The 57671-nt window shown below is 64.6% G+C and carries 46 protein-coding genes and 1 pseudogene (2 of these 47 running past the window's edge); 31 read left to right on the forward strand and 16 right to left on the reverse strand.

What is annotated here, in order from left to right; genetic code table 11:
• The 3 genes from BLS27_RS01275 to BLS27_RS01285 form a co-directional block, all read left to right on the forward strand.
• Nucleotides 1-72 carry the end of a YbjQ family protein gene (locus BLS27_RS01275; protein ID WP_070572421.1) on the forward strand. The gene continues 249 nt to the left of window position 1, outside the view, so 72 of the gene's 321 nt are visible here — the last part of the coding sequence; its start codon lies beyond the left edge, outside the window; the stop codon is at nt 70-72.
• Nucleotides 73-210: 138 nt separating this feature from the next.
• On the forward strand, nt 211-399 hold the full coding sequence (locus tag BLS27_RS01280) for a hypothetical protein (RefSeq protein ID WP_043214981.1): 189 nt from the start codon (nt 211-213) through the stop codon (nt 397-399).
• A 222-nt stretch (nt 400-621) separates the two neighbouring features.
• Entirely contained in the window at nt 622-927 is a 306-nt protein-coding gene (locus BLS27_RS01285; RefSeq protein ID WP_043214979.1) for a hypothetical protein, read from the forward strand.
• On the opposite strand, the gene BLS27_RS01290 is transcribed toward BLS27_RS01285, so the two are convergent.
• From BLS27_RS01290 to BLS27_RS01305, 4 genes are all read right to left on the reverse strand, one after another.
• Nucleotides 918-1340, reverse strand: a complete 423-nt coding sequence (locus BLS27_RS01290) for a group II truncated hemoglobin (protein ID WP_043214976.1) — start codon at nt 1338-1340, stop codon at nt 918-920. The genes BLS27_RS01285 and BLS27_RS01290 overlap by 10 nt on opposite strands.
• An 89-nt stretch (nt 1341-1429) precedes the next feature.
• Nucleotides 1430-1762: a hypothetical protein gene (locus tag BLS27_RS01295; protein ID WP_070572416.1), complete on the reverse strand. Its 333-nt coding sequence runs from the start codon at nt 1760-1762 to the stop codon at nt 1430-1432.
• Between the two features lie 334 nt (nt 1763-2096).
• A complete protein-coding gene (gene ampC, locus BLS27_RS01300; protein ID WP_090342532.1) occupies nt 2097-3242 on the reverse strand; it encodes a class C beta-lactamase in 1146 nt (381 codons plus the stop codon).
• Nucleotides 3243-3262: 20 nt separating this feature from the next.
• A complete protein-coding gene (locus tag BLS27_RS01305) occupies nt 3263-4057 on the reverse strand; it encodes an AraC family transcriptional regulator (protein ID WP_090342534.1) in 795 nt (264 codons plus the stop codon).
• An 80-nt stretch (nt 4058-4137) separates the two neighbouring features.
• Between BLS27_RS01305 and BLS27_RS01310 the strand changes: the two genes are divergently transcribed.
• Nucleotides 4138-5124 carry a bile acid:sodium symporter family protein gene (locus tag BLS27_RS01310; RefSeq protein ID WP_090342537.1) on the forward strand — a complete coding sequence of 329 codons (987 nt, stop codon included), beginning with the start codon at nt 4138-4140 and terminating at the stop codon, nt 5122-5124.
• Nucleotides 5125-6036: 912 nt separating this feature from the next.
• Here BLS27_RS01310 and BLS27_RS01315 read toward each other — a convergent pair.
• The 4 genes from BLS27_RS01315 to BLS27_RS01330 all read right to left on the reverse strand — a co-directional run bounded on the left by BLS27_RS01315 (nt 6037) and on the right by BLS27_RS01330 (nt 12554).
• Nucleotides 6037-7458 carry an efflux transporter outer membrane subunit gene (locus BLS27_RS01315; protein WP_043214070.1) on the reverse strand — a complete coding sequence of 474 codons (1422 nt, stop codon included), beginning with the start codon at nt 7456-7458 and terminating at the stop codon, nt 6037-6039.
• Nucleotides 7455-10634 (reverse strand): efflux RND transporter permease subunit, encoded by a 3180-nt coding sequence (locus BLS27_RS01320; RefSeq protein WP_090342540.1) that lies wholly within the window; start codon nt 10632-10634, stop codon nt 7455-7457. Before BLS27_RS01320 ends, BLS27_RS01315 begins: the two co-directional genes overlap by 4 nt.
• A gap of 12 nt (nt 10635-10646) precedes the next feature.
• Complete coding sequence (gene mexE / locus BLS27_RS01325) at nt 10647-11891, reverse strand: multidrug efflux RND transporter periplasmic adaptor subunit MexE (protein WP_043214066.1); 1245 nt, start codon at nt 11889-11891, stop codon at nt 10647-10649.
• Between the two features lie 180 nt (nt 11892-12071).
• Nucleotides 12072-12554: a GNAT family N-acetyltransferase gene (locus BLS27_RS01330; RefSeq protein ID WP_090342542.1), complete on the reverse strand. Its 483-nt coding sequence runs from the start codon at nt 12552-12554 to the stop codon at nt 12072-12074.
• Nucleotides 12555-12699: 145 nt separating this feature from the next.
• Between BLS27_RS01330 and BLS27_RS01335 the strand changes: the two genes are divergently transcribed.
• From BLS27_RS01335 to BLS27_RS24120, 3 genes and pseudogenes are all read left to right on the forward strand, one after another.
• Nucleotides 12700-13320, forward strand: coding sequence for a LysE family translocator (locus tag BLS27_RS01335; protein ID WP_090342545.1), 621 nt, complete (start codon nt 12700-12702; stop codon nt 13318-13320).
• Nucleotides 13321-13341: 21 nt separating this feature from the next.
• The gene (locus BLS27_RS01340) at nt 13342-14217 is read left to right on the forward strand and encodes an alpha/beta fold hydrolase (protein WP_043214059.1); all 876 of its coding nucleotides are present in this window, start codon (nt 13342-13344) and stop codon (nt 14215-14217) included.
• A gap of 54 nt (nt 14218-14271) precedes the next feature.
• Nucleotides 14272-14367, forward strand: a pseudogene (locus tag BLS27_RS24120) (helix-turn-helix domain-containing protein); the annotation flags it as partial.
• 11 nt (nt 14368-14378) lie between these two features.
• Here the strand turns inward: BLS27_RS24120 and BLS27_RS01345 are convergent.
• On the reverse strand, nt 14379-15077 hold the full coding sequence (locus BLS27_RS01345) for a pirin family protein (protein ID WP_043214056.1): 699 nt from the start codon (nt 15075-15077) through the stop codon (nt 14379-14381).
• A gap of 220 nt (nt 15078-15297) precedes the next feature.
• Between BLS27_RS01345 and BLS27_RS01350 the strand changes: the two genes are divergently transcribed.
• A complete protein-coding gene (locus BLS27_RS01350; protein WP_090342547.1) occupies nt 15298-17769 on the forward strand; it encodes a UvrD-helicase domain-containing protein in 2472 nt (823 codons plus the stop codon).
• On the opposite strand, the gene BLS27_RS01355 is transcribed toward BLS27_RS01350, so the two are convergent.
• Nucleotides 17763-22733: a dermonecrotic toxin domain-containing protein gene (locus BLS27_RS01355; RefSeq protein WP_090342550.1), complete on the reverse strand. Its 4971-nt coding sequence runs from the start codon at nt 22731-22733 to the stop codon at nt 17763-17765. The genes BLS27_RS01350 and BLS27_RS01355 overlap by 7 nt on opposite strands.
• A 193-nt stretch (nt 22734-22926) precedes the next feature.
• On the opposite strand from BLS27_RS01355, the gene BLS27_RS01360 reads away from it, so the two are divergent.
• The 6 genes from BLS27_RS01360 (at nt 22927) to BLS27_RS01385 (ending at nt 29089) form a co-directional block, all read left to right on the forward strand.
• Nucleotides 22927-23853, forward strand: coding sequence for an alpha/beta fold hydrolase (locus BLS27_RS01360; protein ID WP_090342554.1), 927 nt, complete (start codon nt 22927-22929; stop codon nt 23851-23853).
• 84 nt (nt 23854-23937) lie between these two features.
• On the forward strand, nt 23938-24348 hold the full coding sequence (locus BLS27_RS01365) for a VOC family protein (RefSeq protein WP_090342558.1): 411 nt from the start codon (nt 23938-23940) through the stop codon (nt 24346-24348).
• A gap of 125 nt (nt 24349-24473) precedes the next feature.
• Nucleotides 24474-25139, forward strand: a complete 666-nt coding sequence (locus BLS27_RS01370) for a DUF2238 domain-containing protein (RefSeq protein ID WP_232092024.1) — start codon at nt 24474-24476, stop codon at nt 25137-25139.
• Nucleotides 25140-25202: 63 nt separating this feature from the next.
• Complete coding sequence (locus BLS27_RS01375) at nt 25203-26528, forward strand: erythromycin esterase family protein (protein ID WP_090342565.1); 1326 nt, start codon at nt 25203-25205, stop codon at nt 26526-26528.
• 4 nt (nt 26529-26532) lie between these two features.
• Complete coding sequence (locus BLS27_RS01380; RefSeq protein WP_090342568.1) at nt 26533-27222, forward strand: phosphoribosyltransferase; 690 nt, start codon at nt 26533-26535, stop codon at nt 27220-27222.
• Between the two features lie 190 nt (nt 27223-27412).
• Nucleotides 27413-29089 carry an MFS transporter gene (locus BLS27_RS01385; protein WP_043214043.1) on the forward strand — a complete coding sequence of 559 codons (1677 nt, stop codon included), beginning with the start codon at nt 27413-27415 and terminating at the stop codon, nt 29087-29089.
• Between the two features lie 39 nt (nt 29090-29128).
• Here BLS27_RS01385 and BLS27_RS01390 read toward each other — a convergent pair whose 3' ends face one another.
• On the reverse strand, nt 29129-29698 hold the full coding sequence (locus BLS27_RS01390) for a hypothetical protein (RefSeq protein ID WP_043214041.1): 570 nt from the start codon (nt 29696-29698) through the stop codon (nt 29129-29131).
• 132 nt (nt 29699-29830) lie between these two features.
• On the opposite strand from BLS27_RS01390, the gene BLS27_RS01395 reads away from it, so the two are divergent.
• From BLS27_RS01395 to BLS27_RS01425, 7 genes are read left to right on the forward strand one after another with little or no spacing between them, the layout of a single operon-like run.
• Nucleotides 29831-30511, forward strand: coding sequence for a thermostable hemolysin (locus tag BLS27_RS01395; RefSeq protein WP_090342572.1), 681 nt, complete (start codon nt 29831-29833; stop codon nt 30509-30511).
• A complete protein-coding gene (locus BLS27_RS01400; RefSeq protein ID WP_090342576.1) occupies nt 30501-31967 on the forward strand; it encodes an AMP-binding protein in 1467 nt (488 codons plus the stop codon). Before BLS27_RS01395 ends, BLS27_RS01400 begins: the two co-directional genes overlap by 11 nt.
• Before the next feature lie 8 nt (nt 31968-31975).
• Nucleotides 31976-32656 carry an iron-containing redox enzyme family protein gene (locus tag BLS27_RS01405; protein WP_090342580.1) on the forward strand — a complete coding sequence of 227 codons (681 nt, stop codon included), beginning with the start codon at nt 31976-31978 and terminating at the stop codon, nt 32654-32656.
• Nucleotides 32643-33449 carry an SDR family oxidoreductase gene (locus BLS27_RS01410; RefSeq protein WP_043214031.1) on the forward strand — a complete coding sequence of 269 codons (807 nt, stop codon included), beginning with the start codon at nt 32643-32645 and terminating at the stop codon, nt 33447-33449. The genes BLS27_RS01405 and BLS27_RS01410 overlap by 14 nt, the downstream gene beginning before the upstream one ends.
• Entirely contained in the window at nt 33446-34087 is a 642-nt protein-coding gene (locus BLS27_RS01415; protein ID WP_090342585.1) for a tetratricopeptide repeat protein, read from the forward strand. The genes BLS27_RS01410 and BLS27_RS01415 overlap by 4 nt, the downstream gene beginning before the upstream one ends.
• Before the next feature lie 2 nt (nt 34088-34089).
• Nucleotides 34090-34752 carry a response regulator gene (locus BLS27_RS01420; RefSeq protein ID WP_043214027.1) on the forward strand — a complete coding sequence of 221 codons (663 nt, stop codon included), beginning with the start codon at nt 34090-34092 and terminating at the stop codon, nt 34750-34752.
• The gene (locus tag BLS27_RS01425; protein WP_090342588.1) at nt 34749-36122 is read left to right on the forward strand and encodes a sensor histidine kinase; all 1374 of its coding nucleotides are present in this window, start codon (nt 34749-34751) and stop codon (nt 36120-36122) included. The genes BLS27_RS01420 and BLS27_RS01425 overlap by 4 nt, the downstream gene beginning before the upstream one ends.
• On the opposite strand, the gene BLS27_RS01430 is transcribed toward BLS27_RS01425, so the two are convergent.
• The 5 genes from BLS27_RS01430 to BLS27_RS01450 all read right to left on the reverse strand — a co-directional run bounded on the left by BLS27_RS01430 (nt 36116) and on the right by BLS27_RS01450 (nt 40887).
• On the reverse strand, nt 36116-36502 hold the full coding sequence (locus tag BLS27_RS01430) for a VOC family protein (protein ID WP_043215929.1): 387 nt from the start codon (nt 36500-36502) through the stop codon (nt 36116-36118). The genes BLS27_RS01425 and BLS27_RS01430 overlap by 7 nt on opposite strands.
• A 170-nt stretch (nt 36503-36672) precedes the next feature.
• Nucleotides 36673-37779: an acetoin dehydrogenase dihydrolipoyllysine-residue acetyltransferase subunit gene (locus BLS27_RS01435; RefSeq protein ID WP_090342591.1), complete on the reverse strand. Its 1107-nt coding sequence runs from the start codon at nt 37777-37779 to the stop codon at nt 36673-36675.
• The gene (locus BLS27_RS01440; RefSeq protein WP_090342595.1) at nt 37776-38798 is read right to left on the reverse strand and encodes an alpha-ketoacid dehydrogenase subunit beta; all 1023 of its coding nucleotides are present in this window, start codon (nt 38796-38798) and stop codon (nt 37776-37778) included. Before BLS27_RS01440 ends, BLS27_RS01435 begins: the two co-directional genes overlap by 4 nt.
• Before the next feature lie 33 nt (nt 38799-38831).
• Nucleotides 38832-39809 (reverse strand): thiamine pyrophosphate-dependent dehydrogenase E1 component subunit alpha, encoded by a 978-nt coding sequence (locus tag BLS27_RS01445; RefSeq protein WP_043215900.1) that lies wholly within the window; start codon nt 39807-39809, stop codon nt 38832-38834.
• 22 nt (nt 39810-39831) lie between these two features.
• Entirely contained in the window at nt 39832-40887 is a 1056-nt protein-coding gene (locus BLS27_RS01450) for an ATP-NAD kinase family protein (protein WP_090342599.1), read from the reverse strand.
• A gap of 277 nt (nt 40888-41164) precedes the next feature.
• On the opposite strand from BLS27_RS01450, the gene BLS27_RS01455 reads away from it, so the two are divergent.
• The 10 genes from BLS27_RS01455 to BLS27_RS01500 form a co-directional block, all read left to right on the forward strand.
• The gene (locus BLS27_RS01455; RefSeq protein WP_090342603.1) at nt 41165-43018 is read left to right on the forward strand and encodes a sigma-54-dependent Fis family transcriptional regulator; all 1854 of its coding nucleotides are present in this window, start codon (nt 41165-41167) and stop codon (nt 43016-43018) included.
• Between the two features lie 268 nt (nt 43019-43286).
• Nucleotides 43287-49133 carry a manganese-oxidizing multicopper oxidase MnxG gene (mnxG, locus tag BLS27_RS01460; protein WP_043215047.1) on the forward strand — a complete coding sequence of 1949 codons (5847 nt, stop codon included), beginning with the start codon at nt 43287-43289 and terminating at the stop codon, nt 49131-49133.
• 17 nt (nt 49134-49150) lie between these two features.
• Nucleotides 49151-51127, forward strand: coding sequence for a cytochrome D1 domain-containing protein (locus BLS27_RS01465; protein WP_090342606.1), 1977 nt, complete (start codon nt 49151-49153; stop codon nt 51125-51127).
• The gene (locus BLS27_RS01470; protein WP_090342609.1) at nt 51124-51789 is read left to right on the forward strand and encodes an SCO family protein; all 666 of its coding nucleotides are present in this window, start codon (nt 51124-51126) and stop codon (nt 51787-51789) included. Before BLS27_RS01465 ends, BLS27_RS01470 begins: the two co-directional genes overlap by 4 nt.
• A complete protein-coding gene (locus BLS27_RS01475) occupies nt 51786-52463 on the forward strand; it encodes an SCO family protein (protein ID WP_090342611.1) in 678 nt (225 codons plus the stop codon). The genes BLS27_RS01470 and BLS27_RS01475 overlap by 4 nt, the downstream gene beginning before the upstream one ends.
• A 5-nt stretch (nt 52464-52468) precedes the next feature.
• A complete protein-coding gene (locus BLS27_RS01480) occupies nt 52469-53992 on the forward strand; it encodes an ABC transporter substrate-binding protein (protein WP_090342614.1) in 1524 nt (507 codons plus the stop codon).
• A gap of 11 nt (nt 53993-54003) precedes the next feature.
• Entirely contained in the window at nt 54004-54645 is a 642-nt protein-coding gene (locus BLS27_RS01485; protein WP_043215036.1) for a SurA N-terminal domain-containing protein, read from the forward strand.
• A gap of 266 nt (nt 54646-54911) precedes the next feature.
• Entirely contained in the window at nt 54912-55442 is a 531-nt protein-coding gene (locus tag BLS27_RS01490; protein WP_043215034.1) for a response regulator, read from the forward strand.
• A gap of 68 nt (nt 55443-55510) precedes the next feature.
• A complete protein-coding gene (locus tag BLS27_RS01495; RefSeq protein ID WP_244155180.1) occupies nt 55511-57289 on the forward strand; it encodes a GspE/PulE family protein in 1779 nt (592 codons plus the stop codon).
• A protein-coding gene (locus BLS27_RS01500) for a hypothetical protein (protein ID WP_090342617.1) crosses the window boundary here: on the forward strand, nt 57270-57671 show its 5' portion. The gene runs 381 nt beyond the window's last position; 402 of the gene's 783 nt are visible here — the first part of the coding sequence; it begins with the start codon at nt 57270-57272; the stop codon falls past the right edge of the window. The genes BLS27_RS01495 and BLS27_RS01500 overlap by 20 nt, the downstream gene beginning before the upstream one ends.

Consider the following 57671-nt stretch of genomic DNA (forward strand, 5'->3'; position numbering starts at 1 on the left):
ATCAGCATGCCATCAGTCCAAGGCGGCATGGTCGTGGTATTCGCAACCGGTACGGCAGTCCGCCTGAAGTAGGGCACTTTGCCACTGGTCGGGTGATGCCGGATTGTCCGGAAGGTCTGCAAATGACCGACTAGTCTCCATTTCAACGGGCCGCCGCTTCTGAGCAAGCAGAGTGCTTGCTGGCGCAGCCATCATTGGAGGGAGCAGGGCATGAGCGAATCCTTTTCCGAAGACATGAACGATGCGTTCCCGATCAACAGCCAAGTGTGGTGTGGCCAGGCGTTCTTGCGCCTGGGGTTCGCCAACATGACCCTGGATGAATCGGAACAACTTAAGCCTGCACATTTGCAGCGCGTCAAAAAGGGCCGTTTCACGCCCCGGTTCCGGACCCGGAAGTAACCCCGCCCAGCGTTCTCGCCTGGCCAGCAATATAGCGGTCAGGCGAGGGCACTTTGGCTCCTGCGCCGACGCTTGCCTGATCGATCGGAGAACTGCATCACGATCGCTGGCAGCTTTTCATCCTGTTTGTTGATCTTGCTCATGGCATCGGTGGGTCGTACTCGCCGGGCGGTCACGGCTGTGCTTTTCTTGCGCCGATTTTCAGCACAAGGAGGTGAATGCATGCGTGTCAGGGAACAGACTTATTGGGAATGGGCCGATGCCCAGTTGCACAGCCGCTGCCATGACGAAGTCCTGAGTGATGGCACCGTGCTCGATATCCAGGTGCGGTTGTCGCGGTTGGGTGCCACGCAATTGTTTCTCGGGCTATATGCTGGAAACGGCAAAGCCCTGCTGGAGGAGTACTATCCCGCGCGCCCCGGTGAGACCATGACCCGTGCCCTGGTCTGGGGCGTGGAGCGCGCTCGGGCCTTGGCCACCGGCGCCGTGCCGTTGCCCGCGGCCAGGGCCCGGCGACTTCAGGCCTGAGCGCGGCGGTTGCGGCTGGCCTGGACGATACGCTCGGCCGGCACGCGCAGCTGGCGCAACAGGTACTCTGCAAAATCCTTGGCCCAAGGCTGCAAGGCAATGGCTTGTTCCATGCAGCTTAGCCAGACGTTGGCGTGCTCTTCGTCGATTGGCCATTGTGCGTGGAATGAGGGAATGGCGATCGAGCCATAGCGCTCGCTGTACAGGCGTGGTCCACCGAGCCAACCGCTCAGAAAGCAGGCCAGTTTGTCCCGTGAGCCTTCAAGGTTGTCAGGGTGCATGCGCCGCACGCTGGATGCTTCAGGGCGCTGGTCCATCAATCGGTAAAAATCATCGACCAGACGGCGCAGGCCGTCGATGCCGCCAGCGGCCAGGTAGGACGCGTCGCCGGTGCCATAGGCAGGGATATTCATCGCAGGCTCCAACAAACAGGAGTGCACAGTGTAACAGGCATGAAAAAGCCCGGCCTTGCAGGGCCGGGCTCAAAGAAGGGTGGTACGACTCAGTTCAATGGGTCTATCACCTTGACTGCCTGCCGCTCACGGGCGGTAGGCCATTCTTGTTGTAGGGTCTGCAGGACGCGGCCGACGAACTCGGTGTCGGCGGCGGCCTTCTTGCCGACATAGCCTTGGCCACGGCGGTAGACCTTGAAGCGGGCGCGCATGCTGGGCATGTGCGATTCGAATTCATCTTCGACCGTGTTGGGTGGCAGACGGTCGAGGCGTACCTCGCCAGTCTGGCTGACCCACAGCAGGTGGTCATCGAGGCTGTCCTTGCGCGCGGCGAACAGCTGGGCCAATTGGTCGATCGTAGGATTGTTGTTCAAATTCATCATAAAGCCCCCATTACCCATCAGTCAGTGATTTTTCACTCGGCGCCACGATGTGTAGCGCACTAACACGGCTGCTACAGCAGCATTGCAACAGGGGCCTTCTCACGCTGCCTTTTGGACAGTTTCCCTCTCCACGGACGGCCTGCGTTACCGCGCAGGCCGTCTGGAACACCCTTGCCACCGCTCCCGATCAGGGAGACGGCCTCATCATGCCCAAGGCTGATGAACGACGTCAACAGGTTTGTAGTGAATATTTTTCGGCACTACATGTTGTCCGACAATCGATCACGCGCAGCGCCTCGAGCCTGTTCTGGGGCTGAAGTGGCTGCTTCGTGTCTCAGCGCTCCAAGGCGGAAAGGATCTGGTAGGCCGCGCGTACCCTGGCTTCATTTGGGTAGTTGCGGTTGGCGAGCAGGACGATCCCCAGCCCCTTGGCCGGGATGAAGGCGTAGTACGCACCGAAACCTCCGGTGGCACCGGTCTTGTTGTACCAAGCGGCTGGTTCGGTGGGCAGGGTCGGTTGCAAACGGACGGTAGGTTGGGGGTTGAGAGCTACCTCAGAGCTATTGCCTTTAAGCAAGGTTTCCAAGGCGACTGGATACCGGTAGCGCTCCCATCCAAGGCCCTGGGTCATCGGGCCGACCTTGAAGTAGCCCGCCTGGGTGAGGGCGATCGCCTTTTGCAGCGATGGCGCCAGCGAGTCGGCGTTCAACTGCAGGCGCACATAGCGTGCGGCATCGTTCACGGTGGTCTTGATTCCATAGGCTTCGTCCGCCAATGGTCCTGGATTGACCCGCACCGGCTGGTTGCTGGCGTTGTAGCCCTGGGCATAACGCTGTTGTGCAGTGCCAGGTACGGCAAGGTAGGTATCGGTCAGGCCTAGTGCAGGCAAGAGTTGTTCGGTCATGATCTTGGCGAACGATTGTTTCTGTGCACGCGCCGCCAGATCACCAAACAGGCCTAGGCTGGGGTTGGAGTAACAGCGCTGAGTGGCCCGTGCAACACGCGGTTTCCAGTGCTGATAGAAGGCCTGCACCTGCGCTTCGGTCTGCACGTTGTCGGGGAATTGCAGCGGTAGGCAATCGGCGCTGTAGGCACCCAGTTCCAGCACACTGGCCTCACCCAGGGACGTGCCTTCAAGGGCCGGATGGTAGCGTTTGGCGGGGGCATCCAGCGCCAGCGTACCCTGGGCGCTGGCAAGCGCAACGAGGGTGGCGGTGTAGGTCTTGCTGAGCGAGCCGACCTCGAACAACGTGTCGCGTTTCACGGGTTGGGCGTTGGCCTTGTTGGCCACGCCGTACGTGAAGTAGTGCTCCTTGCCATCGGCGATCACGGCCACGGCCATGCCCGCGATGTCGTGTTCACGCATCAAGGGCTCGATAACCTCATCGACCTGTGTGTGCAGCGCGTCGGCCAGGCTGTGCCCGGTCACGGTGGCGAGGCTCAAAGCGAGTGCAAAGCGCACGTAGGGCAGTGGCTTCATGCAAAAGATCCTTTTCAGATTCAGTAAGGTGTGTGGCGTCGCAGGAACTCGCCTGGCGATTGGCCGAAATGCTCGCCAAAGGCCGCGATGAATGCTGAAAGCGAGGCATAGCCACAAGCCAAGGCCACGTCAGTGACCCGTTCTGCGCGCTCCAGCGCTGGCAAGGCACTTAGCAGGCGCACCCGTTGACGCCATAGGCGGAAGGTCAGGCCGGTCTCGCGCAAAAAGCGCCGGCTGAGGGTCTTTTCCGAGATGCCAAGACGCAGCGCCCAGTCGGCCAGGCTGCGGGTATCGTCGGGCGAGGCTTGCAGGCGACGGCAGATCTGACGCAAGTGACGATCGCGAGGGAGCGGCAGGAGCATCTGTTCTTCCTGGGCACTGGCCAGACGGTCGAGCAGCACCTGCACCAGACGCCCATCGGCGCCTGACTCGTCATAGTGCACGGGCAATTGCGAGAACGCCTGGATCAGTTCGCCCAGCAGCGGTTCCACTACCACCACCCGGCAGGCCATGGCCGGCCAGGGCAGGGCGGCAGGTTCGATATACAGGCTACGGATACAGGTGTTGGGCTCACAGACCACACGGTGGGGAACCTGTGCGGCGATCCAGACGGCCCGTTGGGGAGGCACCAGATACAGGCCTTCGGGCGTGTGCACGCGCAGGATGCCGTTGCGGGCGTGGGAGAGTTGCCCCCATGGATGCCGGTGACGATAGCCCAAGGCAATGTTGGGGAGGCTTTCGGCCTGGCCATAGATCTGTCGTGGTAGGCATTCGAGCTGGTCGAGGCAGGCCTCGGGATGTCCGTTCAGCGACACTAGTGGGGGTTCCGGCGTTAGCGGTAGGGAAGGCGAGACCTTATCGTTTGCTCCTGCATAAATACAACTCGGAATAAACCATGAAGTACGTCAGAAAAATCTTCGATAACTTCACCTTAGCCTTGCTTGGGGTCGTGCTGATCGCCACCTTCGTGCCGTGTTCAGGCGATGGCGCGGTGTTCTTTGGCTGGTTGACCAATTTGGCGATTGGCCTGCTGTTCTTCCTGCACGGCGCCAAGCTGTCGCGCGAAGCGATCATCGCCGGCGCCAGCCATTGGCGGTTGCACCTGCTGGTGTTCGCCTGCACGTTCGTGATGTTTCCGTTGCTGGGCATGGCCTTCAAGCCGCTGTTCGTGCCGTTGGTGGGCAACGAGCTGTATCTGGGCGTGCTTTATCTGTGCGCCTTGCCGGCGACAGTGCAGTCGGCGATTGCCTTCACCTCCCTGGCGCGCGGCAACATTCCGGCGGCGATCTGCAGCGCAGCGGCATCGAGCCTGCTGGGGATCTTCCTCACACCGTTGCTGGTGATGCTGCTGCTCGGTGCCGAGGGCGACACCGGGTCGGGGTTGGACGCGGTGTTGAAGATCACGCTGCAACTGCTGGTCCCATTCGTGGCAGGGCAGGTTGCCCGTCGCTGGATCGGAGAATGGGTCAAGCGCAATGCACGGTGGCTGAAGATCGTCGACCAAGGTTCGATCCTGCTGGTGGTGTATACGGCTTTCAGCGATGCGGTGGTCACCGGGCTTTGGCATACGGTCTCGGCGCAGCATTTGGCGGGGCTGTTCGTCGTCTGCGGGATCTTGCTTGCAGCGGTGTTGTTCGTGACCCGGCTGTTGGGGCGTGTGTTGGGGTTCAGTGTGGAAGATCGCATCACCATCTTGTTTGCCGGGTCGAAGAAGAGCCTGGCTACGGGAGTGCCGATGGCTCAGGTCTTGTTCGTGGGCGGTGGGATTGGGGCGATGATCTTGCCGTTGATGTTGTTTCATCAGATTCAGTTGATGGTGTGTGCGGTGTTGGCTCAGAAGTACGCTGCGCGTGGGGTTGAGGGGGTTTCGGCGGTTTCCTGATGGTTTTGTGGTTTTGTGGTTTGTGGGCTTATCCGTTTGATTTGGCGACGGTTAGTCACCTTTCCGCCCTTACGGCGGGTCACTTTTGGTCTTGGCCAAAAGTAACCAAAAGCCGCGCGCCCCTGCATCCGGCCCGGCGCTTCGCTCCGGGTCCCCTCGCTGCGGTGTCTTACGGGGCCTCGCGGCCTCCGGCTGGCTACGCCAGCCTCCATCTCGCGACTTCGGCTAGCGCCGAAGGGCGCTACGCGCCTGCCCCTACAGACACCTCCGCTCGGCCTGCTGATGGGGCGCAAGTTACGGGTGGCGCCTGGACTGGCGTTGTTTCATTCAGTGGTTTTTGTGGTGAGCTTTTGGGCCTATTCGCGGGTAAATCGGGGCGCCGAACCGCCGCACACACAGGCTCACAGCTCTTGAGAACGGCGCTGTGCCTGTAGGAGCGGCGGCGCTCCTACCCGCAAATAGGCCGGAACAAACAGCCAAACAATTAACTTGTTTGCCGTTGCCGTTGCTTTTGATACGCGATAGTCCAGACGCCACCTATCGCGACCTCAGAAGGCCGAGTGGAGGTGTCTGGAGGGGCAGGCGCGCAGCGCCCTTCGGCGCTAGCCGAAGTCGCGAGATGGAGGCTGGCGCAGCCAGCCGGAGGCCGCGAAGCCCCGCAAGACACCGCAGCGAGGGGACCCCGGAGCGCAGCGCAGGGGCCGGATGTGGGAGCCAGCGGTTTTTGCCTACTTTTGCCCAAGAGCAAAAGTAGGTCGCCGTAAAGGCGAAAAGCGCCGGTGGCGCCCCCACCAAACCCGGATATTCACACAGCCTGAAAGCCCAAGCCCCTCAAAAAAAAGCCCCGCAGACCAAAGGCCAGCAGGGCAAACGGTTGGGGGAGGAACCAACCAAAGGAGTCCTAGAAAAACCTCAGCGAACGCTGGCCACCGCCTGCCCCTCAGGCTGCCACCCGCCCCCCAGAGCCTTGTAGATCGCCACAATGCCCCGATAAAGCTCAACCTCACCCTGCGCCTGCGCATCCTCGGCACTGAGCCGCTCCCGCTCCGCATCGAGCAGCACCAGATAATCGACAGTCCCTTCCCGATACCGCACCGACGCCAAGTCAGCCGCCTTGCGACTCGCATCGCTTTGGCGGATCAACGCCAGCAGCCGTTGCTGACGCTTGCCGTAATCACTGAAAGCATTGGCCGATTCTTCCAAGGCCAGCAGCACCTGCTGTTCATAGTTGGCCAGCGCCCCCTCGGCATCGGCCTTGGCGCCGCGCAGGCGGGCCCGGACGCTGCCCAGGTCGAACGCCGCCCAGGTAATGCTCGGCCCCAAAGCCCAGGCATTGGCCGCCGACGAGCCGATCTGCGACCCACGCGCCGCTGTAAAGCCCAGGAATCCACTGAGGCTCACCCGCGGGAATAGGTCCGCGGTGGCCACACCGACGTTGGCCGTGGCCGCTGCCAGCTGGCGTTCGGCACTGCGGATGTCCGGGCGGCGGCGCAGCAGTTCGCCGGGGTCACCCACCGGCAAGGCCTTGGCAATCGCCGGCAAGGCTTTGGGCGATAGGTCCACGCTCAGCGCATCCGGACGCTGGCCAAGCAGGGTGGCGATGCGGTTGCGGGCGCGCACTTGTTCGGCCTGCAACTGTGGCACGGTCGCTTCCACCGCGGCCAGGCGGGCATCGGCGCGAACCACGTCCAGGTCATTGCCGACCCCGGCATCGCGCAGGGTCTCGGTGATGCTGCGCGACTCCTGCTGGGTCTTGAGGTTGGCCAAGGCGATCTTCTCGCGCAGTTGGGCGCCGCGCAGTTGGCCATAGGCGTCCACCAGTTCTGCGATGAGGCTGACCTGCAACTGCTGCAGGTCGGCCGCAGCAGCCTCCTCCTGCGCTTCGCTGGCCTCGATTTGCCGCTGGATGCGGCCGAACAGGTCCAGCTCCCAGGCCATGTCCAGGCCCAGGTCATAGCGCTCACTGTTGACCCGCTGCTCGGTCTGGCCAGGGATCTGGCCTTTGCCGATGTCGCTGCTGACGCGGCTGGTCACCACCGGCAGTTGGTCGTTCTCGGCGTCCTCGCGAATCGAGCGCGCTGACTTGAGCCTGGCGAAAGCCACGCGCAGGTCACGGTTGCCTTCCAGCGATGCCTGTACCAGTTGGTTGAGCACCGGGTCGTCGAACTGCTTCCACCAGATGCTCTCGAAGCGGCTGCGGTCCAAGGCCTTGGTCGGCAGTTCGGCGTCCAGGTGCGCAGGCTCGGTCGCCGGCGCCTGGTAGTCCGGGCCCACCGCGCAGGCCGCCAGGGCCAATGCCAGCAGGCTCGGGGTCAGGGGTTTGAGCAGGTTCATGCATGGCTCTCCAGCGAGTGGGCGCGCTCGGCCTTGCGGGCCTGGCGATGTTCGACGAAACGGCGGATCAGGAAGAAGAACACCGGCGTCAGGAACAGGCCGAACACGGTCACGCCAATCATCCCCGAGAACACCGCCACCCCCATGGCATGGCGCATTTCAGCGCCGGCACCGGAGGAGAACACCAGCGGCACCACACCCATGATGAAGGCGATCGAGGTCATCAGGATCGGACGCAGACGCAGGCGGCACGCCTCCAGCACCGCAGCCAGCGGATCCAGGCCCTCGGCCTGCTTGTCCTTGGCGAACTCGACGATGAGGATGGCGTTCTTGCACGCCAGGCCCACCAGCACGATCAAGCCGATCTGGGTGAAGATGTTGTTGTCACCCCCCGAGATGATCACACCGGTGATGGCCGACAGCAGGGTCATCGGCACGATCAGGATCACCGCCAACGGCAGGCTCCAGCTCTCGTACTGGGCGGCCAGCACCAAGAAGGCCAGCAATACGCAGAGCGGGAAGACGAACAGCGCGGTGTTGCCCGCCAGGATCTGCTGGTAGGTCAGGTCGGTCCATTCGAAGGTCATGCCGTTGGGCAGTTCTTCCTTGAGCAGTTTCTCCATGGCGGCCTCGGCCTGGCCGGAGCTATAGCCGGGCGCGGCACCGCCGTTGATTTCGGCGGTGATGAAGCCGTTGTAGTGCATCACCCGGTCAGGTCCCGAGGTATCGCTGACCTTGAGGAAGGTCGCCAGCGGGATCATCTCGCCCAGGTTGTTGCGTACCTTCAGCTGGCCGATCTGTTCGGCGTCGAGACGGAACTGCTGTTCGGCCTGGACATTGACCTGGTAGGTGCGGCCAAAGCGGTTGAAGTCGTTGGTGTACAGCGAGCCCAGGTAGATCTGCAGCGTCTCGAAGATGTCGTTGATCGCCACGCCATGGGTCTTGGCTTTTTCGCGGTCGATGGCGGCATCGACCTGAGGCACGTTGACCTGATAGCTGGTGAACAGACCTGCCAGCTCCGGCACGTTATGGCTCTTGGCGATGATGTTCTGGGTTTCCTTGTACAGCGCTTCGTAACCCAGGTTGCCACGGTCCTCGATCTGCAGGCGGAAGCCACCGATGGTGCCCAGGCCCTGCACGGGCGGCGGCGGGAAGATCGCGATGTAGGCGTCTTGGATGTCAGCGAACTTGGCGTTCAGCGCCGCCGCGATGGCGGCCGCCGACTGGCTCGGGTCCTTGCGCTCGTCGAAGGGTTTGAGCGGGGTGAACACGATGCCGCTGTTGGGGCTGTTGGTGAAGCCGTTGATCGACAGGCCAGGGAAGGCCACCGAGTCGGCTACGCCAGGTTGCTCCAGGGCGATCTCGCTCATCTTCTTGATCACCGCCTCGGTGCGGTCGAGGCTGGCGGCGTCCGGCAGTTGGGCGAAGGCCACCAAGTACTGCTTGTCCTGGGCCGGGACGAAACCGGTCGGGGTGGACGAGAAGCCCAGGTACGTCAGGCCCATCAAGCCTGCATAGACGAACAGGGCGATACCGCTGGAACGAATGACCCGGCGCACACCGCCAACATAACGATGGCTTGCACGGTCGAAGAAGCGGTTGAATGGGGCGAACAGCCAGCTGCCCAGCAGTTTTTCCAGGAACCGCGAGAAGCGGTCCTTGGGCGCGTGGTGGTCCTTGAGCAGCACCGCGGCCAGGGCCGGCGACAGGGTCAGCGAGTTGAACGCCGAAATCACGGTCGAAATGGCGATGGTCAGGGCGAACTGCTTGTAGAACTGCCCGGTAAGGCCGGAGATGAACGCGGCCGGCACGAACACGGCGCACAGCACCAGCGCGGTGGCGATGATCGGCCCGGTCACTTCGCTCATGGCCTTTTGCGTCGCTTCCATGGGTTTGAGGCCCAGGCCGATGTTGCGCTCGACGTTCTCCACCACGACGATGGCATCGTCCACCACGATCCCGATGGCCAGCACCAGGCCAAACAGCGACAGCGCGTTGAGCGAGAAGCCGAACAGGTGCATCACCGCGAAGGTGCCGATCAGCGATACCGGCACGGCCATCAGCGGGATGATCGAGGCGCGCCAGGTCTGCAGGAACAGGATCACCACCAGCACCACCAACACCAGGGCCTCGAACAAGGTGTGCACTACGGCCTCGATGGAGCCGCGAACGAACACGGTCGGGTCATAGACGATGCTGTAGTCCATCCCCTCGGGGAAGTCCTTCTTCAGCTCGGCCATCTTGGCGCGAACTTCGTCCGAGATTTCGATGGCATTGGACCCCGGGCGCTGGAAGATCGGGATCGCCACCGCCGGCTGGTTGTTCAGCAGCGAGCGCAAGGCGTACTGGCTGGAGCCCAGCTCTACCCGGGCGATGTCCTTCAGGCGAGTGATCTCGCCGTTCTCGCCGGCGCGGATGATGATGTTCTCGAACTCTTCCTCATTGACCAGGCGGCCTTGGGTATTGATCGACAACTGGAAGCTGGTCGCGCCAGGGGCGGGCGGGGCGCCCAGCTGGCCGGCGGCGACCTGGCGGTTCTGTTCGCGGATGGCCGCCACCACGTCGCTGGCAGTCAGGTTGCGCGAGGCGGTCTTGTTCGGATCGAGCCAGACCCGCAGGGAATAGTCGCCCATGCCGAACAATTGCACGTCACCCACGCCACCCAGGCGCGCCAGCTCATCCTTGATGTTGAGGATGGCGTAGTTGGACAGATACAGCATGTCGTAGCGGTTGTCCGGCGAGGTCAGGTGCACGACCATGGTCAGGTCGGGCGAGGCCTTGTCGACCGTGATACCGATGCGCGTCACTTCTTCGGGCAGCTTCGGCTGGGTCCGGGTGACCCGGTTCTGCACTTGCACCTGGGCGTTGTCCAGGTCGGTGCCCAGGGCGAAGGTGATGGTCAGGGTCAGCTTGCCGTCGGCGGTAGACTGCGAGGACATGTACAACATGTTCTCGACGCCCGTGATCGCCTGCTCCAGCGGTGCGGCGACGGTTTCGCCGATCACTTTGGGGTTGGCGCCGGGGAAGTTGGCGCGCACCACCACGGTAGGCGGCACCACTTCCGGATATTCGCTGATCGGCAGCTTGAACAGCGCGATGGAGCCTGCGATCAGCAGCACCAGCGAAAGCACGGCGGCGAAAATCGGCCGGGTGATGAAGAATTTCGAAAAGTTCATCGGTGGGGTCCCTTAACCGCGCGGTGCCTGGGCACTGGCGACGTTTTCACGAGCGCCGGCGACGGCCGGTGCTGCCTTGTTGCTGGCTTCCAGGGCCTGGCGCTGGCGGGCCAGGGTGGCAAGGGTCTCTTCGCTGGCCATCGGCGTTTCCTGTGGCGTGACCGGCGAGCCGGGGCGTACGCGCTGCAGGCCCTTGACCACGATGCGGTCATCCTTGCTCAGGCCGCTGCGCACGATCCGCAGGCCTTCGAGCTTGGGCCCAAGTTCCACAGCGCGGTAGGCGGCCTTGTTGTCCTTGTCCATGACCAGTACGAACTTCTTGCCAAGGTCTGTGCCCACGGCCTCGTCGTTGATCAGCACGGCGTCGTACTTGGCGCTGCCGACCAGCTTCAGGCGGGCATACAGGCCGGGAGTGAACCGGCCGTCGCGGTTGTCGAACACCGCGCGGCCACGAATGGTGCCGGTGCGTGGGTTGACCTGGTTGTCGACGAAGTTCATCTGGCCCAGGTGCGGATTGCCGGTCTCGTTGGTCAGGCCCAGGTATACCGGGGTGCTCTGGCCGCGTTGACCGTCGCGGGCCAGCTGGGTGTACTTGAGGTAGACCCGCTCGTCGGCGTCGAAGTAGGCGTAGACCTTGTCGGTGGAAACCACGGAGGTGAGCGGCGTGACGTCTGCGGTGACGATGTTGCCGGCGGTGAACTGGGCGCGGCTGACACGGCCGCTGATCGGCGCGGTCACTCGGGTGAAGCTCAGGTTCAGGCGGGCCAGGTCCAGTTGCGCCTGGATCGCCGCGACGCCGGCGCGAGCCTCGGCGGCGGCGCTGCTGCGCGATTCGGCCAGCTCTGCGGAAATCGCGTTGCTGTCACGCAGGCGTTCACCACGACGGGCTTCGTTCTCGCTACGCAGCGCCGTGGCGCGGGCTTGTTGCAGTTGCGCCTCCAGACGGCGTACCTCGGCCTGGAACGGACGCGGGTCGATCTGGAACAGCAGGTCACCTTTTTGCACCTGGGCGCCTTCGGTGAAAGCCACCAGGTCGATCTGGCCGGAGACTCGCGGACGTACCTCGACGGTTTCCGGCGCTTCCAGGCGACCGGTGAACTCGTCCCATTCGTTGATCGGCTGCTCGATCACCTTGGCCACGCTGACCTTGGGCGCGGCAGGAGCCTGTACAGCCTCCGGAGTACGACCGCACGCGGCGATCACCAGCACTGCCAGGGCAGCGAGGGGAAAGCGCAGGGGTTTGAGTGATTGTTCCATGGAGAACTCCGCCAATGATTGGATAGTGGGCGGATTCTGCGAGTCTTGCGCGCGGGGAACGAATCGAACGGCGCGAAGGTTATTATCAAGCGGAATGATATGTGGCCATGCATCATCGATCAGGACACATGGACGCCAGGCGTCCCGGACGGGTAAGGGCCGGGACGCGGCCCCGGGGTCTCAGGTCTGCGCAGCAAATTGCGCCAACCGCTCCCCATCGAGCCGGTAACGCACCCACTCATTCTGAGGCTCGGCGCCGAGGGACTTGTAGAAACCGATGGCTGGCTCGTTCCAGTCCAGCACGCTCCACTCCATACGCCCGCAGCCTTTGGCCACGGCTTCGCGGGCAATGTGCCGCAAAACTTGCCGCCCGGCGCCGTCGCCGCGTTGTTCGGGCGTGATGTAAAGGTCTTCCAGGTAGATGCCGTTGCGTCCAAGCCAGGTGGAGTAACTGTAGAAGTACACGGCAAAGCCAATGGCCACACCGTCGCGCTCACAGATCAGGCTGTGGACGGTGCTGCCTTCGTCGAACAGGCTGTGTTCGATGTCGGCAACGGTGGCCACCACTTCATGGCGCGCGCGTTCGTATTCGGCAAGCTCAGTGATGAAGGCGAGGATTTGCGCAGCATCGGTACGCACGGCAGGGCGAATGGTCAAGCTCATGTGCAGACGTCCTTGAGGGGGCAGGGCAAGTCGTTTGAAGCCGATACAGTCATGTGTATCGGTGCAATTTGTTGCAACTGTACGGGTCGCGCAGAAAAGCGCTCGGCTAGTGTGACAACACAACAACCCTTTGTGGAAGCCTGCCATGCTTGGATCAGCCGATCTGCTCACCGCCTTCGTGCTCTTTGCCTTCGTTTCATCGATCACCCCAGGGCCGAACAACACCATGCTGCTGGCTTCGGGGGTGAACTTCGGTGTGCGCCGGTCGATCCCTCATGCCCTGGGTATCAGCATTGGCTTCATGGTGATGGTGCTGGGCGTGGGCTTCGGCCTGGGCCAGTTGTTCACTGCCTGGCCGTCGCTGTACAGCATCCTGCGCTACACGGGCGCCGTGTATCTGCTTTACCTGGCCTGGAAGATCGCCACCTCCGGGCCGATCTCCGGCGATGCCGCACACACACGCAAGCCTCTGGGCTTTTGGGGGGCGGCGGCGTTCCAGTGGGTCAACCCCAAGGCCTGGGTGATGGCAGTGGGGGCGATTACCACCTATACGCCGGCCCAGGGCTATGTGCTCAACGTGATCGTCATCGCAGCCTTGTTCGCACTGGTCAATTTGCCCAGCGTCGGGATCTGGGTGATGTTTGGCAGTGCTTTGCGCAACTTCCTGCAGAACCCGCGCTGGCTGATGCTGTTCAATGTCCTGATGGCCTTGCTGCTGGTGATTTCGCTGTACCCGCTGCTATTTGTAGAATCGGCGTTTTCCTGAACCGATGAGTACACAAGGCCGATGCAGTTGATTCCCTGGTCCCACGAAAGCTCCGAAGGTTTCACCTTGCGTGGCTGGCGCTCGCCAGCCAGCGGGCGGCCCTTGTTGCACTTCTTGCACGGCAACGGTTTTTGCTGCCTGGCCTACCAGCCCTTGCTGATGCACTTGGGTGAACACTTCGATCTGTGGCTGAGTGATGTTCAGGGGCATGGCGACAGTGACCACGGCGGGGTGTTTCGTGGGTGGAATCGCAGCGCGGCGCTGGCGGTGGAAGCCTTCGACGCTGGACGCGGCGAATACGGCGACGTGCCCCGCTTCGCGGTCGGGCACAGTTTTGGCGGGGTGCTGACCGGCCTGATTCTGGCCACTGAGCCGCGCCTGTTCGAGCGCGCCGTGCTGCTGGACCCGGTGCTGTTCAGCCGGCGCATGATCGGCGTGATGGGTGCCGCCGCGCTGGTCGGGCTGCACCGTCGTCATGCCCTGGCACGCAAGGCTGCGACCCGCCGCAGCCACTGGCCGGATCGGGAGGCGGCGTTGGCCTCGCTGCAAGGGCGTGGCATTTTCAAAGGCTGGACCGATGCCTCGTTGCACGCCTATGTGGAGCATGCCATCGGTGAATGTGGTGAAGGTGTTGTGCTCAAGTGCCGGCCTAGCCGCGAGGTCGAAATCTTCAGTTCGTTTCCCGAGCGGATGTGGACCCATCTGACGCGGATCCAGACCCCCACCCGCATCCTTTACGGTGAACATACCTATCCCTTCGTACCCCACTCGGTGCAGCGGCTGGCCGCATTGAACCATCAGGTGAGTGCCCAGCAGGTGGCCGGAGGGCACTGCTTCATGCAGGAAGACCCGGCAGCGGCGGCCGAGCAGGTCATGAGTTTCCTGCAAACCCGCTGAGCCGTTCGACAGTCGGTCCGCTTTGAGCGGAGCATCTGATTAATCGCATCCGGTGAGCTCGCGCCGGACGTGGGCCATGAAAGCCCCAGCGCGTTCAGCGTACTGTTTCGCCGAACGCTTGGGGTTTCACCGTCAGCCTACTTCGGGCGTGAAGGCCGGAGTCAGGCCACATCCACCAGGACGATTTCGCTGTCCTCGATCGCAATGACCCGCAGCACGTCTTCTTGCTCGATGGCTACGCCATCACGCGCCTTGGCCCTGAGCCCATTGACCTCGACCAATCCCTTGGCTGGCACCAGGTAGCCCCGGCGGCCGGCGTCGAAGCGGTACTCGGCGGTTTCACCGGCACGCAAGGTGGCGGCCACCAGGCGCGCGTCGGTGCGGATGTGCAGGCTGTCTTCATCGCCGTCCCGGCCACTGGCCAGGGTCACGAAACCTTCGCCGCGCTCGCCTTTGGGGAAGGGCCGGGTACCCCAGGAAGGCGCTTCGCCGACGCGCTCAGGCATGATCCAGATCTGGAAGATCCGAGTGTCGACCTTTTCCAGGTTGTACTCGCTGTGCACGATCCCGGTGCCTGCGCTCATCACCTGAACGTCCCCCGCCTCGGTGCGGCCTTTGTTGCCCAGGCTGTCCTGGTGGGTGATGGCGCCTTCACGTACATAGGTGATGATTTCCATGTCGCGGTGCGGGTGAGGCGGGAAGCCGCTGCCCGCCGCGATCAAGTCATCGTTCCAGACCCGCAGGTTGCCCCAGCTCATGCGTGCTGGGTCGTAGTACTCGGCGAACGAGAAATGATGATGGGCATCGAGCCAGCCGTGGTTGGCGTGGCCGAGGCTTTCGAACGGGCGCAGTTGCAGCATGGTCGTGCTCCTTGAATGGGTGGAATGGCGCCATGATGCGCCAAACAAAGATCGAAAATAAGCGTAAATATCGGCTTGTTTTTATCTATTTATTAGATTCTTTTAGGTGCGCAAATACATGCGATTCATCGCCTAATACCCTGATCTGAAAGCATTCGCTGGCGATTTTTTGCGGATGAGGTGAACATGGCCCGCTGATTCGATCTTCAACGGAGTGACTGTGTCCCACGAGCATCCCCCGGCTCCGGCCGAGCTGACGCCACCCGCCCAACTGCCTTGGTTTCGCCGCTTGGCCGCCCGCCTGTTGGGCCGCGGCCTGACCCGATTGCAGGCACAGCACCGCGACTCCTGGTTCCTGGGCCATGTCACCGGCCAGCGCAGCGGCCATGCCGATGGCCTGCGTGAAGGCTACGAGCGTGGCCGCGTCGAGGGCTATGAGGCGGGGCGCCAGGTGCTGGTGATTCGTGACCTGCGCCCCGAGGCGGCGGCCGTTCCCGGCCAGGACTCCAACCTGTTCGACGACTGGCGTCTCCCACTGACCGCCGAGCTGAAAAAACGCTTCAAGGCCGATGTCGCCCAGCGCCTGCCAGCTTCGGCCCAACCCAGCGCCGCTCAGTGGAAGCTGATCTTCAGCGACACCCCCTCCACTTGTGTGGTGGCCGGCGCCGGCGCGGGCAAGTCCACCTCCCTGGTGCTGCGCATCCTGTTGCTGCGCCATTACCTGGGCTATGAGCTGGACGCCATGACCGTGGTGACCTTCACCCGCGAATCGCGCAAGGATTTCATCAAGCGCCTGGTGCAGGTCTTTGCCCTGTGGCAGCTCGACCTGCAGCCAGCCCAGGCCCGGGAACTGGTGCGCACCTTCCATTCCCGCATCCTGCCGTTGGTGCGCAGCCTGCCAGGCTTCGGCCAACTGCGGGCCTTCGAGACCCTGGGCCAGGAACTGCCCGCAGGTGGCGAAGCCAACGCCGACGGCAACCCGTTCGACCTGCGCCTGAACGATGCCCAGCGCCAACAGCTCAATCTCTGCTACCGGGATCTGTTGCAAGCCAGCCCCCGCTTCGCCGAGCTCATCGGCACGTTGCGCCGGGAGGCATTGCAGCTAAAACCCCTGGACCCCGACCACCCCGATGTGCAGAAGCGCGTACAAGTGACCCAGTTGGCGGCCCAGCGCGACGAAGAACTGTGCGACGTGATCGAGGACCTATGGTTCGCCGCGGGGGCCTGGCCGATCAAAGGCATCGAGCCCTGTCGCGACACGGTGCAGATCCGTGGCAGTCGTTTTCATGTGCATGGCCGTTTGGAAGGGCTGGACGCCTGGGTGGTGCTCGGTTTCGACCCATCCGAAAGTGCCCAGTACCAACGCCCCGGCGCCAAGCTCGGGGTGCGGGCGGAGTGGGCTGTAAAGCGAACGTTGTTTCAAGCTTTCTGCGATAAGCCACTGATATGGCTAGACAATTACACCTCCGCAAAGCGCCTGGCAGCTTCGCTGGCCGGTGATGCGGTAGCGGGCCCCGGCTTTGAGTACAAGGTCAAAGGCGAGCTGGCACCGGCGCCGCTTCTGGATGCGTTCGTCGCAGCCGCCAGCTTCATCGAGAACCTGGGGCTGGAAGTGAACACTGCGGTGGCCGGCATGAGCTTCTCGGCCGATGACAGTGATGCAGCGTTCTTCGAGGCGTTGGCATTGTTCTGGAAAGCCCTGGAGGCGCACCTGCTGGCCCAGTCGCCACCGGTAATGACCTACAACCGTATGTTCGCCCTGTTCGGCGAGAACAATCCGGAGAACTTGCGCCTGTTGCCCGACCCGCTGCTGCGCCCGCTGGCGCACCTGATGATCGACGAGTTCCAGGATGTCTCCCCGCAGATCGTCAGTTGGCTACGGGCGAGCCTGGCCGAGATCCGCCGACGTGGCCCGGCCATGCACCTCGGGCGCAACGCCGGTCACAGTTCATTGATGTGCGTGGGGGACGACTGGCAATCGATCTACGGCTGGCGGGGCAGCTCGCCGAAATACTTCATGGAGTTCACCAAGGCGTTTCCGTCACCGGCCAATACCCGAGTCATGTTGGTGGAGAACTACCGCAGCCAGCAGCACATCATCGATGCCGCCGAGCACTTGGTCAAAGGCGCGCCGGCCATCACCGGCAAGAAGGCCAAGGCCAGTGGTCTGGCCGCCGAGCTGCCGTTGTCGCCGGTCAAAGTCTTCGACCGCGATGAGGCAGCCTTGGCCGAGACCTTGATGGAGCATTACGCGCGCGGCGAAACGGTGATGATGCTGTTTCGAAGAAGTTCGGATAAGTCTTTGATAGAACAGCATTTATCGTCTGTTTATAAAGCTGATTCTAGCTTGCCGCCCGACCAACGTCGGCTGCGCCAGCTCACTTATCACAGCGCTAAAGGGTTGCAGGCCGATGCCGTATTCATGCTCGGCGACTGTCAGTACCTGACCAGCTCGCCGTACAAGAACCAGGCGTACCGCATGGCCGGCCTGGGGCGTGCCGGTGATGCCCAGCCGTTCGACACGGCGCAAAAGGAAGAGGTGCAGCGCCTGGCCTATGTCGCGGTGACCCGCGCGGTCAGGCACTGCTATTGGCACGTGGAAGCCGCCAACGGCGAGTCGGCGGGTGCGCCTCGCGCGTCCGGCCAGGTGGCTGGCCGGCACGCGTTTTTCGAAGACCTCCGCGGTCAATGAGCGTTCGGGTCCTGTTGCTTGGTCAGCTCGAGCAGCAGGGCCTCTTCCTCTTCCCGACGAGCTTTGAGCAGTACACTGGTCGCTTTGAGATGCACGCCCTCGTTGACCGCTACCCGGCGCGGCTGGCCAGCTGCATCCAATGGCTGCTCTGGCAACACGGGCTCCAGCACCTTGATCACGGCCTCGTCCAGAAATTCGACAGGCTCCGCTTCAGAATCCATGCAGTACTCCAGGTAATCCAGGCCTGACTGCCAGCGCTTGGTCAGGGCGTCGAAGTCTTGGGCATAGCGATCTTTGAGAAACCGCTGCCAGCTCGGCTCTGTGGCGATCCAGACCTGCCGCGGCCCGTCGCTTTTTTCGTCCTCCTCGAACCGTTCGACGGCGTTCACCACCTCGTCCGCCGTGTGATCGGAGATCATCGCGGTCTGACGGTAGAGCATCTCGTGGCTAGGCTCTGGAAATTCCAGCCGAGCAGCTACTGCCTGACGCAAGGCCAAGCGTATTTCGATGTCATCGACCAGGCTTTGCCCCAATTGCTCCAGACCGATGTCATCCAGCGGATCGAGGGGAGGAAGTGCTGGGAGAGGCCCCCTCTGCATGGCTGGGAGGTTTTTCCATTCAAGGTATCGCGCCTGACGTTTCAGCCGGGTTGCATAGATACGCGATGCCAGCTTGTTTACTTGGTGGCGCCGGTACAGGCGACCGTAGAAGGTGAACAAGCGTGGCCCGGCAACCTCACCATCGGTGCTTTCGTCATACGCCAAGACTTCTACCTCGAGGGTACTCAGCCCGTCGGTAGCCGCATCGCCGCAGGTGGTCGGGAACTCACTGGCGATCCGATCCAGATGGGCACGCAAGTGTTCATCCTGGCTCGCCGTTTCCAGCAACCCCCAGATTTGCCGGGCCAACCCTTGCGGGCTGGTCCGTGCCTGTGCCGAGCGTCCGGAGCGCTCGATGACCTCACGTAGGTACGGGTAGGCGCCATCCTCGAACATGTGGTTCCACAATTCGCGTTGCGCGTCGGTCGCGTTAGCCAGCCACTGCACCGGCGCGACTTCAGGGGGCACTGCGGGCACGTTCGCCGCCGGGGGCTGAGGTAGCAGCTCGCGTGTTTCCAGAATCCTGACGCCTGCTCCACGCAAGCGCTCGGCCGTCTCTTCGGGGATACCGTTGTCGAAGAAGGTCCAGATGATCAAGCGCCTGCCGGTGCGCAATTCGTTGACGAAGTGGCTTTGCAGGATCCGCTCAAGCGCCGGGAACTCGGTGATGTGATTGTTGCTCAGCTGCAGGTCGCGCAATCGGCAGTCTTGCCGCTCCATCAGTTCGGTCAGGCCGGTCGGCCATTGGGTGAGCAGGCAGTCGTCCAGGTAGAGCCCTTCGAGATTGTGCAGTTCACCCAGCAGCGGGGCGTTTCCCAGTGGATTGTCCGAGAGACTCAGTTCGCGCAGCGATGTCATCTGGCTGAAATGCGCTGCCAAGCCGGGGGTGAGGTCGATGGCGTTGGTGTTGAGTTGCAGTATCTGCAGCGGCAGCCTGGCCAGCATCTGCATGTCGGCAACGCTCAGGGTCAAACCGGCATGGGAGATGTGCAACGTGTGCAGGTGTCGCATGGCGCCCAGTACCTCGCGGGCCGCTGCATCCAGTTGCTGGAGCGGTGTGCGGTTAAGGGCCAGCGCTCGTAGCCCTGGCGCGCTGCGCAGTGCCCGGAACAGGGCGCGTGTGTCCAGTTGCGGGTTATTGGCCAGCTCCAACCGTTGCAGGTTCGGAAAGCTCTGCAGGAAGTCCTCTGGAATCGTCTGCAAATGCACACTGTCCATGGAGAGCTCGGTGATATGGGGAAACGGGACTGGTAACGAAGGCAGGGTATCGAGCACCAGATAGTCCAGATGCAGGTGCTGACCACCCTCGCGGCTCCACGTGCGGTTGAGCAGGCGGCTGAGCCTGCGGCGGTTATCGTATTCATCCTCCGTGCCCGTATCGGTCCAGTTTTGCAGCGTTTCGGCCAGGGTGGTGCGTTGTTCACCCAACACCCTGATTTGCCCCGCAACATCGCCGTGTCGGGCCATGTCTCGGGCCAGCGTACGGATCTGCTCCCGGTTGAGCCCCGGATACAGGCTTTGCAGGTGGGTATGGATAGCGTCCCTGCCGCTTCTTAGCAGGTTGGAAAAACGGAATCTGCCGCTCAGCGGATAGCCCGCCCGCCCGTCGCTCAGGCGCATCGGCGAGCGCCAACGAGGCTTGATCGGTTGCTGGCCTATCAATCGAGCTGCCAGGTTCCGGTCTGCCTGCGCCGCTGCAAGACGTTCATCCGGGCTGGCATCGGGTTGTTCCACCGCCAAGGCGTCAGCCAGGCGCTGGCTGTCGGCGTTGGCCAGGTCTGCCCGATTAAGCCCCAACAAGGCCCGATCCAGCCGCGCACGGGCCTGAAGGCGCCGTGCTTCCTCGGCGATGCGCAACGACACGCGGCCTGCTGCCAGGCGCTGTTTTTCGGTGGCGCTGGCGTTGTCGATGATCGCGTCCAGGGCATCGACGGGTAAGCCACCAAACTGACGGGCCAACACTTGGGCTGGCGCACTCAAGACCGGTTGGCGACTTTTATAGAGGCTTTCGAACATTGACGCGCGCTGGCCCGCCAAATGATTGGCCAGGATCTCGTTGAGGGCCGAGGCGTTTTGTTCGTTCACGTTATGGCCCGACAGCAGCGCGCGGATGGCCTGCGGGGCCATCTGCGATATGACCGTCTGACTGAGTTGGCCCTGTTCCAGCTCGGTGCGCGTAATCTTGATTTGCACCTCGCCAGCGGTTTGTGCAGCGCCATATCGAGTGGCGTTACCGGTTGACTCTGCGCCTTCGAAAGCGAGGATCACATGATCCTCAGGCCAGCCTGCCAATGTGGGCAGGGCCGGAAGCGCATAGTGCTTGTAGGCGGCAAGCGGCTTGGCGTGGCGCACACGGGAAATGACATCGTCAGTCTCCTGGTCGGTGCGCAAACGCTTGAGCGCGTCGATGAGCAGCGCCGGTGGCCGTTGTCCATCGATGTGCACGCGACGCAGCACATCGGCATCGGTACCGGTGGCAGCCATGGCCGTGATCAGGTCGGTATCTTCCAGCCCGTCGGTCACAGGCCCGAGACGACGCATCAGTTGAAGATCGCTCCAGTCCAGCGGTTGTTCCAGGGTCAGACGCCAAGCACCGTGGCCGTTATGGCTCAGGCGCGGACGGTAGGCATCGGTGGAATCGGGTTGGAGCAGGGACCACTCGCCGTGCTCGCTTTGTTCGAGGGCATACATATGGCCTTCTATGCGTACGTAGTGCTTACCGTCCAGCGTATACAGGCCTTGAGCATCGGCAGACAGCTCGGCAGGCAGCTCGACAGGGCTCTGGTAAGCCGTAAGATCAGGGCGCCACAGGCGTTCTTCCCCATCGTGTCGGATCGATTGCAGGGCATCGACGAAGCCCGACGCCTTCAGTGCCTTGAGGCCGGCACCAAGGGTTGCTGCGCTGGCGATGTCGACCGCGATGGATTCCACCTGGGCCAGGGCCTGGGCGGTATCGTCGTCCTCCCAGGCTTCGATGCCATGGAACACGCTGCCCATGATTTGCGCTGCACCGATGGTCATCATGATCGGGTTGAGCAGCGGAACGAACATCGCCGCGACGTTAAGCACGTCCAGCCCCACCGACAGCCAGTGCTCCAGACGCTCCAGGCGCGACTTGGCATCGGCATCGGCGGTGGGGACCGCAATGCTGGCGGCATCGCTCTTGAGTCGGCGTACGTGGTCGCGGTGCAGGGTGACCCAGGGAGCATCGGGCAATGCCACGCGCTCATAGAGGAGCCTGGGCGCCTTCTTGTTCAGCCGGACCTTGCGTCCGAACAAGCGCTTTTGGACGAACAAGGCCTGACGCAGCTTGGTGGTCAACTCGCCCTGCAGGTTGTGAGGGGCGAAGCCGATCATCAAGCGCAACAGGTCAGTGTCCTGCATGCGCTTGGCGAGATCGCTTGCCGCTTGGCTCGCCGACGGATACTCCTGCAAAGGCGCATCCGGTGCGCCGGGAATGTAGACCATGCACGGGTTGGTCCCCTCCACCTGGTCCGGGCCGATCACCAACACTTCGTTCAGGGGCGTCTTGAACAGGTTGACGCGCCAGCATTTCAGAGTGTGGCCTTGGGAGTTCGGCTTGGCGGCGTTCTCGCACAGTTGCATGAGCGCAGCATGCCCTGCGTCGCTCACCTTTTCACGCAGTCGGGCAATCCATGCCTGGACCCGCAGCTCGTCCTGGCTGGCCTGGATGGACAGGCGCTGGATCCAGGCCGAGGCAGGACCGTCATAGAGGGCGCTGAGATGCGTCTGGTACTGCCGACCAAGGTCCAGATCGCGGCAGATCTTGACGAATCCGCCAGCGGTCAGCCCGGCCACGGGGCCTGTCACCGGGCTGGCGTCGGTCTTGCTGCGCTGCAAGGTACTGAAGGGGCCGGCTTCGTCCGCGCTTTCGAAATTGTGCAGCGCCGCTTCCAGCAGGCTGAGCCTGCGCGGCTTGCCCTCGGGGTCGCGTTCATAGCGTGCTGTGTCAGTCTGTGCGGCAACGGCGGCGGTCGTTTCTGTGAGCACCTCGATGATTTGCCTGAACGGCTGGAAGTGGTACTGCGCCTGATCGACGGGCTGATCGATGCCCAAGCGCGCTTCGAGCAGTGGCTTGCAGAAGTCAGTGATGCCCTTGAGTGGCTTCAGCGCATCCTGCAGGGTCCTGCGGCTGGCGTCCCGGCGGTCGATGGCAGTGTTCAGAGCCTGTTGATCCTCGGCGCTGGCTTTGGTGTACCAGGCGTGGGCGCTGCCATCGGCCTGGAGATAGTCCTTGCGCAGCCGGCTCAGCAGGTCGGGCACGCGCTGGGCGGGCAGGGCCTTGCACCAGGTCGGCAAGGAACGAACGATCTGTGCGTGATGGAAGGGGGGCTCGGTGGTCATGGTCAACTCCGTTACAAAGAGCTGCCATTGAGCGGTCTCGGTGCGTGGCGCGGGTGATAACGAGATAACACCCAAGGGGTCGGTGTCGAACACGTTACCGTCGGTCGCGGGCCAGCGAGCCTAGGCTGCCTGCGCCAAGGTAGGTTACCGGCCTGATGCGCGGGTGCCAGGCCAAAGCCAAGGGAGAGAGTTCATGCGTTCGCAGTGCAGTCCCAAGGATCACCTGCTAGACCTCGATGGCGTCGAAATTGCCGTGCGTTGCTGGGGGCCGGAGGACGGCATCCCCGTGCTCGCCTTGCACGGCTGGTTGGACAATGCCGCTTCGTTCGAGCGGCTGGCACCTTTGCTCGATGGGTGCTTCGTGGTGGCGCCGGACCTGGCCGGCCATGGTCGGTCGGATCACCGGCGCGATGACAGCGGCTATTACTTGTGGGAACACGCCGAGGACATGCTGGCCGTTGTCGACAGCCTGGGGCTCGGGCATTTTCATGTGGTGGCCCACGGCATGGGCACCGGCATCGCTTCGCTGCTGGCGGCGCTCACCAGCAGCATCGCCAGCATGATCTTCCTCGATGGCATGGGCGTGCCGTTTACCGTGGCGGCCGATGACCGCGTCCAGCACCTGGCCCGGGCCTACCGTCTCAAGCGTATGGTCCGGCGCAGCCGGCTGCAGGGGTTCGCCGAGCCTGGCGGCTGTCAGTTCGATGACGTGGAGTCGGCGTTGATGCAGCGGCGCAACCGTCTGGACAGTACGTTGTCGAGCGAGGCGGCACGTCTTTTGGCGTTACGCGATCTGCTGCAGGTGGGCGATGGCTACTGCTGGCGCCACGACCCGCGCCTGGTCTTGCCCGAACCGATGCCGTTGACCGAGCATGAGGCCTGTGACTTGCTCCGCCAGATTGCCTGCCCGCTGTACCTGATGCTGGGGCGCCAGGGGGCGTTCGCTGGCGACGGCTTCGAGCAGCGCCAGGGCGCCTTGCCCGAGCATGCCCGGGTCACCTGGCACCCAGGTGGTCATCACTTCCATCTTGAGGCGCCTGACCGAGCGCTGGTCGACCAGATCCTGCGGGTGCTGGCCAGCCACGACAGCGCCCAGTTGCAGCGTCTGGTCAACGAGTAAGCAAAAGGCGGGGCTGTCGGCAGGCGTTGGGATGGGCTATGTTGCCTGGGTACCCTTTCAGGGTCCGCCATATGGAGCAGCGGCATGCCACCTTTCGCCATCCGGCACATCGATCATATCGTCCTGCGGGTCCAGGATCTGGAGCGCAGCATCGCCTTCTACCGCGACCTGCTCGGCTGCCAGGTGAGCCGAACGCGTGAGGATCTAGGAATGGTCCACCTGGCGGCAGGGACTGCGATGATCGACCTGGTGACCCTCGACGGTCCCCTGGGACGCCCGGGCGGGCCGGCGGCGAACGGGCAGGGCAACAACCTTCATCACTTCTGCCTGCGTATCGAGCCGTTCGACGAGCAAGCCCTGACCACCTATCTGCAAGCGGCCGGCGTGACCGTCGAACCTGCGCAGAAGCGCTACGGCGCCGAGGGCGAAGGCCTGTCGCTGTATTGCTTCGACCCGGACGGCAACCAAGTGGAACTCAAGGGGCCGCCGACTTGAACAGGGGGCAGTCGTGCCTCCCAGCGCCTATGAAGAGTACTCAGCTGCGCTAGGCGCTGGCTCAGGTTCAGAACCTCTTCGAAGGAATGACTCTAAGAGGAAACGGCCCTACGAAGAGCACCGCCGTGGTTCGACAGTCGATTGGCTCACCCGCTACCCCAGCTCAAGCGCTGGCCCTGCTGCTTCTGGCCCTGGCGATGATCGTGGTTTCAGGCGTGGCGCCTGCCCACCGCGCCGACTGGCTGATGGAAAACATCGTCCCCTTGGCCTTGCTGCTGGCCCTGGTGTCGGGTTGGCGCTGGCTGCGCCTGTCACCGTCGGCCTATGTTGCGATCGTGCTGTTGTTCGCCATCCATGAACTGGGCGCACATTACACCTATGCCCAGGTGCCCTATGACCGTTGGGCCAAGGCAGTATCGGGCCACTCCCTGGATGCTGCCCTGGGCTGGCAGCGCAATCAGTACGACCGCCTGGTGCACCTGAGCTATGGTCTGCTGTTCTATCGGCCGCTGCGCGAAACCCTGTGGCGCCTCACTGTGCTGCGGGGCGCCTGGCTGGTCGTGCTGACGCTCACTGTGGTGCTGGCCACGTCGGCCCTGTACGAGTTGATCGAATGGGTGGGGGGCCAGTACGTGGGCAAGGACACCGCCCAGGCCTTCGTCGCCACCCAGCGTGACCCGTGGGATGCACAGAAGGACATGGCACTGGCGCTGCTCGGCGCATTGACGAGTAGCGTGCTGGGCGGCCTGTGGCGCGCCTGGCGCGATCGTCGACCGCCGATGCAATGCTGAGGAACATCGCCGGCACTGCTGGCGTCTTCCGGGATATCGGAGCGCGGCCAACAGGAGGTGATCATGTCCGCTCAAGCCAATGCCCGCGAGGCCGCAGACAGCACACTGCTGGAGCTGTTGCGTCGCCATGCCGAGCCGTTGCCGCATATCGATACCCCGATGTTCGGCGCTCTGTTCGACCGATACGCCAATGCCAAGGTGGTGCTCATCGGCGAGTCCAGCCATGGCACGCGGGAGTTCTACCGAACCCGGGCGGCGATCACTCGGCATCTGATCGAGCGGCACGGCTTCAACATCGTGGCCGTGGAGGCCGACTGGCCCGATGCGGGCCAGCTCGATCGCAAGGTCAGGGGGATCGACCCCATGCCGGTCCAGGACCCGGCTTTCGGCCGCTTTCCCAGCTGGATGTGGCGCAACGCCGAGGTGAGCGAATTCATCACCTGGCTGCGCGGCCACAATCACACCCTGCCGCTTGCCGAGCGCACCGAGTTTCGCGGCCTGGACATCTACAGCTTGCGAAATTCGATGGCACAGGTGCTCAGCTACCTGGACCGCACCGATCCCGCGCTGGCCCACCAAGCCCGCCAGCGATATGGCTGTCTCACGCCTTGGCAGGACGACCCGGCCCTGTACGGACATTTTGTCGAGCGCGCAGGCCAGGCCCCCTGTGAGGACGCGGTCGTGCAACAGCTCAACAGCTTGCTCGCCAAGCGTCTGGCAGATGACGGCGAAGCGTTTTTCAGCGCTACCCAGAACGCCCGGGTGGTGCGTGCCGCCGAGCAGTATTACCGCGCCATGTATCGTGGCGGGGCGGCGTCGTGGAACCTGCGGGACAAGCACATGTTCGACACGCTCCAGGCCGTGCTCGCCCATCGGGGTGCCTCGGCCAAGGCCGTGGTCTGGGCGCACAATTCCCATATCGGCAATGCTGCCGCCACGCTGATGGGCTGGCGCGGCGAGTTCAACCTGGGCCAACTGTGTCGCACCGCTCTTGGTCGTGAGGCGGTGCTGATTGGCATGAGCACCGACCGCGGCCAGGTCGCGGCAGCCGATGACTGGGACGGCGAGGTGCGCATCCAGGAGGTGCTGCCTTCGCGGCCGGACAGCTGGGAGCGGCGCTGGCTCGATGCCGGCGTTCCCGCCTCGTTGACCGACTGGCGCGGGGACGGCGCCGAGGCCCTGCGCGACGCGCTGAGCGGGACCTTGCTGGAGCGCGCCATCGGGGTGATCTATCGGCCGCGCACCGAGCGCCAGAGCCACTATTTCGAGGCGGTCCTGGGCGAGCAGTTCGACGCCTTGGTATGGATCGAGCAGACCAACGCCCTGACGCCACTGCCGGTACCAGCCGGTGTCAGCCACGAGGACGATACCTTCCCATTCGGAGTGTGAAGCCATGAAGCCTGATGTTTCTGCGCACGTGTTGTTCAAGGACCGTCGCCAGGCCGGGCGGGCTTTGGCCCAGGCACTTAAACCCCGTCTGCAGGGTCGGCCTCTGGTGCTGGCATTGCCGCGTGGTGGCGTGCCGGTGGCCTTCGAGGTGGCCAAGGCGCTGGGTGCACCGCTCGATGTTGTGCTGGTGCGCAAGATCGGCGCGCCAGGTAATGAAGAGTTTGCCCTTGGCGCGGTGGCCGAGGGCAATCCGCCGTACTGTGTGGCTGACCAGGCGATGATGGCGCTGTTTGGCGCCACGCAGGTCTGGTTCGATGCCGAGCGAGACCGACAGTTGCTGGAAATCGAACGTCGACGGCAGGTGTATTGCGGCGATCGGCGGCCTGAAATCAGCGGACACGAAGTGGTGCTGGTGGACGATGGTATTGCCACCGGCAACACCGCCCGGGCTGCATTGCTCGCCCTGATTGCCGCCGGGCCTTCGCGGTTGCTGTTCGCGGCGCCCGTAGGGGCGCGGGAGGCGCTGGCCATGCTGAGCCCGTTGGTAGATGAGCTGGTCTGTCTGGAAGCGCCCGAGCCGTTTCGCGCGGTGGGTCTTCACTACGAGCAGTTTGATCAGACCCGCGATGAAGAGGTGGTGCGGTTGCTGGCACAGAGCCGGGCATTTGAATCGGCGCCATCTGTTCGCGGGTAAATCGTCTGGGCGAATGCCCTGTGGTCGGTGTGCCATGGCCGCATCGGCAAAGCCGATTATGCTTCAACTGACCTTGTTGCGACCCTTGGCGCTTCGCCTGTCGTGTTTCGCGCAAGTCCTAGGGCCTGGGTGTACGGGATGAGTGCATGAGAGGCACCTGCGGCCTGCAACCTAGAGACGGAGGCAACCCATGGCGGTCATCGACAGCACATCCACAGGCAGCGCGCCCCAGCGTGGCATCACTCGGGAGGAGCGCAAGGTCATCTTCGCTTCATCCCTCGGCACCGTGTTCGAGTGGTACGACTTCTACCTCTACGGCTCCCTGGCGGCGATCATCGCCAAGCACTTCTTCGCCGGGGTCAACGAGACCACTTCCTTCATTTTCGCCTTGCTGGCCTTTGCTGCCGGGTTTGCCGTGCGGCCGTTCGGGGCCATCGTGTTCGGCCGTTTGGGCGACATGATCGGGCGCAAGTACACCTTCCTCATCACCATCGTCATCATGGGCCTGTCCACCGCGGTGGTCGGCGTGCTGCCCGGCTATGCCGCCATCGGCGTGGCGGCGCCGATCATCCTGATCACCCTGCGGCTGTTGCAAGGTCTGGCGTTGGGCGGTGAGTACGGTGGAGCGGCGACCTACGTGGCCGAGCATGCACCCAAGGGTAAACGTGGTTTCTTCACCTCATGGATCCAGACCACCGCAACCTTGGGCCTTTTCCTCTCGTTGCTGGTGATCCTGGCCTGCCGCACGCTGCTGGGTTCGGAGGCCTTCGAGGATTGGGGCTGGCGCATCCCGTTCGTGCTGTCGATCCTGCTGCTGGCGATCTCTGTTTACATCCGCATGCAGCTCAACGAGTCGCCGGTGTTCATGAAGATGAAAGCCGAAGGCAAGGCTTCCAAGGCGCCGCTGACCGAGTCCTTCGCCCGCTGGGACAACCTCAAGGTGGTGATCATGTCGCTGCTCGGCGGCACCGCCGGCCAGGCAGTGGTGTGGTACACCGGGCAGTTCTATGCGCTGTTCTTCTTGCTGCAGATGCTCAAGATCGACCCGCAGACCGCCAATCTGCTGATCGCAGGCTCGCTGTTGATCGGCACGCCGTTCTTCATCCTGTTCGGCAGCCTGTCCGACCGCATCGGGCGCAAGAAAATCATCATGGCCGGCTGCATCATCGCCGCGCTGACCTACTTCCCGATCTTCAAGGCCCTGACCGAGTACGGCAACCCGGACGTGTTCGTCGCTCAGGAGCAGAACCCGGTGGTTGTGGTCGCCGACCCGGACCAGTGTGCATTCCAGTTCGACCCGGTGGGTAAGGCCAAATTCACCAGCTCGTGCGACATCGCCAAGAGCTTGCTGGCCAAGCGGGCCATACCGTACCAGAACGAACGCGCCGAGCCAGGCAGCGTGGCGCAGATCCGCATCGGCGAGCGGGTGATCCCAAGCTTTGACGGCAGGGCGTTGCCCCCGGCGGACTTCAAGGCCCAGAGCGAGCGTTTCACCGCCACCCTCGGCAGTGCGCTCAAAGAAGCGGGCTATCCTGAAAAAGCCGATCCCGCCAAGACCCACTACCCGATGGTGCTGTTGCTGCTGACCTTGCTGGTGATCTACGTGACCATGGTCTACGGGCCGATCGCCGCATGGCTGGTGGAGCTGTTCCCGGCGCGCATCCGTTACACCTCCATGTCGCTGCCGTACCACATCGGTAACGGCTGGTTCGGCGGTTTCCTGCCGACCGTGGCATTTGCGATGGTGGCCGCGACGGGCGATATCTACTACGGGCTGTGGTACCCGATCGTCATTGCGGTGATGACCGCGATACTGGGGACTTTCTTCCTTCCCGAAACCAAGGATCGGGACATTCATCACGCCTGAGTGGCGCAGTCGAAGGGGCGCTATGCGCCCCTTCGCGGGTCAATCGAAACAGCCGCGCAAGGCGAAGCGGTAACCGATATCGACCCCGGTGGCGCTGCCGCGACCGGGGGTTTTCTTCAGCACGAATTCGAAGGCTGGCTCGTACAAGCCGTCGCGCAGCACGGCACCTGCGAGCACCTCCACGTGGTACCAGCCGTTGTCCAGCTCGATGATGGGTCGACCGGGTTGCTGGTAACGTGCGAGCAAATCGCCCAAGGCCTTGGGCGTGAAGTGCTGCAGAATGCGCCAGGTAAACAGCATCAACGAGCGGTTCTGCACCTGAAGCACATAGCCCGGCCGACGGTGCTTGAGGCGGCTGCCGGCGGCGAGCAGGGCGGGGGTGTCGTCGCCCAGGCTGAAGATGATCCGGTAGGGCAGGTTCTCGACCCCGGCCAACGGCAGGACGATGCCCTCGAGCACTGCCTGGTCGCCGCTGTCGCCATGGGTAAAGGCGTGGGCCAGGTCGTCCGGCAGCGCGTGTTCTTCCTTGAAGCGATGAAGCAGCTGGATATCGCCCAGGATGAAGTAGTCGATCAGATCGTTCAGGACTTCGCTGAATTCGTAGCGCATTGGGTTTTCCTTGTTATGGCTGCGCTGGTGAGGGCCGCTGACTGTAGCGCAAGGCCTTGAGGCTGTCTTCAGATAGCCTTCAGATTAGCCGCCGATACTCCCCCCAACGAAACGTCCCCTGGGGGGATTTCCATGAGCGACGCACATTGGCGTGCCTTGTTTCCGCTGGCCATCGGTACTCATGCCGAGCGCGGTACGGCGCACCTGACCCTGAGCCTTGCGGGCGAGCCAGACCGCAACTCGATCGAACATTTCATCCATCAGCGTTTTGCTTCGATCCACCACGCCGATGTCCATCACTATCTGCCTGAGCTGCTCGGGCTGAGCGACAGCCATGGCCGCCTGATCGCCGCTGCGGGCATGCGCCTGGCCGGGGACGGGCCGTTGTTTCTCGAGCGCTACCTGGACGAGCCCGTGGAGCAGGCGGCCTCGCGCCTGGCCGGTGCAGACGTCAACCGGCAACAGGTGGTCGAGGTGGGCAATCTTGCAGCGCTCAGCGCCGGCAGTGCCCGCATCATGATCATCGTCGTGACCTGGCTGCTGGCTGCGCGAGGGCTGGAGTGGGTCGCCTTCACCGGCGCCTCGACGCTGGTCAACAGCTTTCACCGCCTGGGTTTGGTGCCGACGTTGCTGGCCGACGCTGACCCGGACCGGCTCAATGGCGAGCGCGACCATTGGGGCAGTTACTACAACCAGCACCCCCACGTGTTCGCCGGCAACATCGGCCTGGGCCATGACGCGCTGATGCGCGCGGGCGTGTTCCAGCGCCTGGGGTTGCCTGCGGCGTTACAGGAGTCCGGTCATGCCGCATGAATTGCAGGCGTTTCGCGAGGTGCTGAACCTGCATGCCCGTCAGCGCGCAGCGCTGGTCGCGCTGCAAGGGGCCGTAGGCCGTTATGACTATGGCCAGTTGTTGAGCGAGGTCCAGCAGCGCGAGGCCTGGTTGCGCGCTCAGCCGCCAGGTACCTTCGCCCTGGCCCTGGACAACGGGCCCGAGGCAGTGTTCTGGGACCTGGCGGCGCTACTGGCCGAACGCCCGTGCGTGATCGTGCCGCCGTTCTTCACGCCGGCGCAGGTCCGTCACAGCCTCGACGACAGCGGGGTGACCCTGATGCTGGCCGAACCTGACCTTGCACCGACGCTGCAGGCGGCAGGCTTCAATGAGAGAGAGGGCGTCTGGTCCCGCCAGGTGCAGGTGGCCAACGCCCTGCCGGCGGGCACCCTCAAGATCACCTACACCTCCGGCAGCACAGGGGCTCCCAAGGGGGTGTGCCTGGGGGCCGACGCGATGCTGCGGGTGGCCCGTGAACTGGAGGCGGCCAGTCGGCCGTCGGCGCCGAGCACGTACCTGGCGGTGCTGCCCTTGGGTGTGCTGCTGGAAAACCTCGGCCTGTACGCGGCCTTGCTGGCCGGCGCCCGTGTCATGGTCTATCCGCAGGCACACCTGGGCATGCGGGGCGCAGGACAGATCGACTGGAAGCGCTTGCTGGGCAGCATCGCCTTGAGCGGTGCCGAAAGCTTGATCCTGGTACCGCAGCTGCTGCTGGGGCTGGTGAGCGCCATCGAGCATGGCTGGACCCAGGTCGGCCCGCTGCGTTTCGTCGCCGTGGGCGGGGCACGCGTGGCGCAAAGCTTGTTGGCGCGCGCCGAGGCGGTGGGCCTGCCGGTGTTCGAGGGCTACGGGCTGTCTGAATGCGCATCGGTGGTCTGTCTGAACCGTCCGGGGGCACAGCGACCTGGCAGTGTCGGGCGCCCCTTGCCCCATGTGCAGGTGCGTATCGCCGAGGACGGCGAAGTGCTGGTGGCCGGCTCGACCCTGCTGGGCTACCTGGGCGAGCCGCCCTTCACCGGGCAGTGGTGGCCCACGGGCGATATCGGCCACTTCGACGGCGATGGCTATCTGTACCTCGCAGGACGCAAGAAGAACCAGTTCATCACCAGTTTTGGGCGCAACGTCAACCCTGAATGGGTCGAGGCGGAGCTGACCCAGGGTGGGGTGATACTCCAAGCCTTCGTCCATGGCGAGGGCTTGGCCCGCAACGTGGCGCTGCTCTGGCCACTGGACCCGAACATCGGGGACCCGCTGATCGAGCAGGCCGTGGCCCAGTGCAATGCCGGCCTGCCGGACTACGCCCGTGTACACGCCTGGCGACGCCTGCCCGAACCCTTCAGCGCCGCCAGTGCCACCCTGACCGCCAATGGCCGTCCGCGCCGGGACCAGATCCTGCAGCGCTACCACGGCTTGTTATCCGCGATTGCTGACTCATGAGGCCTGTCATGTCCTTCTTTGAAACCCTCCAAGCACGAACCACCCAGGAACGCGGCGCCCTGTTCAGCGTGCCTGTCATTCGCGATGCACTCGCCGGTACCGTCAGTCTGGAGGGTTACGTGGCTTTCCTGACCCAGGCCTATCACCACGTGCGCCATACCGTGCCGCTGATGATGGCCTGCGGCGCACGACTGCCCGTGCGCCTGGAATGGCTGCGCGGTGCGGTGTGCGAATACATCGATGAAGAATACGGCCACGAGCGTTGGATCCTAGATGACATCGCGGCCTGCGGCGGTGCCCCCGACCAAGTGCGCAACAGCCGCCCGGCGCTGCCGATCGAACTGATGGTGGCGTTTCTCTATGACACCATCGCCCGGGGCAACCCGGTGGGGCTGTTCGGCATGGTCAACGTGCTCGAAGGCACCAGCATTGCCCTGGCCACCCAGGCTGCAGGCACCATCCAGAGCAGCCTTGGTCTGCCGGACAAGGCTTTCAGCTACCTCAGTTCCCACGGCGCGCTGGACCAGGACCACATGGTCACCTACCGCGGCCTGATGGATCGTCTGGACCAACCCGAAGACCAGGAGGCGGTGATCCACGCCGCCCAAGTGGTGTACCGGCTGTACACCGAGATGTTCCAGGGCCTGCCGCGTGCCACCGGGCAAGAGGTGCGCCATGCGTCTGTCTGAATGCTCGGCGGTACTGACCGGGGCCAGCGGTGGCATTGGCCTTGAGCTGGCGAGCCAGCTGTGCGCGGCCGGAGCCAGGGTGCTGGCGGTCAGCCGGCACATGGGCCCGCTGGCGGGGCTGATGAACCGCTACCCCCAGCAGTTGCGTTGGCAATCGGCCGATCTGCGCAGCCCGGCCGGGCGCCAGGCCGTGATCGCTGCGGCACGCGCCCACGGCGGGGCCAATCTGCTGATCAATGCCGCCGGCGTCAATCGTTTCGCGCTGTTCGAGCAACTCGACGAGGCAGCCCTGGATGACCTGATCGACCTCAACATCAAGGCCACCCTGCAGCTGACCTGCGGGTTGCTGCCACTGCTGCGCGAGCAACCCCGGGCGTTAGTGGTGAACGTCGGCTCCATCTACGGCTCGATCGGCTACCCCGGCTATGCCACCTACAGTGCCAGCAAGTTCGCCTTGCGCGGGTTCTCCGAAGCCCTGCGCCGGGAGCTTGCCGACACCTCGGTGAACGTGCTGTACGCCGCACCCCGGGCGACCCGAACCAGCATGAACAGCAGCGCCGCCACCGCTTTGAACCAAGCGCTCAAGGTCGGGATGGATGACCCAGGCGACGTCGCCAAGGCCGTACTCGACGCCGTGCAGGCCGAGCGTAGCGAGTTGTACCTGGGCTGGCCGGAAAAACTCTTCGTGCGCCTCAACGGCATGCTGCCCGGCATAGTCGACCGGGCGCTGCGCAAGCAGTTGCCGTTGATCCGCCGCTACAGCGATGCCAACAGCAAGGAGTCGAACAAATGAGATACCTGATCCTCGCCGGCCTGCTGGCCGTCGCCCCCTTCACCTGGGCCCTGGACCAGGCGGGTACCCAGCGTCTGACGGATGTCCAGCAGCGCTGGGCGCAGATCCAGTACACATTGCCCAAGGCCCAGCGCGCCGATGCGCTGGAAAAACTCGCCGCTGACAGCGGTGCGTTCGCGCGCCAATACCCAAGCTCGCCTGAGGCGCTGATCTGGGACGGCATCGTCAACAGCAGTTGGGCTGGCGCCACGGGCGGTCTGGGGGCGCTGGGCAAGGTCAAGGCTGCCCGCGCCAGTCTGGAAAAGGCCATCGCCATGGACCCGGCCGCCCTCCAGGGCTCGGCCTATACCAGCCTTGGGGCGTTGTACGACCAGGTGCCGGGCTGGCCCATCGGGTTCGGTGACAGCGACAAGGCCGAGGCGATGCTGCGCAAGGCACTGGCGCTCAACCCCGAAGGGATCGACAGCAATTACTTCTGGGCCGACCATCTGGTGCGCGAAGGCCACTATGCCCAGGCCAGAGCGGCCTTGCTCAAGGCACGTCAGGCACCGGCCCGACCCGGACGGGAGCTGGCGGACCAGGGCCGGCGTCAGGAAATCGATGCTTTACTCAAGAGCATCCAAGACAAACAGGACTGAACATGCGGCTGCTGCTGGTGGAGGATGACAGGGCATTGGGGGAGGGGATTTGCGACGGCTTGCGCCAGGAGGGCTATACGCTCGACTGGTTGCAGGACGGCATCAACGCGCTGCACGCCCTGCGCCATGAGCCTTTTGACCTGGTGGTGCTGGATCTGGGGTTGCCGCGCCTGGATGGCGTCGAACTGCTTCGGCGTGTGCGCTTGGACGGCAATGCGGTGCCGGTGTTGATCCTCACGGCGCGTGATGCCACCGAAGACCGGATCGCAGGGCTGGACGCCGGCGCCGACGACTACCTGATCAAGCCGTTCGATCTCAACGAGCTCAAGGCCCGTCTGCGCGCCTTGTTGCGCCGCAGTGCCGGCCGGGCCCGGCTGGTGATCGAACATGCCGGGGTCGCGCTGGACCCGGCGACTCAGCAGGTCAGTTACAACGGCCAACCGGTGGTGCTCACGCCCAACGAGTACCGGCTGCTGCACGAGTTGCTGGCCCAGCCGGGCAAGGTATTCACCCGCGAGCGCTTGACCCAGCTGCTGTATGGCTGGGGTGAAGAACCGGAGAGCAATACCCTGGAAGTGCACATCTATCACCTACGCAAAAAGCTGTTCAACGGGCTGATCCGTACCGTGCGTGGCATCGGCTACCTGGTGGAAGGCAAGCCATGAGTTCGCTGCGTCGACGCACCTTATGGCGGGTCATGCTGGTGCTGGTGCTCGGCAGTGCTTTGCTGGCCCTGTACAACTATCACGACAGTCGCCACGAAATTGCCGAGGTCTATGACGCCCATCTGGCACAGAACGCCCGGCTGCTGCAGGGCGTGTTGAGCCTGCCACTGCACGAGCAGCACCGCGAAGACCTCTATCAAGCCTTGGACGTTGCCTTGGGCAAGGCCGGGCGGCGCGGGGTCGGGCACCCCTACGAGAGCAAGCTTGCGTTTCAGGTCTGGCGCGACGATGGCCCGTTGCTGGTGCGTACACCGAGCGCGCCAGCATTCGTCACGCCGCCGGCCACGCCAGGGTTTTCCGATGTGGTGGTGGATGGACGGCAATGGCGCAGTTTTGTCCTGCCGGTGCCCGACCAGCACTGGATCATCTGGGTGGGGGAGCGTAGCGATGTGCGCGCCGACCTGGTCGGGCGGATCGTACGCCACACCCTCCTGCCGTTTCTGTTGGGCAGCCTGGCACTGGCGCTGTTGGTATGGTTGGCCATCGGTCGCGGCCTGATGCCGCTGCAGAACATGGCCCAGGTCATCCGCGGGCGGCACGCCGAATCCCTGGCGCCGCTGCAACTGGTGCCGTTGCCGCGCGAGCTTGAGCCGATGCAGGCGGCCATCAACCGGCTGCTGGCACAGATCGAGCAGTTGCTGCGCCGCGAGCACCGCTTCATCGCCGATGCCGCCCACGAAATGCGTACGCCCTTGGCGATCCTGCGCCTGCATGCGCAGAACGCCCAGACCGCCACCTCCGAGGAGGAACGGCAAAAGGCCTTGGGCTTTTTGATTGCAGGTGTCGATAGGCTTGGCCGGGTGGTCAACCAGTTGCTGACCCTGGCACGGTTGGAACCGCGCCTGGCGCAGCACAACCGGGAGGTGATCGATCTGGAGGAACTGGTGACCGAGCATCTGGCCGAGCTGACGCCATGGATTCTCGAGCAGGGCCAGGAGCCTTCGCTGGACATCGCCCCCGGTGACTATCACCTGGCAACCGATGCCAGCGCCTTGGCCATCGCTCTGCAGAACCTGTTGACCAATGCGGTGAACCATTCCCCGCCTGGCGGCCGGATCCGCGTGTCGCTGGCGCAGGTCGAAGAACAGGTACTGCTCTGCGTGGAGGATGAAGGGCCCGGAATCGACGAAGCGGACCTCGAGCGGGTGTTCGAACGCTTCTACAGCAAGGATTCCGCCAATGGCGCGGGGTTGGGGTTGTCGATCGTCAGCATGATCGCCAAGCGCCTGGGTGGCAGCGTGCAGCTGTGCAACGTTGCCCCCCATGGGCTGCGGGCGACCGTGCGCCTGGAGGCCGGCACGTCTCAGTGACGCTGGGCGATCTGGATCAGGTTGCCACAGGTGTCGTCGAACACGGCCACGGTCACCGGGCCCATGGCGGTCGGCGGTTGGGTGAAGCGCACCCCGGCTGCGCACAGGCGGGTGTACTCGGCCTGGATATCGCGCACCCCGAAAGACGTGGCCGGGATGCCATCCTGCTTGAGGGCGGTCTTGTAGGTCTTGGCGGCGGGATGGGCATCGGGTTCGAGTAGCAACTCCACACCGTTGGGGTCGTTGGGCGAGGTGAGGGTCAGCCAGCGGTGCTGGCCCATGGGAATGTCATGCTTGGGTTCGAACCCCAGCACATAGTGGTAGAAGGCAAGGGCCTTGGCTTGGTCGTCGACCAGAATGCTGGTGATCACGATCTTCATAGGCGTGCGTCCGTTCTGCGGGCAGTTACCTGCAAGTAAAGACGCTCTGGACACGTTCACCACTCCCTGTATGGGTGAGCCCAGTATTGCATCCAGGTGCTGCGGACACAGCGGCGTCGCCAGCACGCCGCCGTCCCGGGTGTTGAAAGGGCCGCGGGGCGGCCCTGGACTCAGTGTTGGCGCAGGAACGCCAGCAACCGCTGGTTGACCTGCTCGGCCGCCTCCATCTGCACCATATGGCCCATTCCTGGAATCACCACCGTCTCGGCGTCCAGCCCCTGGGCCTGGGTGGCCGGAATGATCGCGTCCTCCGCGCCCCAGATCACCAGCACCGGATGCTGTCCCAAAACGCCGCGCAGATCGTGCCGTTGCCGATTACCGTCGGCAATGGCCGAGGCCAGTTGGCGCAAGGCGCTGTCGACGCCTTCCAGGCGCTTGAACTTGAGCATGTCCTCGAGCATTTGCCGGGTCACCAGGCCCGGGTCGGCGAACAGCTGGCTCATCGCGGGCTTGAGGGCATTGCGGCTGCCGGCCTCGACGAAGGCTTGCAGGTAGCCTGCATTGATCGATTCGCCAAGGCCCGCGCTGGCGATCAGCCCCAGGCTCGCCACCCGCTGGGGAGCCAGGCGGGTGAGGTTCAGGCTCACGGCGCCGCCCATGGAATGGCCGACGAAATGGGCGCGGGGAATGTCCAGGTGGTCGAGCAACGCCAACACCGCTTCGCTCAATTCATCCAGATCCCCCTGTTGCAGGGCTTTGGTCGATTCGCCGTGGCCGGGCAGGTCGAGGGCGATGACGCGGCGCTCGCCGGCCAAGGTCGGGTGATTGAACAGCCAGTTGTTGAGGTCACCGCCAAAGCCATGTACCAGCACCAGCGGCGTGCCGCCTTCGCCGAGTTCGAACCAGCGCAGCAAGCGATTGCCTACCTCGGCCTTCTGCGGGACCGGCCCCTGGCTTTGATCGGCACTGCCCTCGGCGACGAACTCGGCCTGGAAGCGCTGTACCACCGCGTCGATCTGTGCCTCGTCGGCTTCGCCTTCGACCACCACCGCCAGCAGGGCGCCCACTGGCAGGGTTTCGTCAGGCCTTGCCACGACGCGGCGCAGCACGCCGCTGAACGGCGCCTCGACGCTGCTGCTGATCTTGTCGGTCTCAACGTCCAGCACTTCATCGCCTTTATTGATGACGTCGCCTTCCTGCTTGAGCCAGGTGTCGACCCGGCCTTCGGTCATCGACAGCCCCCATTTGGGCATGGTCAGGGTATGGATCTGGCTCATGCGGCGCTCCTTGTGGCTTCGATCACCTTGCGCACGGCGATTTCGATTTTCGTAGCGTCCGGTATGTACAGGTCTTCGAGTGCGTCCGAGAAGGGCACCGGTGTGTGGGGCGCGGTGACCATCTCGATCGGGCCCTTGAGGGCGCCGAAGGCCTTCTGCGCCACCAGGGCACTGATGTCGGTGGCCATGGAGCAACGCGGGTTGGCTTCGTCGATCACCACCAGCCGACCGGTCTTCTCGACGCTTTCAAGGATGCTGTCTTCGTCCAGCGGGCTGGTCGTGCGCAGGTCCAGCACTTCGCAGTCGATGCCCTGACGCGCCAGGTTGGCGGCCGCTTCCATGGCCACATGGACCATGCGACCGTAGGTCACCAGGGTCACGTCGTCGCCGTCACGCAGGAAGTTGGCCTCGCCGAACGGGATGCTGTAGACCTCCTCGGGCACCTCGCCCTGCAAGCCATAGAGCAACTTGTGCTCGCAGAAGATCACCGGGTCGTTGTCGCGGATCGCCTGGATCAACAAGCCTTTGGCGTCATAGGGCGAGGATGGGCAGACCACCTTCAGACCAGGGATGTGGGTCCACAGGGAGGTGAGCATCTGCGAATGCTGGGCGGCGGCACGCAGGCCCGCGCCGTACATGGTGCGCATCACCAGGGGGGTGACTGCCTTGCCGCCGAACATGTAGCGGAATTTCGCCGCTTGGTTGAGGATCTGGTCCAGGCAGCAGCCAGCGAAATCCACGAACATCAGTTCGCACACCGGCCGCAGGCCTTGGGTCGCGGCGCCGACGGCAGCGCCCACGTAACCGATTTCCGACAAGGGCGCGTCCAGCACGCGGCCAGGAAACTGATGGTAGAGGCCCTTGGTGACGCCGAGCACACCGCCCCAGGCATCGTCCTCACCGGGGGCGCCGGCGCCGCCAGCCACGTCTTCGCCGATGATGAACACCGTGCTGTCGCGGCGCATTTCCTGCGCCAGCGCTTCGTTGATGGCCTGCTGGTAGCTGATCTTTCTTGCCATGGTGGTTCTCCTGTTGTTCTTGTAATCCGCAGCTCATGGGTAGGCGACGTAGACGTCGGTGAGCAGGTCGGCGGGCTGTGGCTTGGGATCGGACTTGGCACGGCGCACGGCGTCTTCGATCAAATCCTCGACGCGGGCGTCGATGGCATCGAGCTGGTCGTGGGTGAGCAGGCCGGCGTGGGTGGTCTTGTTGCGAAACTGCAGCAGGCAGTCGCGTTGTTCGCGCAGGTTCTTCACCTCGTCCGGGGCACGGTAGGTCTGGGCGTCGCCTTCGAAGTGGCCGTAGTAGCGGCTGAGCTTGACCTCGATCAGCGACGGACCTTGCCCTGCGCGGGCGCGCTCGATGGCCGCCCCGGCGGCCTCGTACACGGCGAAGAAATCAAATCCATCGATGGTCACGCCGGGCATGCCGAAGCCGGCGGCGCGGTCGGCAATGTGATCGCACGCCACCGACCAGGTCGACGCGGTGGCCTCGGCGTAGCCATTGTTTTCGGCGACGAAGATGCAGGGCAGGTTCATGATCGAGGCCAGGTTCATCGCCTCGAACACCGCCCCTTCATTGGAGGCGCCATCGCCGAAGAAGGCCACCGACACGTCATCGCGGCCCTTGATCTTGGCTGCCAGGGCAGCGCCAGCCACCAGTGGAGCGCCGGCACCGACGATCCCATTGGCGCCGAGCATGCCTTTTTCCAGGTCGGCGATGTGCATCGAGCCGCCCTTGCCGCCACAGACCCCGGTCTTCTTGCCGTAGATCTCGGCCATCATGCCGTACACGTCCACGCCCTTGGCGATGCAATGGCCATGGCCGCGATGGGTCGAGGCGATGCAGTCGCTGTCGCGCAGGTGGGCCATGACCCCGGCAGCAGAGGCTTCTTCGCCGGCATAGAGGTGGACGAAGCCAGGAATCTCGCCGGTGGCGAACTCCACGTGCAGGCGTTCTTCGAAGGCACGGATGGTGCGCATCACTTCATAGGCATGCAGCAATTGTTCGGAACTGAGGTGAGTGGACATCTTGTTGTTCTCCAGGGTTGTCTCAACACGGGTGTGCAGCGAAGTGCCGGTGATCGCGAGGGACCTCCAGCAGGTGATGGCGGGCGGCGTAGGCCAGCACGGCCTCGACATCGACCGTGAGGGGGCCGTTGGCATCGAGGGTCACGGTGGGGGTGTCGTGGGGGGCGAATTCGATCTCGCGCTCGCCATCGAGCGCCAGGGTGCCGCTGGCGAGGGTCAAGGGGTAGGCGACGCCGGGCTCCAGCGGGCCGCAGGCGTTGATGCCGCACGCTTGCAGCAGGCCAGGGGCCAGGGGCGCGAGCAGGGCCTGTTCGCTGTCGGCGTCCAAGTGCACCCAGGCGCCATGCCGGTCCTGGCGCGACACCGGGCACCATAATCCGCACAGGGCCGAGAGACCGATGGCGTGGGGTTCGGCGAAGCAGGCAAATACCTCGGCCAGGTCATCGCTGCGGCTCAGGGCGCGGGCGCCGATGAAGCGCTGGGGCGATACGGCGACCTCCACCAGCGCCCACTCGCACAGGCCCTGTTCGGGGACGTGCACCAACAGACGCTTGTTGCGGCGCAGGCCGATTCCGGCCGGGACTCGTCCAGTTGCTTGCAGCCCTCCGGCCAGGCCCGCGCTGGTGGCCTCGCGCAGCTCGGGGAAGGCATTGTTGGTGCCGGTGGACAAGGTCAGCAGGGGTACGTCACCGGCCTCGGTGGCCACCGCCTTGTGAGTGCCGTCACCGCCGAGCACGGCGATCATCGCCACGCCGCGCTCGACCATGCGGCGGGTGGCCAGGCGCGTATCGGCCACGGTCTGGGTGAGCGGCAGGTCGAGTACTTCCAGGGCGGGCCAGTGTTGGCTGCGGGCGATCGGGCCGGCGCTGGCCTTGAGTACGGCGGCGGCGATGCCGGTCATGTCGGTTGGCAGCAGTACCTGGGCGATGCCGGTGGCGCCGAAGGCGGCGAGCAGGCGCTGGATGGCCGAGGCCTTGTCGGTACTCGAACAAAGCCCGGCGTTGGCGGTCAGGCGGCGCAAGTCGCGGCCGGAGGCTGGGTTGGCGATGATGCCGATGGTCGGGGCAGGTTGCGGCATGGCGCACCTCGGTTTCTTGTTTGCCAGTGCTTGAGCAAGCGCAGTGCCAGGTTGGCCTGGCTCGCCTGTAAGGCCTGTGGCAGAGCGTCTACATGTTTCTCTGGCCGCGATTGGCGCAGTGCCGGGCGAGACGCCGGGTGCCAGCCAGGCCCGGACGCAGGCGAGACGCTGAGACGCAGCGTCTCAGGTCGGCCGATGATCACGCGGCGCTTGTCGGGCACGGCTTGCAGGCGCTTAATGGCCGCACAACGACAAGAACATGAGAACCGGAGGCCCAATGCTTGCCGCGAACTCCCGAGCCCATGTCGATTGCGTCAGTCGGGTGCTGAAGAACGCCGAGCGCCTGCCCCAGGCGCCGGTGCCGACGCTGATCCTCGACTCGTGGCGCCGCTCCATGGACCTGTACCGCCTTGATCCTGGATCCTTGCAGGGGCCGCGCATCCTGTCCCAGGCGGTGCTCAACGAGTGCCGTGAGCGTGCCGAGCTGTTCCTGCGCATTGCCAGCGACGCTGTGGCCCGCTTGCACGCGCAAGTGCGCGGTGCCGACTACTGTGTACTGCTCACCGACGCCCAAGGGCGCACCATCGACTATCGGGTCGAGTCGGCCATCCGCAACGACTGCCGCAAGGCCGGGCTGTACTTGGGCACGTGCTGGTCGGAAGGCGAAGAGGGCACCTGCGGGGTGGCGGCGGTGTTGACCAGCAAGGCGCCGATCACGGTGCACAAGCGCGATCACTTTCGCGCTGCGTTCATCGGCCTGACCTGCACGGCCGCGCCGGTGTTCGATCCGCAGGGGGAGTTGCTGGGCGTGGTGGATGTGTCTGCGTTGCAGTCACCGGACGACCGGCGCAGCCAGCACCTGATCCGCCAGTTGGTGGAGCAGACCGCACGCGAGATCGAAAACGCGTTTTTCATGCACAACGCCCAAGGCCACTGGGTGATGCGCGCCCACGGCACCCCCGGTTACGTGGAAAGCCAACCGGACTATCTGCTGGCCTGGGATGCCGATGGTCGCCTGCAGGCGATCAACAGCCTGGCTCGCCAGCGCCTGCTGGAGGGCCTTGGGCGGCTGCCGGTGCATATCGGTGAATTGTTCGACCTCGACCAACTGCGCGATGCCAGCGATGCCTGCGCCCAGCGCCTGCCTGGCTGGGGCGGGCTCTATGGCCGGGTGAGTGCACCCCAGCGCCGGGCCCGGCCAGCGGTGGTGCAGCCGGCCCAGGACACGCGCATCGAGCAGCACCTGCGCTTGGCCACGCGGGTGAAGGACTGCAACCTGGCCGTGCTGGTGCAAGGCGAGACCGGTGTGGGCAAAGAAGTCTTCGCCCGCCAGGTGCACCAGCAAAGCCTGCGCCGTGAAGGGCCTTTCGTCACCCTCAACTGCGCGGCGATCCCGGAAAACCTCATCGAGAGCGAACTGTTCGGTTATGTGGCCGGGGCCTTTACCGGCGCGTCGAGCAAGGGCATGCAAGGCCTTTTGCAGCAGGCCGATGGCGGTACGCTGTTTCTCGACGAAATCGGCGACATGCCCTTGAACCTGCAGACGCGTCTGTTGCGGGTATTGGCCGAAGGTGAAGTGGCACCTTTGGGCGCGGCACGTCGCCAGCGGGTGGACATGCAGGTGATCTGCGCCACCCATCGGGATCTGGCTGCGATGGTGGCCGAGGGGCGTTTTCGCGAGGACCTGTACTTCCGCCTGGCCAATGCACGCTTCGAGTTGCCACCGCTGCGCGAGCGGCACGACCGGTTGGGGTTGATTCATCGACTGTTGGCCGAGGAAGCCGCGGCCTGCGGCGTCGATGTGACACTGACGGACGCAGCGCTCGAAGCGCTGCTCACCTATCACTGGCCGGGCAACCTGCGCCAGTTGCGCCAGGTGCTGCGCTACGCCTGTGCGGTCTGCGATGGCGGGCAGGTGAGGCGCGAGGATCTGCCCGAAGCGGTGCGCGGCGTGGGTGCGACAGCTGCCGAGACGACCTGCGACCCTGCGCGCCAGTTGCTGCTCGATGCGTTGATTCGGCATCGCTGGAAACCGGCAGATGCGGCCAAGGCACTGGGCATCTCACGGGCGACCCTGTACCGGCGTGTACACGAGCACGGCATCGAGATGCCGAGGATGAAAGGCTGTTGAGGTATCGGTAGGCCTGTGCGCCATCCGCGGATGAACCTGCTCCTACCCGGTCAGCGCAGCCTCTGTGGGGGATTAGCCCTGGCGCAGTGTGTGGTGCTCGCTCCAATGCGATCTCGACGCATTACCCCCGAATCGGGGAATCAGCTGGGGAATCCTCCCCAGTCGGTTTTGAATGTCAGCTTAAGCCTTTGAAAAAACGATAAAAAATTTATGGCATGCCACTTGCTCCGGCTTTGCGCAGAACGTCTGTGTTTTCCGGAGGTGCAGCATGATGACCCCGTCGAAAGGCTCCGTCCTGACTTCACTGGCCCTGACCCTGCTGGGGTGGGGCGCGGTGAGCGAGGCTGCGGTGCAGTGCCAGCGCACGCTGGTGGCCAACGTAGTGGCACTGGATCAGCCGCTGATGTTCAACCGCCTGGGGGCACAGAATGCCAATGGAATGATCTTCGCCCTGCGCCAGGACGTGGTGGACGAACACCTGGTGCCGCTGAGCAACGGCGGGGCGGCGGTTCCCGGCAAGGTCACCTTGCGGCCGGACAAGCGTCCGCGGCCGATCGTGCTGCGGGTTGCGGCCGGTGACTGCCTGACAGTCAACCTGACTAACCTGCTGGCCTACCAGGCCAATCCCAACAAACATGGCTTCGATCCCGAAGACAACGTAGTCGAGGGCGAGCAAGCCCCGGAACTGGAAATCGAAAACCTCGAAGGGCCTGTGGCCGACGAGCAGGTCACCGACCGCTTCGTGGGCTTCCAGGTCAACGGTATGCAGGCGGTCAACGGCATCAGCGACATCGCCGCCAACACCGGTCGCAACGGTAACTTCCTGGTGGCACCGGGCAACACCCGCAGCTACACCCTCTATGCCGAGCGTGAAGGCGCGTTCGCCGCTACCAGCAAGGGCGCCACGTTCGGCGGCGAAGGCACGGCGGGCAATGTCTCCAACGGCCTGTTCGGCCAGGTGGTGGTGGTTCCCAAGAATGGGCGAACCTTTCGCAACACCCTGACCGAAGAGGAAATGCGCCTGGCCACCACCGGCCGCACCGCCACCGGCCAGCCGGTGATCGACTACAACGCCCGCTATCCCCAGGTCGAGCCATGGATCGCCGAAGGCAAGGCGGGCAAGCCGATCATCGCGATGGTCGATGGCAACGAGATCCTCAGCAGCGAAACCGACGCCATCGTCATGGGCCCCAACCAGGACGGTAGTTTCCCGCCCTCGACCTACCCGCTGGAGTCCATCGGCAAGCGCAACCCGGCGCTGCCCAACCGGCTGGAAGCCTTCCGCGACTTCGCCTCGCAGTTCGCCGATGAAGTGGCCGGTACCCAGGCCTTCCCCGGTTACTGGGCGGACCCGGTGATGGGGCATGTGCTGGAGCCGACCCGTGATTCGTTCATGATCAACTACGGCTCCGGCGGCATGGGCGCCGAGGTGATCGCCAACCGCCTGGGCGTAGGGCCGATGCATGACTGCCTGTCCTGCGCCTACGAGGAATTCTTCCTCAGTGCCCACACCGTGGGCGACGTCGGCACCTTGGTGGATGTCCCGGCCAACGTTGGCCTGGAGCACATCCGCCCCGGCGAGACGCCGCCGGCCAATGCGGTCGGGGTCAAGGCCACCATGGCCCTGTACCCCTCGGAGCCGGCCAACGTGCACCACAGCTACATCGGTGACTTCACCAAATTCCGCAATACCCACAATGGCCATGAGCAGCACATCTTCCACCTGCACGGCCACCAATGGCTGTTCAACCCCAACGACGACAACTCCGACTACATCGATGCCCAAGGCATCGGTGCCGGTGGCGGCTATACCTATGAAATCGCCAACGGGGGCTCGGGTAACCGCAACCGGGTGGCGGGCGATGCTATCTATCACTGCCACTTCTATCCGCATTTCGCCCAAGGCATGTGGGCTATGTGGCGGGTGCACGATGTATTCGAGCAGGGCACCCGCCTGGCCGTGAGCGGCGAAGGCGAAAATGGCTTCCATACCGTGCCTTTCGGCCTGCGCAGCGGCAAGCCGGCAGCAGGCGCGCGGGCGTTGCCGGATGGCGAGATCATTGCCGGCACGCCGATTCCGGCCATCGTGCCGCTACCCGGCAAGGCCATGGCGCCGATGCCTGGCAAGGTCACCGTGGTGCCGAAGCTGGCCGAGACCCTCGTGGCAGAGCAGGACGACGATGACGAACCTGAAGCGGGCGATGACGATCATCCGCAGGAAACCAACGCGCCGCGTGCCGTGGGGTCCCTGGCCCTGGTCGATCGCAGCGAGAGCAATCGCAACGCCGATGGCACCCTGAAGAACCCCGGCTATCCGTTCTGGGTCGGGGGCATGGAGAGCAGTGTCGGCCAACGTCCGCCGACCCCGCCGCTGGACATGCTCGACCCGGCCCTGGCCCGTCAGCTCAAGGACAGCGGCAAGGCCCTGTGGGCCAACCTCGACCCCAACCAGGTCGACGGCTGGAACGGTGGCCTGGGCCGCCATGCGCTGGACGGCGTCTCCGCAGGCGGCGAAGCCGAGATCACCACCACCAAGCTGGACTTCTCCAAGTCGGTGCAAAAGGCCAAGCCGATCTACCTGCCGGAAGAAGGCACCGACGTCGAACAGGCTGCCATGCAGTTCCATGCCAAGGCCGAGCATCCCAGCTATGCGCTGATGCTCGGCAGCGCGCCGGTACCGCGCAACTTCCGCACCAACGGTGCCTTGCCCACGGCCGGCGCGCCGTACTACGAGCCTTGCATGGATGACCGCGGCAAGCGCCTGACCCAGTCCTCAGGCGTGGGCGAGTTCATCAGCGGCGAAAGTCTGGGCGCCATGAGCTTCCGTGGCAGTTCCACCTTCACCGCCGACCGTCCGCGCATCTACAAGGGCGCCAACATCCAGTTCGACGCGGTGTACAACAAGGTCGGCTACCACTTCCCGCAGGCGCGCATCATCGCCCTGTGGGAGGACGCGTGGCCGGTGATTACCAAGCAGCGCCCACCGGAACCGCTGGTGATGCGCATGAACACCTTCGATTGCACCATGTACCAGCACACGAACCTGATCCCGTCGTTCTACGAGATGGACGACTACCAGGTGCGCACCCCGACCGACGTGATCGGTCAGCACATCCACCTGCCCAAGTGGGACCTGACCGCTGCCGACGGCTCGGCCAACGGCTGGAACTATGAAGACGGCATCCTCTCGCCCGGCAGTGTGGTCGAACGTATACAGGCCATCCGCAGCTTCAACGGCTGCACCGAGGGCGATCCACGCGACGGCACCGACACCTGCCCGAAAGCCAAGCAACACCCGTACTTCGGGCGCTTCGGTCGGGCCGATTGGCTGGGCGCGCGTACCGCCATGCAGCGTTGGTTCGCCGACCCTTTGATCAACGTGCATAACGTCGACCGGGGCCTGGGCACCATCTTCACCCACGACCACCTTGGCCCATCGACCCACCAGCAACTGGGCCTGTACGCCACGGTGCTGGCCGAGCCTGCCGGCTCGACCTGGTACCACGCCGAAACGGGCGAAAAGCTGTACAACCCGGCCACACGCCAGGATGGCGGGCCGACCTCGTGGCAAGCGGTGATCCAGACCGGCGATCATGACGGTGACGGTAAGAATGACAGCTATCGCGAGTTCTTCCTGGAGTACAGCGACTTCCAGCATGCCTATGAAGCGGGCGTGTATGTGGGGGCAGGCCCGGACGGCAAGCCTGACGGCCAGGCTTATCCGGCCACGGCTGACAGCTTCCGCTACGCTATCAACCCGCCTGTGCGGCAGAAGGCCTCCAACCTGCTCGAAGCGATCGTCGAGTCGCGCGGCGGGCTGGCCCCAGGCTGCCCAAGCCGTCCGTGCCCGCAGGCGATCTCGGTGGATGACCCTGGCATGTTCGTCGTCAACTACCGCAACGAACCACTGGCCTTGCGCGTGTTCGACCCGAACAAGGTCGGCCCGGATGGCAAGCGCGGCATGCAGGCCGACGGCATGGCCGGCGACCTGGCCTACGCCATGCAAAGCCGCACCGACCGCGCCATCCCGGCGATGAACCTGGCACCCTCGGCGATCACCTCGGCGGTCGGGCCGACCGGCGGCACCACGCTGTTTCCGCCGCACATCAACCAGGGCACCGAGCCGGGCGACCCGTTCACCCCGATGCTGCGCACCTATTCGGGTGACAACGTGCGGCTGCGCATGCATGCCGGTGGTCATGAGGAGGAGCACAACATCACCCTGCACGGCGTGAAATGGCTGCAGAACGGCTCTGGCTTCGGCAACAGCTCCAACTCGGGCTGGAAGTCGTCGCAAATGATCGGAATTTCCGAGCAGCTGGGCTTCATGGCGCCGGTGTCGATGATCTCCAGTTCCGCCGCCACCAACGGTGACTACCTGTACTCCCTCGATGCGGCGCTGGAGGGTTACTGGAACGGCATCTGGGGCCTCATGCGCAACTACACGGCCCAGCGCGCGGACCTGTTCGCGCTGCCGAACAACCCGCAACCGGTGGCCATGCGCAACACCGTGGCGTTCGACGGCATCTGCCCGAAAACCACGGCCAACGCCAATGGCATCGGCAGCCGGCCGACGGTCAAGCGCAGCTATGAAGTGGTTGCGGCTTTGGCCAACGACATCCTGGAGAACCGCAACGGGGTCAGCATCGCCGACCCGGCCGGTATCGGCCAGCATGTCGGCGGCCCGCTCAAGGCCAACGGCGGCACGTTGGTGTTCAACAGCCGTCGGACCAGCATCCCACTAGTGTCTGGGGTCGATCCGGAAGATGGCGAGACCTTCACCATCGGTGGCCATGCCGCACCGCTGCATGACCCGACCGCGATCCTGTACGTGCGCAAGGCCGACCTGGATCCGACCACCGGCAAGCTCAAGGCTGGCGTCCCGGTGGAGCCGCTGGTGCTGCGCGCCAATTCCGGCGACTGCATCAGCATCACCCTGGAGAACCGCCTGCCGATGGTCATGCCGGATCTGGCCAGCACCGCGGTCATGCATGGGGTGGTCAAGCGCGACCGCAACGCCAGCGAAGGCTCCACCGCGTTCAACAACAACCAGATGCGGCCATCGAGCCACGTGGGCCTGCACGCCCAGCTGCTGGCCTACGACATCACCAAGTCCGACGGTGCCAACGTTGGCCTGAACCCGGTGCAGACCGTACCGCCACGCGTGGGCACCAGTGGCGCCTACCCCAGCAAGGTGTACCAGTTCTATGCCGGGCACCTGGAGCGCGAAGGCAAACCGGTGCTGCAGTTGGGCCGCACGGTGGACAACATCAACACCACGGCCATCGAGTTCGGCGGCCTCAACCTGACCCCGGCGGATGTGATCAAGCAGCCGCAGAAAGGTCTGGTCGGCGCCATGAGCATCCTGCCCCAAAGCGCGACCTGGACCGAGGACACTGCCAGCCGTGCCCAGGCCACCGTCAAGGTCACTGGCCAGCCGGACTACCGCGACTTCGTCACGGTGTGGCAACGCTCGCTGAACATGCGCTGGGCCGATGGCCGGCCAGTGGAGGGCATCAACACCGAGGGCAATGGCGCAGCGGGCGACCCGCAGGACAACGGCAACATGGCCGTCAACTACAAGACCGAGCCTTTGTGGCTGCGCTTTGGCATGGCGCCTGACTCGCCGTTCGGCCGTGCCGATGGCTTGGGCTTTGGCGATGTGCCCAACGCCCATATGGCCTACAGCAACGATCTGGTCGGTGGCGACCCGCAGACCCCGGTGCTCTGGGCCAAGCCCGGCCAGCCGCTGCGCAACCACATCCTCATGCCCAGCGGTGGCAGCCGCGGCATGATCTACCAGCTCGATGGGCACCTGTGGCCACTGCACGCTCACCAGGCGGAGAAGAGCGACGTCAATGGCTACCCCATGGGGTTGCCTGGCATCGGCTCGGTGCGCTTTGGCTACAACCCGATGGCGATGTACATCGGCGCCCAGGAAAGCGTGCTGCCGGCCGCGCACTTCAGCTTCATGCTGCCCAGCGCAGGCGGCGCCAACGGCGTGCCGGGCGACTACCTGTTCCGCGACTACGGGGCCTACGGCAACCTTTCCGGGCTGTGGGGGATTTTGCGGGTCACCAATGAAGCCCCGCCGGCCACCGCCCCGGCACAATGAGAAGAGGGGGAGCGCGCATGAACAAGAAGACTCGTCCCGCCTACCTGGGGTTGATGGTGGGGTTGACATTGATCGGCCTGGGTCTGGCCTACGACAAGCTGTGGTGCGACCCGCGCGAGCTGCTGCAGGAGCAGGCCGATCCCCAGGGCCTGCACCGGCTCAGCCGGGACGGCGTGACCGTGGAGTTCGAGGCGCGCCCCCTCGATGGCGGCGAACTGCGCGAGGGCAACTTCGCCAACATCCGCTTCAAGGTCAGCGACCAGACCAGCGGCCAGCCGCTCTCGGGGATGGCCCCTGGCGCCTGGCTGGACCCGGCCCAGTCGGCGCCGCCCGGCGATCGCCAGAGCAGCTGCAAGGCGCGGGTGGCGCTGTTTCTCAAGAGCAGCATCGGCGCGCGGCCCTTGCTGGATCTGAACAGCTACTTCCTGCTGGTCCTGAACAAGGATGCCAGCCTCACGGTCATCGACCCCACCGTTTCGGTGGGCGGGGTCACCAGCACGCTGGCGCGCATCGACCTGCCGGGCCGGCCGATGGACTGGGTGGCCACCGGCGATGACCGGCAGGTGTTCGTGTCCATGCCCGAGCGCAACCAGGTGGCTGTGATCGACACCGAGACCTTCACCCGCGTGGCCACCCTTGAGGCGGGCGAGCAGCCGCTGCGGGTGGCCTTGCAGCCGGACCAACGCCGGTTGTGGGTGGGCAACAACAGCGACGATCCGGCCAAGGGTGGGGTGACGGTAATCGATGTGCCCAGCCGCACCATGCTCAAGACCTTCGCCACCGGCTCCGGGCATCACGAGATCGCCTTTAGCAGCGACTCACGCTACGCCTTCGTCAGCAACCGCGATGCCGGCACCCTGAGCATCATCGACATCGCCGACATGCGCCTGGCCAAGACCCTGCCGGTGGGCCCCCATCCGCTGTCGGTGGCCTATTCGGCGCTGTCCCAGGCGGTTTACGTGGCCGATGGCAAGGAAGGCACGGTGCGGGTGATCGACGCCCGCAGCCACCAGCTGCGCAACACCGTCAAGGCTGAGCAGGGCCTGGGGCCGATGCGTTTCAGCGAGGACGGTCGCTACGGCATCGTGCTCAACACCCTGGAAAACCAGGCCCTGGTGATCGACGCCAGCAACGATCAATTGATTCACCGCCTCCCGGTCGCGGCCGAGCCGTACCAGCTGACCTTCACCAAGGGCTATGCCTACGTGCGCGGCCTGGCCTCGCCGAAAGTCAGCATGATCAACTTGGCCAGCCTGAGGGCCGGGCGTGAGCCGATCATCCAGGGCTTCGAGGCCGGCCCCGCCGCGCCACGCCAGGCAGGCGACTTGCCGTTGGCACAGGGGCTGACCGTGGCCCGCGACGACAACTCGGTATTCGTGGTCAACCCGGTGGACAACACCACGTACTTCTACGCCGAGGGCATGAACGCCCCGATGTCGGGCTACAACAACCGTGGGCACCAGGCCCGCGCGGCGATCGTGGTCGACCGCAGCCTGCGCGAAATCGCCCCGGGGGTATACGGCTCGACGGTGAAACTGCCGGCGGCAGGCACCTTCGACGTGGCGTTCCTGCTCAACCAGCCGCAGATCATCCACTGCTTCAGCACCCAGGTCTCGGCAGCGCCGGACGCGGTCAAGCGCAAAGGGGTGCATGCCGAATTCCTGGGTAACGAGCAGCCTGCATTGCAAAACACTGCCTATATCGCCCGCGTGCGCATCCTCGGGGACGACGGTGAGCCACGCCTGGGCCTGCGTGACCTGAGCCTGCGCTACTTCCTGGCGCCTTCGTCGATGCCGCGCAGCCTGCCGCTGCAAGAGATGGGGGATGGTGTTTACCAAGGATCGCTGCAACTGGCCGAGACGGGCGCCTGGTACCTGCACGTGCAGTCGCCGACCTTGGGCCGCAAGTTCGCCGAAGAGAACTACACCAGTCTGCGCGTCCTGCCGGCCGCCGTACCTACCGCTTCCCACGTGGAACCCAGGAGTGTGAGATGAACGCCAAGCTCGCCTGCAATCTGCTTGCCCTGAGCCTGCTGCTCGGAGGCGAGCACGTCCTGGCCCACGCCGGGCATGACCACAGCGGCCATGCCGAGCAACCGCCGGCAGCCCGTCAGGAGAAGGCCAGCGTGCGCTTTGCCGACGTGTCGTTGCTCGACCAGAACGGCATGCCGGTGCGCCTGGAGAAGGACCTGGTGGGCGACCGCCTGGTGGTCATGGGCTTCATCTACACCCGTTGCACCACGGTCTGCCCGGTGGTCTCGTCGATCATGTCCAAGGTCCAGCAGCAGTTGGGTGGACGTGTGGGCGAGGAGATCCAGCTGGTATCGATCAGCGTCGACCCCCAGCGCGATGATTCCAAGCGCTTGCTTGGCTACGCCAAGGCATTCCAGCGTGGCCCGGGGTGGAGCTGGTTGACTGGCTCGTCCTATGCCATCACCGAGACGCTCAAGGGCCTGGGCAGCTTCAGTGCCGACCTGAGCCAGCATCCACCATTGATCCTGGTCGGTGACGGGCGCAGCGGCCATTGGACCCGCTACTACGGCTTTACCGATCCGGCCGTGCTGATCAGCGAAATCAACCGCCTCAGCGCTCGCCGTGTGCACGCCAAGAGCACCGCCATCGCCGGTGGGCCGGACAGCCAGGAGGTGCAGCCATGAGCAGCTCGACGATTCGCCGCGTCGGCATGCGGGGCCTGGATTGGCTGACCCTGGTCGGCTGCCTGTGGATCCTCGCTTCGGTGGCCGTGGCCCATGACGGAGGCCATGACGGCCAAGCGCCGAGCGCGCCCCAGCCACAGCCCGCGCCCCAAGCGATGAGCAGCGGTGGCGGCACCCGCGATGCGCAGACCTGGTTCACCGACACCGTGCTCAAGGACCAGAACGGGCGTGAGCTGCGCTTCTACAGCGATGTGCTCAAGGACAAGGTGGTGATGCTCAACGTCATCTTCACCCACTGCAACGACGCCTGCCCCCTGATCACCCGCAAGCTGCGCGAGGTACGCGAAGCCATGGGCCCTGAGCTGGCCGGGCAGGTCACCTTCGTGTCCATCAGCAGCGATCCGCTCAACGACACCCCCGAGGCGCTCAAGGCCTTTGCCCAGAAACAAGGCGTGGATGGACCGAACTGGCTGTTCCTGACTGGGGACAAGGCCAATGTCGACCTGGTGCTGGGGCGTCTCGGGCAGTTCCTGCCCAGCCCCGAGCAGCACTCTACCCAGTTGATCGCCGGCGACGTGGCCGGCAAACGCTGGAGCAAGATCCGGCCCGACGCACCGCCCGTTGCCATCGCCCAGCGCATGCAACTGCTGGCCCAGCCCCTGGCGGGACGGTGAGTGCCATGCGCCTTCTGCCCTTGGTGGTGTGGCTCGGCCTGTTCGCGAGCCACACGGCGCTGGCCTTGGACCTGACCGAGCAGGAGCAGGCGGGCAAGCGCTTGTACCGCGAAGGGGTGTCCAGCAGCGACGCGCAGTTGATGGCCCGGGTGGGCGCCAGCGACATCAGTGTGCCGGCCAGTGTGCTGCCGTGTGCCAGTTGCCATGGCAACGATGGCCGTGGCCGCGCCGAAGGCGGGGTACGCCCGCCGAGCCTGGATTGGCAGCGCCTGGCGTTGGGGCAGGGCGAGCGTGAGGCCAATGGCCGACGCTACCCGGCCTATGCCGAAGCAACGCTGGCGCGTGCCGTCGGGCAAGGCATCGACCCTGCAGGCAACCGCCTGGACCCGGCCATGCCACGTTTCGAACTGACCCTGTCCGACCAGCGCAACCTCACCGCCTACCTCAAGCGCCTGGGCCAGGAACGCGACCCAGGCGTGGAAGAGCACATCCTGCGTCTGGGCACCTTGCTGCCGGCCAGCGGGCCGCTGGCCGAGGCGGGCAGGGTGGTGCGCGCAGTGCTGGAGGACGGCCTGGCGCAACTCAACCAGCAGGGCGGGCTGCACGGTCGGCGGCTGGAGCTGGTGGTGCTAGACCCGGGTCATACGCCCGCCAGCGCCGAACAGGCCCTCGAGCGTTTGCTCGACGACGCGCAGGTCTTCGCCCTCATCGCGCCGTTGGCGCCGATGCTCGACGCGCGTCTGGGCAGCGCACTCGAACAACGTGGCGTGCCGCTGGTCGGCAGCTCCCCTGGCAGTGTCGGCAGTGCGCAGATCTTCGATCCTTTGCCAAGCCTGCCCGAGCAATTGCAGAGCCTGGCCGGTTTCGCCCGTGACCGCCTGGGCGTGGGGCCTGACGGGCTGCGGGTGATCTATGCCGGCAGCGAGCAGGCGGCACCTGCCGAGGCGCTGCGCCAGCGACTGCTCGCCGCCGGCTGGACGCCGGGGCCGGTGCAAGTCTTCGCGGGGCAGGCGGTGGAGGGCGAGGGCGTCGTCTTCCTGGGGCGCGCCCAGGCGTTCGGCGAGTTGGCGCAGGCACAGCAGGCCGCAGGCCGCAAACCCTACCTGTTCGCGGCCTCGAGCCAGGTCGCAGGTGCCCTGGCGGGGTTGTCTGCCGACTGGTCGCAGCGGCTGTTCCTGGCCTATCCCTTCACGCCCCAGGACTGGACCGAGCAAGGGCGGGCCGCGCTCAACGGGCTGCGTCAGCGCCAAGGGCTCGATGGTCGCCAGGCGGCGTTGCAGGTCAGCACCCGCTGCGCGCTGCTGCTGATGGCCGAGGCCCTTAGACAGGTAGGGCGGGACGCTAGCCGGGAGCAGTTGGTGCGAGCCCTGGAGGGGCTGCATGACCTGGACACCGGCCTCACGCCGGCGCTGGGATTCGGCCCCGGCCGGCGTCAGGGCCTTGCCGGTGCCCACGTGGTGGCGGTGACGCTGCCTGGCCCGCAGTTCCAGACTGTCGCTGCGTACAAGCCACTGCCGCTTACCCCTTGAAGGAGGTCGTCATGCGCATCGTGTTGCTGTGTCTGCTGCTGGGGTTCGCGCCGTTGGGTCAGGCGGACGTCGCCGTGGCGAGGGTCAATGGCGTCGAGATCAGCAGCATGCGCCTTGAGCGCTACTTTGCCGAATACCTCCAGGATCAAGGTCGACCGGTCGCCAGCATACGCAGCCCGAGCCTGTACAAGCGCTTGCGCGACCAGGCCCTGGACGAGCTGATCGACAAGGAGCTTCTGTGGCAGGAGGCCCAGCGCCGTGGCGTGGTCGTCAGCGAGGAGAGCGTATCGGCCCGTCTCGCTGAGCTGGAGCGGGCCTTCGGCAGCGCTGCGGTGTTCGAGCAACGTCTTGCCGAGGCCGGCTTCGATAGGACTGAGTACGCCGACTACACTCGTCACGAGATGGCCGCGCAGCAACTGTACGCCCAGATGACCGCCACCGATGAGCCCACCCCAGAGCAGGTCGAAGCCTTCTATCAGGCAAACAGGGAAAGATTGCAACGGATGCAGAACCAAAGTACCAATACCTTAGTCGAACGAGAGCAGGGTCTGGCCTTGGCCAGGCTCGCGCTCGTGGACGAAATGCAGGCCCAGGCCCGCCAGTCGGTGCGTAAGCGCTTGCGCGAAGGTGCGAAGGTCGAGCTTGCCGACTGAATGTGAGAGGCCGCTTGCACATTGCGCTGCCACGGGCTTGCCCGGCAGGGGGTTTTCCCCAATGCTGGGGGTAAGCGATCGGGCAAAGTGCCATCAACTTCCCCGCAAGTGGGGGAGCCGGTCCTCGCCTGGATTGGGTGATACCGCAAAATCAACGACTTACAGTGGTGCGACATGACTATCCACGCCTGGCACGAAGGATGCTCAAGCCTGTACAAGGCCGAACTCCAGAGTCCGGGCAACCGGGAAGTTCTTGGGAGTCGACCTTGGTGAACAGAGTATTGGTAGTCGATGACGAACAGACCCTTGCGCAGAACCTGCAGGCCTACCTGCAAGCGCAAGGCCTGGAAGTCCATGTCGCCCACGACGGTATCAGTGGCATTGCCCAGGCACAGGTCCTGGCACCGGATGTGATCGTACTGGATTACCGCTTGCCCGATATGGAGGGGTTCGAGGTCCTGGAGACCGTGCGCAGGAGCATGCAGTGCCATTTCGTGCTGATCACCGCCCACCCGACCGCCGAAGTCCGTGAGCGGGCCGCGGCACTCGGTGTCACCCATGTCCTGTTCAAGCCGTTCCCATTGGCGGAACTGGCCCGCGCAGTCGCCGACCTGACCGGCCCACAGCACCAGACTCGGACAGCGGACACACAGGCCGAGGGGTTCGTCGAACGACGCCAGAACAGGAACCAGACGTTCCCCCTGCAGATGTACGATGGCAGCTGGGTACTGGCCGACCGCCGACGCAACGGCGTGAAACCGCCCACACCTGACGACGAACTGCTCACCGGGGAATAGCGGCGCCCGCGGCCACCCCGGCAACCCCGAGCCAGCCTGCGACGCGCCCCTGAGCGGAGTCGCAGGCCATGTCAGACGTCGTCGATACAGCCCAAGCACCCCAGCCTGTACAGGGTCCTTCGCGGGTAGACCCGCTCCCACAGGATCTCCATTGCCTCCAGGCGCGCGCTGAGCCTGTGGGCGATGCACCACGGATTGGTGCCTACCCCCGCGAACTGCTGGTCCAGGCCCGCCTGCAAGCCGGTGACGAGCGCCTGCTCAGCTGCCTGGTGCGCCTTGCCGGCGACGACGCCGCCACCTTCACCCAACGCCTGGGCGCCACCCTCCATTACCCCGTACTCGACAGCCAGGCACTGTTCGCCAGCACGCCGCTGTTCGAGCAGGTCAGCCTGGCACAGTGCCTCAAACGCGAGTTCATCCTGGTCCAGCACCAAGGCCAGGCCGTCGGCGTGTTCGCCGACCCCTTCGACAATACCCGCCTGGCCTGGATCGACGATTGCCTGCAGGGCGCGCCGCTGTACCTGGCCCATGCCGCCGACATCGCCGCCTTCCTGGCCCGCCAGGAGGAGAGTTTCCATGCCGTCGACGCCCTGGAGCACGATGCCGAGCCCGGCACCGAGACCGATCCGCTGCAGCGTCTGTCGCTGACCAGCATCAGCGAGGACCAGAGCAAGGTGGTCAAGCTGGTCAACTCGACCCTCTACGACGCCCTCAAGCAGCATGCCAGCGACATCCACCTGAGCATGACCGGCCAGGGGCTGACCATCAAATACCGCATCGACGGTGTGCTCAACGGTGCCGGCAAGGCCAGTGGCAGTGCCTTCGCCGACCAAGTGATCTCGCGTATCAAGGTCATGGCCGAGCTGGACATCGGCGAAAAGCGCGTGCCCCAGGATGGCCGCTTCAAGGTCGCGGTGGGCGAGCGTCAAATCGACTTCCGCGTCTCGATCATGCCGAGCATCTTCGGCGAAGACGCCGTGCTGCGGGTACTGGACAAACAGGACCTGTCCGACCGGGTCAGCGGGGTGCAGTTGCAGGCCCTGGGCTTTGCCGACCACACCCTGGTGGCCCTGCGCCGCCTGGCCGCCGAGCCCTACGGCATGATCCTGGTGACCGGCCCCACCGGCAGCGGCAAGACCACCACGCTCTACGCGATGATCAGCGAGATCAACCACGGCGTGGACAAGATCATCACCATCGAAGACCCGGTCGAGTATCAATTGCCGGGTGTGCTGCAGATTCCAGTCAACGAGAAGAAGGGGCTGACCTTCGCCCGGGGTCTGCGCTCGATCCTGCGTCATGACCCGGACAAGATCCTGGTCGGCGAGATCCGCGACCCGGACACCGCCCAGATCGCTGTGCAATCGGCCCTGACCGGGCACCTGGTGTTCACCACCATCCACGCCAACAACGTCTTCGATGTGATCGGCCGCTTCAGCCAGATGCAGGTCGACCCCTACAGTTTCGTCTCGGCGCTCAACGCCGTGCTGGCCCAGCGCCTGATTCGCCTGGCCTGCCCGCATTGCGCGGTCCACGCCGAGCCGGATGACGAAACCCTGGCCGCCTCGGGGCTCACCCGTGAAGGCGTGGCTGGATGGACCTTCGTTCGCGCCCAGGGCTGCGGCCAGTGCCGTGGCAGTGGTTACCGCGGACGCAGCGCCATCGCCGAATTGCTCCACCTGGATGACGACCTGCGGCAGATGATCGTCGAGCGCCGGCCCCTGTCGCAGATCAAGTCGCTGGCTTGCCAGCGGGGTCTGCGTCTGCTGCGCGCCTCTGCCCTGGACCTGGTCCGCGAGGGCCGTACCACGCTTGAGGAGATCAACCGTGTCACATTTATCGCTTGATCGCTATTGCGCCGTGCTCGGCGCCGAGGGTGTCGGCCTGGGTCGCTGGCACGCCAACCAACATCAGTGGCTCGGCAGCCGCGCCTTCTCCTGCGATCCCGCCCAACCGGCCTGGGCACCGGCACTCGAGGCCCTGGGCGAATTGCTCGCCGAACATGCGCCACGGCGGGCCCAGTTGCGGGTGCTGCTGTCGGCGCGCTACAGCCGCTTCTGCCTGGTGCCCTGGAGCGACGCCATCGGTCATCCGCGTGAGCTGGACGCCTACGCCCGGGCCTGCTTCGAGAACCTCTACGGTCAGTCGCTGGACGACTGGCGCATCGTGCTCTCGCCGGAGCCGGCAGGGGCTTCGCGCATCGCCACGGCCTTGCCCGAAGCACTGCTG

This window comes from Pseudomonas guariconensis (assembly GCF_900102675.1).
GTDB lineage: Bacteria > Pseudomonadota > Gammaproteobacteria > Pseudomonadales > Pseudomonadaceae > Aquipseudomonas > Aquipseudomonas guariconensis.

Bases quoted from the DNA above. Each gene is read 5' to 3' on its own strand.
- BLS27_RS01455 (WP_090342603.1), top strand. From the start codon at position 41,165: ATGCTTGCCGCGAACTCCCGAGCCCATGTCGATTGCGTCAGTCGGGTG.
- BLS27_RS01480 (WP_090342614.1), top strand. From the start codon at position 52,469: ATGCGCCTTCTGCCCTTGGTGGTGTGGCTCGGCCTGTTCGCGAGCCAC.
- ampC (WP_090342532.1), bottom strand. From the start codon at position 3,242: ATGAAGCCACTGCCCTACGTGCGCTTTGCACTCGCTTTGAGCCTCGCC.
- BLS27_RS01315 (WP_043214070.1), bottom strand. From the start codon at position 7,458: ATGAACCTGCTCAAACCCCTGACCCCGAGCCTGCTGGCATTGGCCCTG.
- BLS27_RS01365 (WP_090342558.1), top strand. From the start codon at position 23,938: ATGCCACCTTTCGCCATCCGGCACATCGATCATATCGTCCTGCGGGTC.
- BLS27_RS01450 (WP_090342599.1), bottom strand. From the start codon at position 40,887: ATGCCGCAACCTGCCCCGACCATCGGCATCATCGCCAACCCAGCCTCC.
- BLS27_RS01330 (WP_090342542.1), bottom strand. From the start codon at position 12,554: ATGAGCTTGACCATTCGCCCTGCCGTGCGTACCGATGCTGCGCAAATC.
- BLS27_RS01375 (WP_090342565.1), top strand. From the start codon at position 25,203: ATGTCCGCTCAAGCCAATGCCCGCGAGGCCGCAGACAGCACACTGCTG.
- BLS27_RS01475 (WP_090342611.1), top strand. From the start codon at position 51,786: ATGAGCAGCTCGACGATTCGCCGCGTCGGCATGCGGGGCCTGGATTGG.
- BLS27_RS01310 (WP_090342537.1), top strand. From the start codon at position 4,138: ATGAAGTACGTCAGAAAAATCTTCGATAACTTCACCTTAGCCTTGCTT.
- BLS27_RS01380 (WP_090342568.1), top strand. From the start codon at position 26,533: ATGAAGCCTGATGTTTCTGCGCACGTGTTGTTCAAGGACCGTCGCCAG.
- BLS27_RS01465 (WP_090342606.1), top strand. From the start codon at position 49,151: ATGAACAAGAAGACTCGTCCCGCCTACCTGGGGTTGATGGTGGGGTTG.
- BLS27_RS01290 (WP_043214976.1), bottom strand. From the start codon at position 1,340: ATGAATATCCCTGCCTATGGCACCGGCGACGCGTCCTACCTGGCCGCT.
- BLS27_RS01285 (WP_043214979.1), top strand. From the start codon at position 622: ATGCGTGTCAGGGAACAGACTTATTGGGAATGGGCCGATGCCCAGTTG.
- BLS27_RS01385 (WP_043214043.1), top strand. From the start codon at position 27,413: ATGGCGGTCATCGACAGCACATCCACAGGCAGCGCGCCCCAGCGTGGC.
- BLS27_RS01425 (WP_090342588.1), top strand. From the start codon at position 34,749: ATGAGTTCGCTGCGTCGACGCACCTTATGGCGGGTCATGCTGGTGCTG.
- BLS27_RS01470 (WP_090342609.1), top strand. From the start codon at position 51,124: ATGAACGCCAAGCTCGCCTGCAATCTGCTTGCCCTGAGCCTGCTGCTC.
- BLS27_RS01430 (WP_043215929.1), bottom strand. From the start codon at position 36,502: ATGAAGATCGTGATCACCAGCATTCTGGTCGACGACCAAGCCAAGGCC.
- BLS27_RS01390 (WP_043214041.1), bottom strand. From the start codon at position 29,698: ATGCGCTACGAATTCAGCGAAGTCCTGAACGATCTGATCGACTACTTC.
- mexE (WP_043214066.1), bottom strand. From the start codon at position 11,891: ATGGAACAATCACTCAAACCCCTGCGCTTTCCCCTCGCTGCCCTGGCA.
- BLS27_RS01355 (WP_090342550.1), bottom strand. From the start codon at position 22,733: ATGACCACCGAGCCCCCCTTCCATCACGCACAGATCGTTCGTTCCTTG.
- BLS27_RS01320 (WP_090342540.1), bottom strand. From the start codon at position 10,634: ATGAACTTTTCGAAATTCTTCATCACCCGGCCGATTTTCGCCGCCGTG.
- BLS27_RS01280 (WP_043214981.1), top strand. From the start codon at position 211: ATGAGCGAATCCTTTTCCGAAGACATGAACGATGCGTTCCCGATCAAC.
- BLS27_RS01405 (WP_090342580.1), top strand. From the start codon at position 31,976: ATGTCCTTCTTTGAAACCCTCCAAGCACGAACCACCCAGGAACGCGGC.
- BLS27_RS01395 (WP_090342572.1), top strand. From the start codon at position 29,831: ATGAGCGACGCACATTGGCGTGCCTTGTTTCCGCTGGCCATCGGTACT.
- BLS27_RS01435 (WP_090342591.1), bottom strand. From the start codon at position 37,779: ATGAGCCAGATCCATACCCTGACCATGCCCAAATGGGGGCTGTCGATG.
- BLS27_RS01440 (WP_090342595.1), bottom strand. From the start codon at position 38,798: ATGGCAAGAAAGATCAGCTACCAGCAGGCCATCAACGAAGCGCTGGCG.
- BLS27_RS01445 (WP_043215900.1), bottom strand. From the start codon at position 39,809: ATGTCCACTCACCTCAGTTCCGAACAATTGCTGCATGCCTATGAAGTG.
- BLS27_RS01400 (WP_090342576.1), top strand. From the start codon at position 30,501: ATGCCGCATGAATTGCAGGCGTTTCGCGAGGTGCTGAACCTGCATGCC.
- BLS27_RS01410 (WP_043214031.1), top strand. From the start codon at position 32,643: ATGCGTCTGTCTGAATGCTCGGCGGTACTGACCGGGGCCAGCGGTGGC.
- BLS27_RS01415 (WP_090342585.1), top strand. From the start codon at position 33,446: ATGAGATACCTGATCCTCGCCGGCCTGCTGGCCGTCGCCCCCTTCACC.
- BLS27_RS01485 (WP_043215036.1), top strand. From the start codon at position 54,004: ATGCGCATCGTGTTGCTGTGTCTGCTGCTGGGGTTCGCGCCGTTGGGT.
- mnxG (WP_043215047.1), top strand. From the start codon at position 43,287: ATGATGACCCCGTCGAAAGGCTCCGTCCTGACTTCACTGGCCCTGACC.
- BLS27_RS01295 (WP_070572416.1), bottom strand. From the start codon at position 1,762: ATGATGAATTTGAACAACAATCCTACGATCGACCAATTGGCCCAGCTG.
- BLS27_RS01420 (WP_043214027.1), top strand. From the start codon at position 34,090: ATGCGGCTGCTGCTGGTGGAGGATGACAGGGCATTGGGGGAGGGGATT.
- BLS27_RS01340 (WP_043214059.1), top strand. From the start codon at position 13,342: ATGCAGTTGATTCCCTGGTCCCACGAAAGCTCCGAAGGTTTCACCTTG.
- BLS27_RS01335 (WP_090342545.1), top strand. From the start codon at position 12,700: ATGCTTGGATCAGCCGATCTGCTCACCGCCTTCGTGCTCTTTGCCTTC.
- BLS27_RS01360 (WP_090342554.1), top strand. From the start codon at position 22,927: ATGCGTTCGCAGTGCAGTCCCAAGGATCACCTGCTAGACCTCGATGGC.
- BLS27_RS01495 (WP_244155180.1), top strand. From the start codon at position 55,511: ATGTCAGACGTCGTCGATACAGCCCAAGCACCCCAGCCTGTACAGGGT.
- BLS27_RS01345 (WP_043214056.1), bottom strand. From the start codon at position 15,077: ATGCTGCAACTGCGCCCGTTCGAAAGCCTCGGCCACGCCAACCACGGC.